This is a genomic window from Gordonia sp. p3-SID1431, from assembly GCF_025143765.1.
GTDB lineage: Bacteria > Actinomycetota > Actinomycetes > Mycobacteriales > Mycobacteriaceae > Gordonia > Gordonia hongkongensis.
Genome location: NZ_JAMBDT010000011.1, coordinates 1 through 57,671, shown reverse-complemented (window position 1 = coordinate 57,671; position 57,671 = coordinate 1). Strand labels below are relative to the sequence as shown.

Annotated in this window: 49 protein-coding genes (1 of these 49 running past the window's edge); 30 read left to right on the top strand and 19 right to left on the bottom strand. The window is 68.1% G+C overall.

Annotated features, from left to right (window positions below; all coding sequences use genetic code 11):
• Positions 1–341, bottom strand: the start of a protein-coding gene (locus M4D77_RS05015; protein WP_058253575.1) for an acyl-CoA dehydrogenase family protein. The gene continues 862 nt to the left of window position 1, outside the view; the window shows 341 of its 1,203 coding nt (coding positions 1–341); the start codon lies at positions 339–341; the stop codon falls past the left edge of the window.
• Positions 342–488: 147 nt separating this feature from the next.
• Between M4D77_RS05015 and M4D77_RS05010 the strand changes: the two genes are divergently transcribed.
• The 14 genes from M4D77_RS05010 to M4D77_RS04945 all read left to right on the top strand — a co-directional run bounded on the left by M4D77_RS05010 (position 489) and on the right by M4D77_RS04945 (position 15,944).
• Entirely contained in the window at positions 489–683 is a 195-nt protein-coding gene (locus M4D77_RS05010) for a ferredoxin (protein WP_065629750.1), read from the top strand.
• Between the two features lie 82 nt (positions 684–765).
• On the top strand, positions 766–1,656 hold the full coding sequence (locus M4D77_RS05005; protein ID WP_137810435.1) for a 3-oxoacyl-ACP reductase: 891 nt from the start codon (positions 766–768) through the stop codon (positions 1,654–1,656).
• Between the two features lie 63 nt (positions 1,657–1,719).
• Positions 1,720–2,484, top strand: coding sequence for an ABC transporter permease (locus M4D77_RS05000; protein WP_065629749.1), 765 nt, complete (start codon positions 1,720–1,722; stop codon positions 2,482–2,484).
• A gap of 3 nt (positions 2,485–2,487) precedes the next feature.
• The gene (locus M4D77_RS04995) at positions 2,488–3,339 is read left to right on the top strand and encodes an ABC transporter permease (RefSeq protein WP_137810434.1); all 852 of its coding nucleotides are present in this window, start codon (positions 2,488–2,490) and stop codon (positions 3,337–3,339) included.
• Positions 3,340–3,396: 57 nt separating this feature from the next.
• The gene (locus M4D77_RS04990) at positions 3,397–4,518 is read left to right on the top strand and encodes an MCE family protein (protein ID WP_065629792.1); all 1,122 of its coding nucleotides are present in this window, start codon (positions 3,397–3,399) and stop codon (positions 4,516–4,518) included.
• Positions 4,511–5,569, top strand: a complete 1,059-nt coding sequence (locus M4D77_RS04985) for an MCE family protein (RefSeq protein ID WP_259935670.1) — start codon at positions 4,511–4,513, stop codon at positions 5,567–5,569. Before M4D77_RS04990 ends, M4D77_RS04985 begins: the two co-directional genes overlap by 8 nt.
• Entirely contained in the window at positions 5,566–6,786 is a 1,221-nt protein-coding gene (locus M4D77_RS04980; protein WP_078113625.1) for an MCE family protein, read from the top strand. The genes M4D77_RS04985 and M4D77_RS04980 overlap by 4 nt, the downstream gene beginning before the upstream one ends.
• A 1-nt stretch (position 6,787) precedes the next feature.
• Positions 6,788–8,062 carry an MCE family protein gene (locus M4D77_RS04975; RefSeq protein ID WP_078113626.1) on the top strand — a complete coding sequence of 425 codons (1,275 nt, stop codon included), beginning with the start codon at positions 6,788–6,790 and terminating at the stop codon, positions 8,060–8,062.
• Positions 8,059–9,342 carry an MCE family protein gene (locus M4D77_RS04970; RefSeq protein ID WP_058253546.1) on the top strand — a complete coding sequence of 428 codons (1,284 nt, stop codon included), beginning with the start codon at positions 8,059–8,061 and terminating at the stop codon, positions 9,340–9,342. The genes M4D77_RS04975 and M4D77_RS04970 overlap by 4 nt, the downstream gene beginning before the upstream one ends.
• Positions 9,342–10,775: an MCE family protein gene (locus M4D77_RS04965; RefSeq protein ID WP_259935669.1), complete on the top strand. Its 1,434-nt coding sequence runs from the start codon at positions 9,342–9,344 to the stop codon at positions 10,773–10,775. The genes M4D77_RS04970 and M4D77_RS04965 overlap by 1 nt, the downstream gene beginning before the upstream one ends.
• Positions 10,739–11,644: a hypothetical protein gene (locus M4D77_RS04960; RefSeq protein WP_058253544.1), complete on the top strand. Its 906-nt coding sequence runs from the start codon at positions 10,739–10,741 to the stop codon at positions 11,642–11,644. Before M4D77_RS04965 ends, M4D77_RS04960 begins: the two co-directional genes overlap by 37 nt.
• Positions 11,644–12,339, top strand: coding sequence for a hypothetical protein (locus M4D77_RS04955; RefSeq protein ID WP_231742641.1), 696 nt, complete (start codon positions 11,644–11,646; stop codon positions 12,337–12,339). Before M4D77_RS04960 ends, M4D77_RS04955 begins: the two co-directional genes overlap by 1 nt.
• Positions 12,340–12,685: 346 nt before the next feature.
• Positions 12,686–14,809 (top strand): heavy metal translocating P-type ATPase, encoded by a 2,124-nt coding sequence (locus tag M4D77_RS04950; RefSeq protein WP_259935668.1) that lies wholly within the window; start codon positions 12,686–12,688, stop codon positions 14,807–14,809.
• A 118-nt stretch (positions 14,810–14,927) separates the two neighbouring features.
• Positions 14,928–15,944 (top strand): hypothetical protein, encoded by a 1,017-nt coding sequence (locus M4D77_RS04945; RefSeq protein ID WP_231742640.1) that lies wholly within the window; start codon positions 14,928–14,930, stop codon positions 15,942–15,944.
• A 6-nt stretch (positions 15,945–15,950) separates the two neighbouring features.
• Here M4D77_RS04945 and M4D77_RS04940 read toward each other — a convergent pair whose 3' ends face one another.
• From M4D77_RS04940 to M4D77_RS04925, 4 genes are all read right to left on the bottom strand, one after another.
• A complete protein-coding gene (locus M4D77_RS04940; RefSeq protein ID WP_078113629.1) occupies positions 15,951–16,661 on the bottom strand; it encodes an FABP family protein in 711 nt (236 codons plus the stop codon).
• A gap of 309 nt (positions 16,662–16,970) precedes the next feature.
• Positions 16,971–17,276, bottom strand: coding sequence for a DUF1416 domain-containing protein (locus M4D77_RS04935; protein WP_010840619.1), 306 nt, complete (start codon positions 17,274–17,276; stop codon positions 16,971–16,973).
• A 5-nt stretch (positions 17,277–17,281) separates the two neighbouring features.
• Positions 17,282–18,121: a sulfurtransferase gene (locus M4D77_RS04930; protein WP_058253541.1), complete on the bottom strand. Its 840-nt coding sequence runs from the start codon at positions 18,119–18,121 to the stop codon at positions 17,282–17,284.
• Positions 18,122–18,509: 388 nt separating this feature from the next.
• Positions 18,510–19,367, bottom strand: a complete 858-nt coding sequence (locus M4D77_RS04925; RefSeq protein WP_259935667.1) for a DUF2993 domain-containing protein — start codon at positions 19,365–19,367, stop codon at positions 18,510–18,512.
• 211 nt (positions 19,368–19,578) lie between these two features.
• Here M4D77_RS04925 and M4D77_RS04920 point away from each other — a divergent pair, with 211 nt between their 5' ends.
• Both M4D77_RS04920 and mshD read left to right on the top strand, forming a co-directional pair.
• Positions 19,579–20,385 (top strand): response regulator transcription factor, encoded by an 807-nt coding sequence (locus M4D77_RS04920; protein ID WP_058253539.1) that lies wholly within the window; start codon positions 19,579–19,581, stop codon positions 20,383–20,385.
• Positions 20,366–21,289 (top strand): mycothiol synthase, encoded by a 924-nt coding sequence (gene mshD / locus M4D77_RS04915; RefSeq protein WP_259935666.1) that lies wholly within the window; start codon positions 20,366–20,368, stop codon positions 21,287–21,289. The genes M4D77_RS04920 and mshD overlap by 20 nt, the downstream gene beginning before the upstream one ends.
• Here mshD and M4D77_RS04910 read toward each other — a convergent pair.
• Positions 21,280–21,690, bottom strand: coding sequence for a hypothetical protein (locus tag M4D77_RS04910; RefSeq protein ID WP_259935665.1), 411 nt, complete (start codon positions 21,688–21,690; stop codon positions 21,280–21,282). The two genes, mshD and M4D77_RS04910, sit on opposite strands and share 10 nt — an antisense overlap.
• A gap of 366 nt (positions 21,691–22,056) precedes the next feature.
• Between M4D77_RS04910 and pstS the strand changes: the two genes are divergently transcribed.
• The 4 genes from pstS (at position 22,057) to pstB (ending at position 26,030) form a co-directional block, all read left to right on the top strand.
• The gene (pstS, locus tag M4D77_RS04905; protein WP_065629738.1) at positions 22,057–23,136 is read left to right on the top strand and encodes a phosphate ABC transporter substrate-binding protein PstS; all 1,080 of its coding nucleotides are present in this window, start codon (positions 22,057–22,059) and stop codon (positions 23,134–23,136) included.
• Positions 23,137–23,277: 141 nt separating this feature from the next.
• Positions 23,278–24,306, top strand: a complete 1,029-nt coding sequence (pstC, locus tag M4D77_RS04900; protein WP_065629737.1) for a phosphate ABC transporter permease subunit PstC — start codon at positions 23,278–23,280, stop codon at positions 24,304–24,306.
• A gap of 2 nt (positions 24,307–24,308) precedes the next feature.
• Positions 24,309–25,208, top strand: a complete 900-nt coding sequence (pstA, locus tag M4D77_RS04895; protein WP_259935664.1) for a phosphate ABC transporter permease PstA — start codon at positions 24,309–24,311, stop codon at positions 25,206–25,208.
• A gap of 45 nt (positions 25,209–25,253) precedes the next feature.
• The gene (gene pstB / locus M4D77_RS04890) at positions 25,254–26,030 is read left to right on the top strand and encodes a phosphate ABC transporter ATP-binding protein PstB (protein ID WP_004022008.1); all 777 of its coding nucleotides are present in this window, start codon (positions 25,254–25,256) and stop codon (positions 26,028–26,030) included.
• Between the two features lie 77 nt (positions 26,031–26,107).
• Here pstB and M4D77_RS04885 read toward each other — a convergent pair whose 3' ends face one another.
• The 6 genes from M4D77_RS04885 to M4D77_RS04860 all read right to left on the bottom strand — a co-directional run bounded on the left by M4D77_RS04885 (position 26,108) and on the right by M4D77_RS04860 (position 32,739).
• The gene (locus tag M4D77_RS04885; RefSeq protein WP_259935663.1) at positions 26,108–26,257 is read right to left on the bottom strand and encodes a hypothetical protein; all 150 of its coding nucleotides are present in this window, start codon (positions 26,255–26,257) and stop codon (positions 26,108–26,110) included.
• 165 nt (positions 26,258–26,422) lie between these two features.
• The gene (phoU, locus tag M4D77_RS04880) at positions 26,423–27,085 is read right to left on the bottom strand and encodes a phosphate signaling complex protein PhoU (RefSeq protein WP_058253532.1); all 663 of its coding nucleotides are present in this window, start codon (positions 27,083–27,085) and stop codon (positions 26,423–26,425) included.
• A gap of 107 nt (positions 27,086–27,192) precedes the next feature.
• Positions 27,193–29,445, bottom strand: a complete 2,253-nt coding sequence (locus M4D77_RS04875; RefSeq protein ID WP_259935662.1) for an LCP family protein — start codon at positions 29,443–29,445, stop codon at positions 27,193–27,195.
• A 176-nt stretch (positions 29,446–29,621) separates the two neighbouring features.
• Positions 29,622–30,788, bottom strand: a complete 1,167-nt coding sequence (gene dusB / locus M4D77_RS04870; RefSeq protein ID WP_259935677.1) for a tRNA dihydrouridine synthase DusB — start codon at positions 30,786–30,788, stop codon at positions 29,622–29,624.
• Positions 30,789–30,847: 59 nt separating this feature from the next.
• On the bottom strand, positions 30,848–31,840 hold the full coding sequence (locus M4D77_RS04865; RefSeq protein ID WP_058253529.1) for an acyl-ACP desaturase: 993 nt from the start codon (positions 31,838–31,840) through the stop codon (positions 30,848–30,850).
• Between the two features lie 347 nt (positions 31,841–32,187).
• Positions 32,188–32,739, bottom strand: a complete 552-nt coding sequence (locus tag M4D77_RS04860) for a nuclear transport factor 2 family protein (RefSeq protein ID WP_078113633.1) — start codon at positions 32,737–32,739, stop codon at positions 32,188–32,190.
• Positions 32,740–32,844: 105 nt separating this feature from the next.
• Between M4D77_RS04860 and M4D77_RS04855 the strand changes: the two genes are divergently transcribed.
• The 3 genes from M4D77_RS04855 to M4D77_RS04845 all read left to right on the top strand — a co-directional run bounded on the left by M4D77_RS04855 (position 32,845) and on the right by M4D77_RS04845 (position 37,118).
• On the top strand, positions 32,845–34,749 hold the full coding sequence (locus M4D77_RS04855) for a serine/threonine-protein kinase (protein WP_259935661.1): 1,905 nt from the start codon (positions 32,845–32,847) through the stop codon (positions 34,747–34,749).
• Complete coding sequence (locus M4D77_RS04850; protein ID WP_259935660.1) at positions 34,749–35,585, top strand: fibronectin type III domain-containing protein; 837 nt, start codon at positions 34,749–34,751, stop codon at positions 35,583–35,585. Before M4D77_RS04855 ends, M4D77_RS04850 begins: the two co-directional genes overlap by 1 nt.
• A gap of 132 nt (positions 35,586–35,717) precedes the next feature.
• A complete protein-coding gene (locus tag M4D77_RS04845; RefSeq protein ID WP_068970116.1) occupies positions 35,718–37,118 on the top strand; it encodes a wax ester/triacylglycerol synthase family O-acyltransferase in 1,401 nt (466 codons plus the stop codon).
• 317 nt (positions 37,119–37,435) lie between these two features.
• Here M4D77_RS04845 and M4D77_RS04840 read toward each other — a convergent pair whose 3' ends face one another.
• The 4 genes from M4D77_RS04840 to M4D77_RS04825 all read right to left on the bottom strand — a co-directional run bounded on the left by M4D77_RS04840 (position 37,436) and on the right by M4D77_RS04825 (position 41,154).
• The gene (locus tag M4D77_RS04840; RefSeq protein ID WP_259935659.1) at positions 37,436–39,457 is read right to left on the bottom strand and encodes an NAD(+) synthase; all 2,022 of its coding nucleotides are present in this window, start codon (positions 39,455–39,457) and stop codon (positions 37,436–37,438) included.
• A 66-nt stretch (positions 39,458–39,523) separates the two neighbouring features.
• Entirely contained in the window at positions 39,524–40,348 is an 825-nt protein-coding gene (gene nadE, locus M4D77_RS04835; RefSeq protein ID WP_259935676.1) for an ammonia-dependent NAD(+) synthetase, read from the bottom strand.
• A gap of 21 nt (positions 40,349–40,369) precedes the next feature.
• Complete coding sequence (locus M4D77_RS04830; protein WP_065629727.1) at positions 40,370–40,864, bottom strand: histidine phosphatase family protein; 495 nt, start codon at positions 40,862–40,864, stop codon at positions 40,370–40,372.
• Positions 40,861–41,154 (bottom strand): hypothetical protein, encoded by a 294-nt coding sequence (locus M4D77_RS04825; protein ID WP_065629726.1) that lies wholly within the window; start codon positions 41,152–41,154, stop codon positions 40,861–40,863. Before M4D77_RS04825 ends, M4D77_RS04830 begins: the two co-directional genes overlap by 4 nt.
• Before the next feature lie 115 nt (positions 41,155–41,269).
• Here M4D77_RS04825 and M4D77_RS04820 point away from each other — a divergent pair, with 115 nt between their 5' ends.
• Positions 41,270–42,163, top strand: a complete 894-nt coding sequence (locus tag M4D77_RS04820; protein WP_065629725.1) for a DMT family transporter — start codon at positions 41,270–41,272, stop codon at positions 42,161–42,163.
• Positions 42,164–42,188: 25 nt separating this feature from the next.
• On the opposite strand, the gene M4D77_RS04815 is transcribed toward M4D77_RS04820, so the two are convergent.
• Positions 42,189–42,629, bottom strand: coding sequence for a flavodoxin domain-containing protein (locus tag M4D77_RS04815; RefSeq protein WP_058253830.1), 441 nt, complete (start codon positions 42,627–42,629; stop codon positions 42,189–42,191).
• 159 nt (positions 42,630–42,788) lie between these two features.
• Here M4D77_RS04815 and M4D77_RS04810 point away from each other — a divergent pair, with 159 nt between their 5' ends.
• The 4 genes from M4D77_RS04810 to M4D77_RS04795 all read left to right on the top strand — a co-directional run bounded on the left by M4D77_RS04810 (position 42,789) and on the right by M4D77_RS04795 (position 47,463).
• Positions 42,789–44,321 carry a CoA-acylating methylmalonate-semialdehyde dehydrogenase gene (locus M4D77_RS04810; RefSeq protein ID WP_259935658.1) on the top strand — a complete coding sequence of 511 codons (1,533 nt, stop codon included), beginning with the start codon at positions 42,789–42,791 and terminating at the stop codon, positions 44,319–44,321.
• A 6-nt stretch (positions 44,322–44,327) separates the two neighbouring features.
• Complete coding sequence (locus M4D77_RS04805) at positions 44,328–45,509, top strand: acyl-CoA dehydrogenase family protein (protein ID WP_259935657.1); 1,182 nt, start codon at positions 44,328–44,330, stop codon at positions 45,507–45,509.
• 79 nt (positions 45,510–45,588) lie between these two features.
• The gene (gene mmsB / locus M4D77_RS04800) at positions 45,589–46,458 is read left to right on the top strand and encodes a 3-hydroxyisobutyrate dehydrogenase (protein ID WP_259935656.1); all 870 of its coding nucleotides are present in this window, start codon (positions 45,589–45,591) and stop codon (positions 46,456–46,458) included.
• 132 nt (positions 46,459–46,590) lie between these two features.
• The gene (locus M4D77_RS04795) at positions 46,591–47,463 is read left to right on the top strand and encodes a type IV toxin-antitoxin system AbiEi family antitoxin domain-containing protein (RefSeq protein WP_159371388.1); all 873 of its coding nucleotides are present in this window, start codon (positions 46,591–46,593) and stop codon (positions 47,461–47,463) included.
• Between the two features lie 59 nt (positions 47,464–47,522).
• On the opposite strand, the gene M4D77_RS04790 is transcribed toward M4D77_RS04795, so the two are convergent.
• Positions 47,523–48,026: a MarR family winged helix-turn-helix transcriptional regulator gene (locus M4D77_RS04790; RefSeq protein ID WP_259935655.1), complete on the bottom strand. Its 504-nt coding sequence runs from the start codon at positions 48,024–48,026 to the stop codon at positions 47,523–47,525.
• Positions 48,027–48,098: 72 nt separating this feature from the next.
• Entirely contained in the window at positions 48,099–48,695 is a 597-nt protein-coding gene (locus M4D77_RS04785) for a TetR/AcrR family transcriptional regulator (protein ID WP_259935675.1), read from the bottom strand.
• A gap of 51 nt (positions 48,696–48,746) precedes the next feature.
• On the opposite strand from M4D77_RS04785, the gene M4D77_RS04780 reads away from it, so the two are divergent.
• Together M4D77_RS04780 and M4D77_RS04775 are read left to right on the top strand one after the other, a co-directional pair.
• Complete coding sequence (locus M4D77_RS04780; RefSeq protein ID WP_259935654.1) at positions 48,747–49,238, top strand: DUF4188 domain-containing protein; 492 nt, start codon at positions 48,747–48,749, stop codon at positions 49,236–49,238.
• Positions 49,239–49,880: 642 nt separating this feature from the next.
• The coding region (locus M4D77_RS04775) for a non-ribosomal peptide synthetase (protein ID WP_259935653.1) at positions 49,881–57,671 on the top strand (7,791 nt) is incomplete at its 3' end.

Here is a 57,671-nt window from a genome sequence, read left to right as displayed (position 1 = left end):
AAGTACGCCTTCTGCTCGTCCGACCCGTAGTTCATGATCGTCGGCGCCACGGAGTTGATGGTGAGGAACGGGACGGGTGCACCCGCGATCGCCGCCTCGTCGGTGAAGATCAGCTGGTCCATCATCGACCTGTTCTGGCCACCGAACTCGGTGGGCCAGCCCAGGGCGAGCCAGCCGTCGGCGCCCATCTGCGCGACGACGTCACGGTACGCGTCGCCCTCGCCGAGTTCACCGTCGCCGCCCGACAGGGCGGCACGACGTTCCTCGGTCATGAGGCCGGAGAAGTAGTCGCGGAGTTCCCTTCGGAGCTCGGCTTGTTGGTCGGTATAGGCGATGCGCATCGACACTCCAAGGGGTGGATCGGCTAGCGTCCGGTCCCGGCTTATGGTCAAGTTGACAGACGAAGTGCTCGTGCACTTCTGAAACACGTTCTAACCTGTTCTCACAGCCCAGTCAACAGGTGACTTATCGACGAGGAGACGGTTCCGATGCGTATCAAGGCAGATTTCGACCTCTGCGAGTCCAACGCCATCTGCGTGGGGATGGCTCCGGACTTCTTCGATCTGGATGACAACGACTACCTGGTGATTCTCCAAGAAGACATCCCCGCGGACCGTGTCGAGGAACTGCGTCAGGTCGCCGCCAACTGTCCGAAGTCGGCGCTGACCGTCGTCGAGGACTGACCCGAGCGAAAACGCCGATCTGTTCCATCCATCCGCGAATCATGCTAGAACAGGTTCTAGTTTTAGCTCAGGAGGAAATCGGGTGGGTTACACGTTGGACGGTCGCGTCGCGGTCGTCACCGGTGCAGGTGCTGGTCTCGGTCGTGCGGAGGCCATCGGACTGGCGGCCGAGGGGGCCACGGTCGTCGTGAACGACCTCCCCGCGGCGCTTGATCAGAGCGACGTGATCGACACGATCACCGCCGCCGGCGGCCGCGCGGTCGCGGTGCCCGGCGACATCGGCGACTCGGCCACCGCCGCCGCCATCATGACGACGGCGACCGACCAGCTCGGCTCGCTCGACATCGTCCTGAACAACGCCGGCGTGGTGCGCGACAAGATGCTGTTCAACATGACCGACGACGAGTGGGACCTGGTGATCCGCGTACACCTGCGCGGACACTTCCTGCTCACCCGCAATGCGGCGGCGCACTGGCGCGCGGCCTCCAAGGAGGCGGGCGGCCCGGTGTTCGGCCGGATCATCAACACCGCCTCGGAGGCCGGGCTGCTGGGTCCCGAAGGGCAGGCCAACTACGGCGCCGCGAAGGCGGGTATCACCGCACTCACGCTGTCGGCCTCGCGTGCCCTCAAGCGATACGGCGTGCGCGCCAACGCGATCTGCCCGCGGGCGCGGACCGCGATGACCGCCGCCGTCTTCGGCGACGCACCCACCGACGGAGTGGACCCTCTCGATCCCGAGCATGTCGTGCGGCTGGTCACCTACCTCGCCGGCTCCGACTCCGACGCCGTCACCGGTCAGGTGTTCGTCGTCTACGGTCCCAAGGTCACCCTGATGGCCGCGCCGACCGTCGACGAGGTCTTCGTCGCCGAGGGTGATGCGTGGTCCGCCGATGACCTCGCGAAGACCCTGACGGGACACTTCGCCGACCGCGATCCGGGACGCACATTCTCGGCAAGCGCTCTGGTCAACTGACCAATTCAGCTCGATTGTGCGTGATAGGTTTCGCGATGGTGCGAGGGTGAAGGGGGTTGGGCGATGCTGAGCAAACTGGCCACACCCCTCAGTGGAATCGGTGATTTCGTGGCGCTCGGCGTCGAGTCGGCGCGCGAGCTGTTCCACCGTCCGTTTCAGTGGCGGGAGACCGTCGAACAGTCCTGGGCGATCGCCCGCGTGTCGATGGTGCCCACCCTCCTGGTCGCCATCCCGTTCACGGTTCTCGTCAGCTTCACCCTGAACATCCTGTTGCGCGAGATCGGCGCGCAGGACCTGTCCGGCGCGGGTGCCGCTCTCGGCACCGTCACCCAGATCGGCCCGATCGTCACCGTGCTGATCGTCGCCGGTGCCGGCGCCACCGCGATCTGCGCCGACCTCGGCGCCCGGACCATCCGCGAAGAGATCGACGCGATGAAGGTGCTCGGCATCAACCCGATCCACCGGCTGGTGGTCCCGCGCATCGTGGCCTCCACCGGGGTGGCCTTGCTGCTGAACAGCCTCGTCTGCACGATCGGCATCGGCGGCGGATTCATCTTCTCCGTCTACCTCCAGGATGTGAATCCCGGTGCGTTCGTTGCCAACCTGACCCTGCTCACCGGGTTCGGCGAGCTGATGATCTCGATGGTCAAGGCCGCTCTGTTCGGTCTGTTCGCCGGGATGGTCGGCTGCTACCAGGGACTCAACGTCAAAGGCGGCGCGAAGGGCGTCGGCGATGCCGTCAACGAGACCGTCGTGTACTCGTTCATGGCGCTGTTCGTCGTCAACGTCGTCGTGACGGCGGTCGGTCTCAAGGCAACGGCGGGCTGAGCGATGGTACTTCCGTTCACCACCCGGTTCCGGACCGCGCGCGTCGCGGCCAAGCGAGCCGGCGAGGACTGGGATCAGATCGGCGACCAGGCGCTGTTCTACTGGGACAGCGTCGTGTCGATCCCGCGTGCGATCAAGCACTACAAGAAGGAGACGCTGCGGCTCATCGCCGAGATCTCCATGGGCACCGGCGCGCTGGCGATGATCGGCGGCACCGTCGTGGTCGTCGGGTTCCTGACCCTCTTCACCGGCGGCACCATCGCCGTCCAGGGTTACAGCTCGCTGGCCAACATCGGCGTCGAGGCCCTCACCGGCTTCTTCTCGGCGTTCATCAATGTGCGCATCGCCGTCCCGGTGATCTCCGGTATCGCCCTCGCCGCGACCATCGGTGCGGGCGCGACGGCGCAGCTCGGTGCCATGCGCGTCTCGGAGGAGATCGACGCGCTCGAGACGATGGCGATCTCGTCCATCCCGTACCTGGTGTCCACGCGCATCATCGCCGGGCTGATCGCGATCATCCCGCTCTACGCGCTGGCGTCACTGGCGTCGTTCCTCGCGAGCCGCTCGGCGACGGTGTTCCTCTACGGACAGTCGCCCGGCGTGTACGACCACTACTTCGACACGTTCCTCATCCCGTCGGACATCCTGTGGTCGTTCGTGCAGGCGATCTGTATGGCGGTCGCCGTCATGCTGATCCACACGTACTACGGCTACAACGCCTCGGGCGGGCCGGTCGGCGTCGGTGTCGCTGTCGGGAACGCGGTCCGCGCATCGCTCGTTGTTGTGGTCGTGATCACACTTCTGACCTCCCTCGCCATCTATGGCGCCGACGGCAAGTTCAACCTGGCGGGCTGAGCGATGAGCAGGAGACAAGAGCGTTCACGGGCGACCCGCCGGACGGCGGCGGTGGTCATGGTCGCGGTGCTGCTGGCCCTGATCATCGGGGCCAGCGCGTCGTTCCTCGGTGCTTTCCAGGGAACCCAGCAGGTCACCCTCGTGGCTCCCCGGGCCGGCCTGGTGATGAACCCCGACGCCAAGGTCAAGCTGCGCGGCGTCGAGGTGGGGCGCGTCGCGGAGATCACCGAGCGCGGGGGCGACGCGATCCTCACCCTCGACATCGCCGACGGTGATATGGCGAAGATCCCCGCCAATGTGGCCGCCGACATCAAGTCGAACACCATCTTCGGCGCCAAGGCCGTCAACTTCGTGGTGCCCGGCGAGCCGGAGGGCACGCTGACCGCGGGTGCCGAGATCCCCGCCGACCGCGTCGTCGTCGAACTGAACACCGTGTACCAGCAGCTCGTCTCGGTGCTCGCACAGCTGCAGCCGGAGAAGCTCAACGCGACGCTCGGTGCGATCGACACCGCGCTGCAGGGGCAGGGTGAGGAGATCGGCGTCGCCCTCGAGCAGCTGACCGCACTGCTCGGCAAGACCAATCCCCATCTGCCCGCGCTGAACCGGCTGTTCCGGGAAGGTGCGACCGTCACCAACGTGTACGCGGACTCGATGCCGGATCTGCTGCGCACCGTCGACAACTTCACCGTCGTCGGGAACACGTTGGTGGACAACACGTCCAACCTCGACGCCCTGCTCATCAATGCCACCGGGATGGCGAACACCATCAACGGGGTCATCGCGCCGTCGAAGAACACGCTCATCGGTGCGCTGTCCGACCTCGATCCCATTGCCGCGCTGCTCGGTTACAACGCGCCCGGGATCAAGTGCTTCCTGACCGCGAGTGCGGTCGCGTCGGAGGTCGCGGCACCGTTCCTCGGTGAGCGCAACGGCATGCTGATGCTCGACGCGAGCATCCTCCCCGGCAAGGATCCGTATCAATATCCGTACGACCTGCCCCGTGTCGGGGTAGAGGGCCCGCCGACGTGCCAGGGCGGGCTGGGTGATCCGGCGACCAAGGTGCACGCGCCGTTCTACGTCGGAAACAATGCGCCGCAGCCCTATCAACCCAGAACCAAGCCGAAGGCGAACTCACAGAAGCTGTTCCAGATCCTGTTCGGAGAGCCCCCCCGTGGATAATCGCGCCCGCGCGTTCCGCGCGACCCTGATCAAGCTGGGCGCCTTCACGGTGGTGATGGTCCTGGTGTTCGTGGCGCTGGTGGTCGTCTTCAGCCGATACCGCTCCGGGGCGTCGAACGAGTACAGCGCCGTCTTCACGAGCGCCTCGGCGATGCAGTCGGGCAGCAAGGTCAAGATCGCCGGCGTCGAGGTCGGGTCCGTCGGTGGCGTCGAACTGAACCGTGACAACGACGCCGTCATCACCTTCAGCGTCGACCAGCAGTATCCGCTGCCGGAATCGGTCCGCGCGCTGATCCGATACGAGAACCTCACCGGCGACCGGTATCTCGAGCTGCAGCAGGGGACCGGCGACACCTCCACCTTCCTCGCCGACGGCGCCCAGATCCCGGTCGCCCAGACCGAGCCCGCGCTCGATCTCGACAAGCTCGTCGGTGGCTTCAAACCGCTGTTCCGGACTCTGGACGCCGACGAGGCCAATGCGCTGACCAGCTCGCTGATCGCGGTGTTCCAGGGACAGGGCGGCGCGTTGAACACGCTGCTGGAGAACACCTCGTCGTTCACCAACACGCTCGCCGACCGCGACGAACTGATCGGCGACGTCATCGACAACCTCAACACGACCCTCGCCACGCTCGACGGCGACCGCGAGGGCCTCGACACCAGCGTCGACCTGCTGCAGCAGTTGGTCACCGGACTGGCGGAACAGAAGAGCACCGTCGGCAACGCACTGACGCAGACCTCGCGGGTGACCAACGGCCTCGCGGACCTCCTGGGGACCACACGGCCCACCCTGCAGTCGATGGTGACCAACACCGGCCGGGTCTCGGAGGAGTTGCTCGCCGCGGAACCCTTCATCCGCAACCTGATCTCCCGACTCCCCGAGGACTACAAGACGCTGTCGAACCTGGGTTCCTACGGTGCCTGGCTGCAGATCTACTTCTGCCGCATCCGGTTGATGCTCCCGGCGCCCGGTGGCCAGACCATCCTGTACACATCGAACAACGTGATGGGCAACTCCACGACGGCCGGCGGAAGGTGTGACGGCTCATGAGTCTTCCCTTCGGCGGCATGTTCTCGAGCCGCAGATCCGAGTCCGACGAGGCCGACGTCGCCCGTGAGGAGAAGCGCGGGCAACGCAGCCGTGCCCAGGTCGGCGTCATCGGCATCGTGGTCATCGGCCTGGTGGTCATCACCGCCATGCAGATGGACAAGTTGCCCTACATCTCGCCGATCAGCACCTACAGCGCCTACTTCGACGACGCGGGCGGGCTGACCACGGGCGACATCGTGTCCGTCTCCGGCGTCCAGGTGGGCACCGTCGAGTCGATCGAACTGGCCGGCACCGACGACGGGACCAAGGTCAAGGTCGGATTCCGGATGGACGACACCGTCGAGATGGGTGCGGACTCCCAGGCCGCGATCCGGACCGAGACCGTGCTGGGCCGGCGCAACCTCACCGTCATCCCGCACGGTGGCGACCGGATCAAGCCCGGTGGCTCGATCCCGGTCGGCAACACGATCTCGCCGTACTCGCTGCAGGATGCGCTCGAAGGTGCGACCGACACCGTGGCCGAGACCGACACCGACCAACTCAACGAGGCACTGAACACCCTGACCATCACCTTCTCCGAGACCCCCGATCAGGTCCAGGGCGCGGTCGACGGGGTGGCCCGGCTGTCGAAAGCGGTCGCCGACCGCGACAAGGAACTGCGGGCGCTGCTCGCCAAGGCCAACCAGGTGAGCAAGATCGTCGGCGACCGCAACGAACAGATCAACCGGTTGCTCATCGACGCCAACGCGCTCGTCGGGGAGATCGAGATGCGGCGCTACGCGCTCAACCAGCTGATCAAGGGGATCGGTGACGTCACCGCTCAGCTGCGGGGCTTCATCGCCGAGAACAACGCGCAGCTGACGCCCGTGCTGCAGAAGTTCGACCGCGTCGCGACGATCCTCACCGACAACGAGAAAGAGCTGAAGGAGACGATCGACCGTCTCGGACCGTTCGCGAACACCCTCGGCGAAGCAGTGGCGTCGGGCCCGAACTTCGATTCCCTCGTCGGCGTGAACACCTTCGGCGACTACACCGCGGTGTTCCTCAACGCCCTGCGCGGTCGGTACCCGCAGCTGTGGCAGTCGCTGATGTACACGGGCAACCCGCTGCTTCCACAGGGCTGGAGCCTGGGACCTCCAGCGGGTAGCGATACGCCGCGCGGACCACTGCCCAGCCCGACCTATCCCACGCCCGCGCCGACCACGAGGGGGAGGTGACATGACCGTCGGAAGTATGTCCATCGGACGCAAGGTGCTCTTCGGGGTACTCGCCGTGATTCTCGCGGTCGCCCTGGTCCTCGTGGGCTGGAAGGTGTTCACCAAGTCGACGACGAATACGTTCACCGCCTACTTCGCCGGGGTCGCCAGTCTGTACAAGGGGGACCCGGTCCGGGTGCTCGGTGTGAACGTGGGTAGCGTCTCCGCGATCACCCCGCGCGAGAACGACGTGAAAGTCGAACTGCGCGTGGACAAGAGCGTCGACATCCCGCAGGACGCGAAGGCCGTCATCGTCGCGCAGAGCCTGGTCTCCGGTCGGTTCGTACAGCTGACGCCGGTCTACTCCGGTGGGCCGGAGATGTCCGACGGCGCCGACATCCCGATGGACCGCACCGCGGCGCCGATGGAGTGGGACGACATCAAGGCCCAGCTCACCCGACTCACCGAGGCCATCGGTCCGCAAGGGGCCGATCCGGGCTCGGCGGCCAAGGCGGTGAACGTCTTCGACGAGAATCTCGAGGGCAACGGCGAGGCGATCAACGCGTCGATCCGGGAGGTGTCCGACGTGATCGGCACCCTCGCAGCCGGCAGCGGCGACCTGTTCGCCACCATCCAGAGTCTTCAGAAACTCACCGATGCATTGTCGGGAAGCCACGAGCAACTCGTGCAGTTCAACGGCCGGATCGCCTCGGTCAGTTCCGTGCTCGCGGACAACACGACCGAGCTCGATGAGGCGCTCAAAGGTCTCGACGCGGCGATGACCGATGTGCAGACCTTCATCGACACCAATCAGACGGCGCTGTCGTCATCGGTGGAGCGTCTGGCCGCGAGTACGAAGATCGTGGCGGACAAGGACGAACAGGTGCGTGGCGTGTTGCATTCGGCGCCCAACCAGCTCGCGAACTTCTACAACATCTACAACCCGCTTTCGGGATCCCTGTCGGGTGTCTTCGGTTTGGGGATGGGAACAAATCTCATCACTCTGTTGTGCGGAACCATGGAATCCACCAAGCGGCCGGGATCGACGATGGCGGATGTCGACAAGTGTGTGGAGATCCTGGCTCCGGTCCTGTCGTCGATCTCGATGAACTACCCACCGTTCCTGACCAATCCGGTGCAGGGTCGCAACGCCACGCCGAGCCAGCTCGAGTACCAGAACGCGAGCGTCCGGGCTCGTGCGAATGCCGGGGTCACCCGGCTCGACAACGAGACCCGTCGTGACAACCGGGGCAGCCCGCTCGAGGATCTGCTGGTGCCGTTCGGGGGTGAGCGATGAGGTCGGTACGACCCCGTGGTTCGCTCATCGTGGGCGCGGCGAGCCTCGCGCTCGTCCTCGCCGGATGTTCCTTCGACGGCCCCAACTCGCTCCCGGTCCCTGGAGCCGAAGGTACCGGCGGTGAATCCTACGAGATCACCGCGGTCATCCCGTCGGCGGCCGGACTGGTCAACAACGCGCCGGTGCTCATCGACGACGCGACGGTCGGCAGCATCGGCGACATCGAGGTCCAGGACTGGAACGCGCTCGTCACGATGCGGCTCAACGACGGGGTGATCGTCCCGCGCGGTTCGCATGTCATGGTCGGGCTGACCAGTGTGCTGGGTTCGACGCACCTCGAGATCGTGCAACCGGCCGAGCCCGAGGGCGGCCGGCTCGAACCCGGCGACCAGATCCCCCTGACCAAGTGTCCCGAGCAGTCCAACATCGTGACCGACCCGTCGGTGCCCGCGGTGCCCGACATTAATGCGGCACAACAGGTGTCGGCGTGTACCTACCCCAGTACCGAGCAGGTGCTGAGTTCGCTGTCGGTGGTCCTCAACGGCGGTGGGTTGTCGCAGATCGGCGACATCGTGCACGAGATGAGCGACGTCTTCGGCGGACGCGAGGAGCAGATCAAGGAGCTCATCCCGCGGTTGAACACCCTCGTCGCCGATCTGGATGCGCAGAAGGGCAACATCATCCGCGCGACCGAGGGACTCGACCGGTTGTCGCGCACCATGAACGAGCAGAAGGGCACCATCGAGCGGGCGCTCGCCGACGCCCCGCAGATCCTGCAGTTGCTCGTCGACCAGCGTCAGCAGTTCCTCGACACTCTCGGTTCGGTCGCGACGCTGTCGAAGACCGCCAACGACATCCTCGACGCCAACTCCGAGGACATCGTGACGATCGTGGAGGGGATCGAACCGGCCCTCGATCAGCTCCAGGCCGCGGGTCCCGCGATGACTCAATCGCTGAACATCCTGCTGACCTTCCCGTTCTACGAGCCGACGATCCGACAGATCGTCAAGGGTGACTACGTGAACTCCGATCTGGTGCTCGACCTCACCGTCGAACGACTGAGCAAGAGCATGTTCGCCAGCCTCGGCGTCACCGGCCCCGAGGGCGTCTTCGGACGGCCCGCAGGCGCCGCCGCGCGCGGACTGAACCCGTTCATCGCGCCCCTGCAACCGGGCGGCGAACGCGTGCCCGACTCGGCCGAACCGATTCCGGCGAACATGGTCCCGCGGGTCTCGCCGACCACGCCGGCGGCAGTCCCGGCCGCGGGAGGTGGCCGCTGATGAAGATCACGAGATTCGTCCGGATGCAGCTGATGATCTTCGCCATCGTGACCGTGGTCGCGATGGTGGTGATGGCGCTGTTCTACATCCGCATCCCGTCGATGTTCGGGGTCGGCAGTTACCAGGTGCAGCTGCTGCTGCCCACCAGCGGTGGGCTGTACCAGAACGCGAACGTCAGCTACCGCGGCGTGTACGTCGGCAAGGTCGACTCCGTGCAGCTGACCGACACCGGCGTCGAAGCGGTGCTGACGATCGAGAACAGCGCGGAGATCCCGGCTTCGTCGACCGCGTCGGTGCGCAGCGTCTCCGCGATCGGTGAGCAGTTCGTCGAGTTCACGCCGGATCCCGAGGCGGGCGAGTCCGGCGAATACCTGCAGGACGGCGCGACGGTGTCGACCGACGAGGTCCCGGTGGAGATCTCGGCGATGCTCGACCAGGCCGACCGCCTGCTGGCCGAGATCGGTGACACCCGTTTGCGGTCGCTGATGGACGAGGCGTTCATCGCGTTCAACGGCACCGGGGAGGCGTTGCAGCGCCTGCTGGACTCGATGGTGCTGTTCGTCGACGAGGCGAACAAGAACACCGACACGACAATCCAACTCGTCGAACAGGGCGCACCACTGCTGGCAACCCAGTCACGTACGGCCGACGACATCCGTTCCTGGACAAGAAACGTCACCGCGTTCACCGATCAGTTGCGGGCGAACCGGCCCGAGATCGGCGACATCCTGCGCAAGGGGCCGTCGACCGCGTCGAAGAGTCAGGAACTCTTCGAATCCCTCGGTGCGTCGTACCCGTTGCTCGTGTCGAACCTCGGTACGATCGCCAAGACCCAGGTGGTGTACCTGCCGAACTGGAAGCAGGTGCTCGTTCTCTATCCGCGACTGGTCAATTCACTGATCACGGCGTTGAACACCGGCACCACCAGATTCGGTCCGAACGTCAACTTCTCGCTCGGGTTCCAGGATCGGCCACCCTGCAACATCGGCTTCCTGCCCAAGGAGGACTGGCGCTGGCCGTCGGTGCAGACCGCTCGCGAGCTGCCACCGGGCATGCTGTGCCGGGTGCCGCAGAACTCCAACATCGCCGTCCGCGGTGCGCGTAACTATCCGTGCGCGGAGTTTCCGGGCCGTCGCGCACCCACCCCCGCAGAGTGTGCCACAGGCTACGTACCGAAACCGGGCTCGGTCGACCCGTTCCAGAGTGGGCTGCCGTTCGGCCTGAAATGGCAGCCGGCGTCCTCCGGTACCGTGACACCCGGCACACCGAAGGACTTCGACGCGGAGCCCGCGGTGTATGCGACGACCTACGACCCGGACTCGGGTGACTTCATCGGGCCCGACGGGAAGACCTACAACGCCGGGGCCGGCAGTGATGAGCAGGAACAGAGCAGTACATGGCAGACGATGATCAGCGGGACGGTCACCCCGTGACGCCGGACGGTCCTCGCACGACGTCCCCGGAACGGTCCGGCTCGGAGCGTGCAGGTGATCGCCGCAACGTGAAGCGGCCGGTGCGGTCGGCGCCGATCCGGCGTGGGCGTCCGACGGGGAAGAAGCCGTCGACGCCGGCCGCCCCGGTCCCCGCGCCCGTGGAACCCGAGTCCTCGGATGTGGCCGCCGCGCAGCCGATGACCACCGCCGAGCACGAGGAGAAAGTCACTGCGGAGCAGTCGATCTCGCCCGACCCGTCCGAGGTCGAGAAGACCGTCGGTTACCGGGAGCGTCGACGCGCCCGGACGGCCGCGGCGTCGTCGGCGGCGGTGACGCGGAAAGGCAAGCGTCGCGTCCGTTATCGCGGGTCCGATCGTCGTCGGTCGGCGAAGGCGATCGTGGGCGTCGTGGTGGCGCTCGTGGTCATCGTCGTGTGCGCCATCGCATCGGTGGTGTTCGCGCTCGGCATCGCGCGTCAGGACCGGACCGACGACCTGCGGGCCGAGTATTCCGCGTTCGCTTCGCAGGTTCTCGTGAACCTGACCAGCATGAATCCCGACACCGTCGACCAGACGCTGACGTCGGTCCAGGAGGACACGAGCGGCAAGGTCAAGCAAGAGGTCGAGAACAACATCCAGCAGGTGGCGGCCCTTGTCCGGGACGGCAAGCTCGAGACCCGCTCGCTCATCCTCTCGTCCGCGGTGACCAAGGCCGAACCCGACGAAGGCTCGGTCATCATGGTGTTCGGCTGGCATCAGCGATCGCTCGACGGCGAGGTGCCGTCACAGGAGAAGGTGTTCCGCTGGCGGGTGGACATGACGCGGATCAACGGCGACCTCAAGATGACCGACTTCGAGTGGGTGGCGTGATGTCGGCCCGCTCCGAGTCCGCGCCCCGATCCGAGCCCGCGCCGAAGTCGACCGGATCTCGATTCGCCCTGCGCAAGGGGCGCCTGGGTCTGATCGCACTCGGCGTGGTGCTGGTCGCCGCGATCGCCGTGACCGCATTTCTCGGTTTTCGCTTCACCCAGGGCCGCGGGGTCGAGGACGCCCGCGCATCGTCGCTGGCGGCGGCCCGGGACTACGCGACGACGATGTTCGGGTACAACGCCGAGAACGTCACCGAGCACATCGACCAGTCGATGAGTGTGCTCACCGGGCCGGCGAAGCCGGAGTACACGAAGCTGATCACCGACAACAATCTCGCCGCCGAGGTGCGCAAGCAGTCGGTGGTGTCCGAGGTGACGATCCAGGACGCGGGTGTGGTGACCAACACCGCGGACACCTCGCAGGTCCTGATCTTCATGAATCAGTCGGTGACCCGCGGCAACAAGGAACTCGTGAGCATCAACCCGTCGCGGCTGACCTTCGACATGAAACGCGAGGGCGACCGCTGGATGATCAACTCGATCGAGGTGATCACCGACGACACGTTCCGATCGAAGATCGAGGTCGTCGAGTCATTGCCGCCCGACGCGAAGCCGCTGCCCGGCCCGAGTTCGGCACCCTCCGGTGCGCCGTCCCCGGCTCCCGGCCCGTCCGTGGCGCCGGTGCCGACTCCCTGACCGCCTTAATCCGTTGCGGCCCGCCCGAATCGGGCGTACGTTCGCGGGTACACAAGGAAGGAGGTGGTCTGATAGTGATTTCTCATCGGACATGTGAGGTGACCATCCGTTAGCAGTTGACCGTGTGGCATTCGTGTCGCACCGAGGCGGGATTCCCGCCGGTCGGCGCAAGCGAATACCAGGTGGTCACCCGGCCCCCGCATCCCGACCCGGTCCGGTCGGCGCAGGCCCTTCGTGGGCGGTGCGGGGGCCGTTCCATGTCTGCTGACGGTTTGTTCGGTGAATACCCCTACAGGGTAGAAGTACCCCTGGCGTATATACCCTAGGGGGGTATACCCTCGACCTCATGAACACGCACCACGACCATCCACCGACAACGCCGGCACCGGCCGACCACGCGCACCGCCCCCAGTTCGATCCCGGGCCCGACGGCCACGAGGGGCACGCCGATCACACCGGCCACGGCGGACATGCCGGCCATGCGGGCCACGGCGACCACGTGGCGCAATTCCGGCGACTGTTCTGGATCATGCTCGTGCTGGCGGTCCCGACCGTGGCCTTCAACGACATGTTCGCCGACATACTCGGCTACGGTCTGCCCGACGCGGAGTGGGTCCGGTGGGTGTCACCGCTGCTCGGCACAGTTCTCTTCGTGTGGGGCGGGCGCCCGTTCCTCGTCGGCGCGGCCGCCGAGCTCCGAGCTCGTCGCCCGGGGATGATGCTTCTGATCTCGCTCGCGCTCACCGTCGCCTTCGTCGCCTCCTGGGGTTCGACGCTGCACCTGTTCGACCACCACCTGAATTTCTGGTGGGAGCTGGCACTGCTCGTCGTGATCATGCTGCTCGGCCACTGGATCGAGATGCGCTCGCTGGCCCGGACGACATCGGCTCTCGACTCACTCGCCGCGCTCCTTCCGGACGAGGCCGAGAAGGTCGTGGGCAGCGACATCATCTCGGTATCTCCCGAGGAACTGGTCGTCGGCGACGTGGTCGTCGTCCGGCCCGGCGGGTCCGTGCCCGCCGACGGCGCCATCGTCGACGGTTCGGCGAGCATGGACGAGTCGATGGTCACCGGGGAGTCGGCACCCGTTCGGCGGGAGGTCGGTGACGTCGTGGTCGCCGGCACCGTCGCGACCGATTCCGGACTGCGGGTCCGCGTGACCGCGACCGGCGACGACACCGCGCTGGCCGGGATCGGACGCCTCGTCGCCGATGCGCAGGCATCGTCGTCACGGGCCCAACGACTCGCCGATACCGCGGCCGGGTGGCTGTTCTGGTTCGCACTCGGCGCCGCGGTCCTCACCGCGATCGCCTGGACCGCGGTCGGATCGCCCGACGAGGCGGTCGTTCGCGTGATCACGGTGCTGGTCATCGCATGCCCCCACGCGTTGGGGCTCGCGATCCCGCTCGTCGTCTCCATCGCGACAGAGCGGGCCGCGCGTGCCGGGGTCCTGATCAAGGACAGGCTCGCCCTCGAGTCGATGCGCAACGTCGACGCCGTGCTCTTCGACAAGACCGGCACCCTGACGAAGGGAGAACCGACCGTCCTCGAGCTCGAACCGGCTCCCGGGCAGGACCGGCGTCGAGTGCTGACCCTCGCGGCCGCCGCGGAGACGGGCAGTGAGCATCCGCTGGCCTCGGCGATCGTGCGGGCCGCTCGAGATGAGGGAATCGATCTGCCCGTCGCACAGGACTTCTCATCGTCGCCCGCGGTGGGGGTGTCGGCGTCCGTCGACGGCCACGGGGTCCGGGTGGGTGGACCCAACCTGCTCGCCGAGCACGGCCTCGACGAACTGCCCGTCGCGTCGTCGTGGCGGGAGCAGGGGGCGATCATCCTGCACGTGCTCGTCGACGATCGTGTCGTGGGGGCGTTCCGGCTCGCCGACGAGGTGCGTCCGGAGTCGCGTGTGGCCGTGGACGAACTCCACGCTCTCGACGTGCAGGTCGTGATGATCACCGGCGACGCGCAGGCGGTGGCCGACGATGTCGCCGGCCGGTTGGGCATCGACCGGGTGTACGCCGGGGTCCGACCCGAGGACAAGGCCGCCATCGTCGCGGACCTGCAGCACGAAGGTCGTCGCGTCGCGATGGTCGGCGACGGCGTCAACGACGCCCCCGCACTCGCGCAGGCCGACGTCGGGATCGCGATCGGTGCCGGCACCGACGTGGCCATCGGCTCGGCCGGCGTCATCCTCGCCTCCTCTGATCCGCGATCGGTCCTGTCGGTCATCGAGCTGTCGCGTGCCGGCTATCGGAAGATGGCGCAGAACCTCTGGTGGGCAGCAGGTTACAACCTCATCTCGGTGCCGTTGGCGGCCGGGATCCTGGCGCCGATCGGGTTCGTCCTGCCCATGAGTGTCGGCGCGATCCTGATGTCCGCCTCGACGGTGGTCGTGGCGTTGAACGCACAGCTGCTGCGTCGACTCGATCTGCGTCCCGGTTCCATCCGAAACCGATCCGGGCGCAGGTAGGGCAGCGCTACAAGATTCGCGTAGCGCAGTACTCGCGAAACCGCGGCGTGAAACCGCTGGACTGGGAGCACAGCACAGTCCACGGCGCCCGCCGGGGCGCCGAGAGGGAGAAGAAGAGATGGTGACCATGCATGTCGCCGCGGCGGTCGGGACGCAGGATCGCGATCGCATCGAACCCGTGGTGGGCGAGAACTACTGGACCCCGGGCGACCCGGACTTCGGGACGGCGTCGGCACCCCGATTCGCGTTCGCCGACCCGCACGCCGCCGGCCTGTTCCACGCCGAGGACCTGTCGCGGGAGGCCGGTGACCGCATCGCCGTCCACAACCGTGGTGTGCACGACGTGGCTGCCGTGGTCCTGCTCGAGGATGGCCGGTCGTATGTCGAACTCTTGCCTCCCGGTTCGGAAATCGCTCTGCCGGAGGCGGATTCGCTCACCTACCTCCAGGCCCCCCGCACCGCTGACGGCCGGCCGGTTCTGTACGGCGCGGTGTGGGTGCGCGACGGGCGGGTGATGCCGGTGACGGTTCCGATCCCCACCCGCCGCGAGTTCCTCGACCAGCGATATCTCACCCCGTGGAGCGCGGAGTGGAACGGCGGTGTCTCCGGTCGGCACATGCTCGATGCCGCGGCGGCCGGTGTCTCGTACCAGTACCGGACGGGCGGTTCGACGTTCGTCGTACGCAACGCGGGCAGCGACTGGATCGGGGTGGTCCATCGGTCCGGCACGGAGTTCACCTTCGTCGAATGCCCACCGGGTGGGCGTGCCGTCTTCGAACTCTCCCCGCAGTCCGCCCGCGCTGAGGTGTTCTCGGTCGTCGGTCGCCGGGGCGGCGGCACGGCCGGGCACGCCCCGTACATGTCGAGGTCGGGAACCGTGCATCCCGGTTGGGCGGGTCGGCCGGGGGAAGTCACCGCCTACGGTTCGGTCGTCGTCATGCTCGGCGCGCCGGTGTACAGCGCGCTGCCGAAACGCAATCTGTACCTTGCGTTCTCGGATCGGCGGCCCTTCGAGGCTCGCTTCGCTCGCACCTCAGGGAGCAGGGGGCCGAGCCGCCGGGAGCGAAGCGAGCGGGGCGAATGTGCGAGCCGCCGGGAGCAGGGCGCGCGTCCCTGCCGCGGGTTCCGTCGATGAGGTGGATCAGCCGACGTGGCGGCGCAGCTTGGCGGAGAGCCGCGGGGTGAGGTCCCCGTCGGCGTCGACGCGCTCCTCGACGTAGGCGAGGTCGCCGTCGGCGACGAGTCCGTACAGCCGTTTGGCGCCGCCGGTGCGTTGACCTGATTCTGCCTTGATGACGACGTCGGTGGCGAGTTCCCAGGTGGTCTGATTCAGGGGAGTGCCGTAGAAGAGTTCGATCGAGCCCTCGGCGTGGGCGAGGAGCAATTCGATGGTGTCGTCCTCACCGATCCGCCAGAACCCGGACTCGCGGAGGTCGGGCCGCTGGTAGGCAGCATCGTCGTCGATCACCCACGAGCGGGACTCCCAGGTGAGGAAGTTCTGGCCGTCGTGGGACACGACGATCTGCTGAGCGAAGTGATAGTCGGTGTCCGTCTGGGGATCGTGGCCTTCGCCCTCGCCACGCCACACGCCGACGAGCGGCAGGAGTGCGAGGAGGCCGGGATGCAGGTCCGCGCCGAGGCGGAGGTTCGCGGTGTCGGCCGGGAGCGGCAGATCATCCCATGTGGGGACGTTGCGTTCACGGCTGCCGGACTCCACCGCCCGGGCCTCGGCCTGACTGATCGCCTCGTCACCGGACCGACGCGGTTGCGAGAGTGCGTCGGCAGAACCGTCCTCGGACGGGTCCGGGTCGGCAGGGCCGTCGGCCGTCGTGCCGCCGGGTGGGGGCGTCACGACTCGTCGGTCACCAGGCGGTACAGGGTGTAGACACCGAACCAGGTGATCAGCACGGCGGCCAGGATCAGCAGGATTTCGAAGAAGAGGACCACGAGGGGAATTCTAACCCCGCCGTGGTCAGGGCGCCGTCGAGGGGTGGGCCCTTCGTGACGGTCGCAGGCTCCCTCCTCAGGGGGCGGCGGTGGCGGTCGCAGGCTCCCTCCTCAGGGGGCGGTGACGGTCGCGGGCTCCCTCCTCAGGGCGGTGAGAACGAGACAGCCCGGTCACCGCGGGTGCGGTGACCGGGCTGCCGGGTCGAGCGTGGCGTCACTTCGAGACGGTGATGTCCTTCTCGTGGATGCCGGGGCCCTCGGGGCTGATCGTCACGTCGCCGTTGCCCACCGCGGACAGGGCGCGCAGCGTCCAGGTGCCGGGGGCGGCGAAGAAACGGAAGTCGCCGGTGGGCGATGCCACGACCTCGGCGGTGAACTCACCGGTCGAGTCGAGCAGACGCACGAAGGCGCCGGCGACGGGCGAACCCGAGCCGTCGGTGACCTGTCCGGTCAGGACGGTCTCCTTCTCCACGTCGACGCCAGCGGGCAGCTTCTGTCCCTGCTTGGGTGCAGCACACATATCTCTTACTTTCCTTCTCCGAGTTCGATCGGGACGCCGATCAGCGAGCCGTACTCGGTCCAGCTGCCGTCGTAGTTCTTGACGTTCTGCTGGCCGAGCAGTTCCTTCAGCACGAACCAGGTGTGGCTCGACCGCTCGCCGATGCGGCAGTACGCGATGGTGTCCTTCGAGCCGTCGAGTCCCGCCTCGCCGTAGAGCTCCTTGAGCTCCTCGTCGGACTTGAAGGTGCCGTCCTCGTTGGCGGCCTTGCTCCACGGCACGTTGATCGCGCTCGGGATGTGACCGGGACGCTGGCTCTGCTCCTGCGGGAGGTGGGCCGGCGCGAGGATCTTGCCGGAGAACTCGTCCGGGCTGCGCACGTCGACGAGGTTCTTGGTGCCGATGGCGTCGACGACCTCATCGCGGAACGCGCGGATACTGACATCCGGCTCGCCGGCCTTGTAGGTCGTGGCGGGACGGCTGACGGCGTCGCTGGACAGCGGGCGACCGTCGAGCTCCCACTTCTTGCGGCCGCCGTCGAGGAGCTTGACGTCGTTGTGGCCGTACAGCTTGAAGTACCAGTAGGCGTATGCAGCGAACCAGTTGTTGTTGCCGCCGTAGAGGATCACGGTGTCGTCGTTCGCGATCCCGCGCTCGGAGAGCAGCTTGCCGAACTGTTCGGCATCGACGAAGTCGCGGCGGACCGGATCCTGCAGGTCGGTCTTCCAGTCGAGCTTGACGGCGCCGGCGATGTGCCCGCCGTCGTAGGCCGAGGTGTCCTCGTCGACCTCGACGAAGACGGTCTTGTCGGCATTGAGGTTCTGCTCAGCCCATTCGGTGCTGACCAGGACGTCGGAACGTGCCATGGCGGTGTCCTTTCGGAGTGGATCGGTGATGGTCGTCGAACAGATGGAGATGGTGGAGACGGTGAGGCGCGAGAAGGATGCCCGCGTCTCGGGGAGATGAGCACGGGTGACGGCGCATGGGAACGAGGTCGCAGACCTCGGTGGAGACGCCCCCGTTCTCATCGACGGTGTGGGCGGACCGGCTGCTCACGCAGCACGGGTTGGTCACACCGTCAACGGCGAGTGCGACAACAGCAGTCGGCGACACGACAGAAGTCGATCGCCCGGCGTCGTGTGAGCAAGTACTCACGGCGCTGCTGCATGCCCACGAGGGTACAACAGAGCCGATCGAGCCCCCAACGGCCGGGGTGCTTTGCCGCCGAGGTCGGGAGAACACGGTCTGAACTGCTCAGAAGCGGTCGAGACGCACCGATGCCGGACCGGAGTCGCCGACCAGTTGGACGTCCCCGCCGAAACTCTCCGCGCGATCGGGTTCGACATCCCAGGCCATCGGCAGGCGCGGGAGCGTCAGGCTGAACCGATCGAGCACCGCGGCGCGGAATTCCGCCGGGACCTCGGCGTCGACGTGGCGTTCGGGGCCGGTGTAGAAGCCGGTCGCCCGGATGTCCAGTGCGCCGTCGACGACGGAGAGGTCGACGGAGACACTCACGCGCACCTTGGGGCCGTCGTAGGACGACGCCGACGGCGGGTCGGCGGGATCGAGCCCGTCGCCCGGCGGCAGTGCGACCGTGCCGGTGAGCACGACGCCGGTCTCGCGACTGACGATGCCGTCCTGGGGCCCGCCTGCGCCGGCCGTGTCGTCCGGCCCCGGGGTGCTGACGGTCAGGTCGACGATGCGCAGATATCGGGCCAGGGTGACGGCATCGAGGCGGGTGTATGCCGAGATCGAGCCGGTGTGGAGAACATCACTCGCCGAGAATCCGCTGCCGTCGGCCACGTCGAACGGGCCGAGAGAGGCACCCAGCTCACCGCGGCAGACGCCGCGGGCGGGCGGACATCCGGGTAGTTCGACGCCGCGGGCGGCGATCGTGGCCCCGTCGAAGTGGCCGGCGGACGACTGCGAGGTGAACGGGAAACCCGCGATGGTGACCTCGGGATCGAATGTCACGCGGGGGGATTGGGCGAGGGCGCGGGAGAACTGATGCTCCCCGCGAACGGCGGCCCCGACGTCGACGCCGAGCGCGACCCCCGCGGCGGCCAGGGCGGCGACCACACCGATGACAAGCACTTTCCGGATGCGCGGCATGCTCGGCCGATCACCCTCCCCGTCGTGGTCATCCGGCGGTCGTGGTCGCCTTGTTAACAGGTGAGCGCGCCGGTGGCGCTATTCTGTCACCTATCTCGCACACGTTGGTAAGGCGGCGTAAACAATCGCCGAGCCACGCGCGGGTGGCGTTCACGTCGTGGTGAGCGATCTGGATGGTCCGGGACGGGGACGAACGAGATCGGAGTGCTGGGTGGATCTCTTGTTGTTGACGGCCGACCCGAATCCGGAGTCGGTCTTGCCGTCGTTGTCGCTGCTCGCGCACACGGTGCGGACCGCTCCGACCGAGGTGTCGTCACTCATGGAGGCGGGGAACGCCGATGTGGCGCTGGTCGATGCCCGCGCCGACCTGGCGGCGGCCCGCGGGCTGTGCCGCCTGTTGGGCAGCACCGGCTCCTCGGTGCCGGTCGCGGCGGTGCTGACCGAGGGCGGGCTGGTCGCGGTCAACGCGGACTGGGGCATCGACGAATTCCTGCTGCCGGGTACCGGTCCGGCCGAGCTCGACGCCCGGTTGCGCCTGCTCGTGGTCCGTACCCGCGGGGTTGCTGCGGAGGAGTCCTCGGGCAAGGTCACGCTGGGGGAACTCGTCATCGACGAGGGGACCTACACCGCACGCCTGCGCGGACGTCCGCTCGACCTGACCTACAAGGAGTTCGAGCTCCTGAAGTATCTGGCGCAGAATGCGGGTCGCGTGTTCACGCGCGCCCAGCTGCTCCAGGAGGTGTGGGGGTACGACTTCTTCGGCGGCACCCGCACCGTCGACGTCCACGTCCGTCGACTCCGCGCCAAACTCGGCAGCGAGCACGAGTCGCTGATCGGGACCGTCCGCAACGTCGGATACAAGGCAGTCCGTCCGACGCGTGGCCGGGCGCCCGCGGCCGACGCCGACCTGTCCGAGGACGCATCCGGTCCCGATGCGGTCGGCACCGATGACTTCGACGACGCGCTCGACGGTCCCGATCCGTTCGACGAGGAGTTCAGTGCCAGTGCCGGGAACTGAGGACCCGCAGGTGCGTCGAGGCGCACTGCCCGACGACGTCGCTGATTTCGCTCACCGGCTGGTGCGCGAGGCGAACGACTCCGATGGTGTCGCCCCGCTCTCGGAGGGGGCGGTCGCCGCGATCGACGCGCCCGAGGGTTCACCGATCGTGCACGTCTGGTCGAAGGCCGGGTACGCCGTCATCGTCCCCGGTCGCGACGGCGAGCCGGCGATGATCGAGGCGGTTGTCGACCCGGCGCACCGACGGGAGGGACATGGCCGGGCGTTGCTCGACGCGGCGTTCGGGGCCGCGCCCGAAACGGGGTCCGAGGTCCGGGTGTGGGCTCATGGGGATCTGCCTGGCGCGGTGGCGCTCGCCGCGGCGATGGGGCTGACGAAACGTCGCGAACTGCTGCAGCTGCGCCGCCCGGTCGGACCCGGCCACGAACTCCCCGAACTCGTCGTCGACCCGACGGTCGACCTGCGGACCTATGCCGGACCGGCCGATGACGCCGAGATCCTGCGGGTGAACAACGCGGCCTTCGACTGGCATCCCGAGCAGGGTGGCTGGTCGCCGGAGCAGATCCGTGAACGGGTTGCCGCCGACTGGTTCGATCCGGCGGGTTTGTTCCTCGCCTTCGACCGTGCCGGCGACGGATCGGGCGGGGGAGATGGCAAGCTCCTCGGGTTCCACTGGACGAAGCGGCACGACGCGGACCTCGGCGAGGTGTACATCGTCGGCGTCGATCCTGCGGCGCAGGGTCGCGGACTGGGTCGGTTGTTGACGCTCGCCGGCCTGCATCACCTTGCGCGCGAGGGCGTCTCGGAGATCAACCTCTACGTGGAGGGTGACAACGTCGCCGCGCTGCACACCTACGAGCGCCTCGGGTTCACCCGATACGCCGTCGACGTCGCCTACGGCTGAGGCTGCCCGAGTGCGGCGCCGATGGCGTCGACGACGTCGCCGATGTGGGGCTCGCGAACCACAGACAGGTGATTGCACTCGAGACGGAGGACGTCGACGTCCCCGGTCACGATGTGCCGCCGCCACACCGACGGGTCGTCACGATTCTCGCTGCCCTGCACCACGAGCGCGCGACCGGTGTACGGGCGGGGGCGGTGCAGCCGCGCCACCCGGACACCGAGTTCCTCGAGTGCCTGCGCGTCGGCGGTCGGCGAGGTTCTCACCACACCGGCGAGCGGAACCCGAATTCGTCGGCGCCACGATTCTTTCCGGGGGAGCGGTTCATATGTGGTGGCCGTCGTGAGGGACGGGTCGGCGCGCTTGGCGCGATGCAGCACCCGCGGTGGGACGAACGTGTCCACCACGACGACCAGATCGACATGGTGCCCGTCGGCCTCGAGGCGTCGCGCGGCCGCCGGTCGTCGGGCAGGCCACCGGGCGGTCTCGCCGGTGGGGCGAGGGCAGGAGCCCGCCCCGGGTGTGCGGGCCGATTCGCGCGAGCCCGACGATCCGTCCTGTAGCCAGGTGCCTAAGTCTCGAATGTCGGGTTACGCAGATCACGTACGATCACGCATGGGCAGGTCGCACCCCGTCTGCCTTGGCCAGTTCACCTGTCGTTCATCTTTTGGAGGGGATCAGTCCACCACGCCCCCATAGCTTTCCACTCGGACACTCCGGAGCCGACGCCAGTCGGTGCGGGGAACGCGAACGGAAAGGCAACACCAGCGGTGAAAATCAATCGGAACGGCGCCCTGGCGTCGGTGTCGGCGATCGCGGCACTGACACTCGTCACGGCGTGCGGCGGTGGGGGAAGCGAACAGACTGTCAGCGGCGAGGGCTCGACCGCGCAGCAGAAGGCCATGGAGCACTTCAGCCAGGTCCTCACCGACAACAGCGACATCGTGCTCGACTACACCGGCAGCGGCTCGGGCGACGGCATCAAGAAGTTCATCGCGGGCGACGTCGACTTCGCCGGCTCGGACTCGGCCCTCAAGGACGACGAGGTCACCGACGCCACCGCACGTTGCAACGGCAACGCCCCCTGGCACCTCCCGCTGGTCGTCGGCCCCGTCGCGGTCGCCTACAACCTCGACGGTGTCGAGGACCTCAAGCTCAACCCCAGCGTCATCGCGCAGATCTTCAACGGCAAGATCACCACCTGGAACGATCCCAAGATCGCCGCGCTGAACCCCGGCGTGACGCTGCCCACCACCGACATCGTGCCGGTGTACCGCTCGGACAGCTCGGGCACCACCGACAACTTCCAGCGCTTCCTGGAGAACTCGGCCCCCGCTGACTGGCCGTACGAGCACAGCAAGGAATTCGCACCCAAGGGTGTCGGTTCCGGTGCCTCGAAGTCGACCGGCGTCGGCGACACCGTCAAGAAGACCCCCGGTTCGATCACCTACGTCGAGTGGGGCTTCGCCACCGAGAACGATCTCGGTGTCGCCCAGGTCGACTTCGGTGCCGGCCCGGTCGAATTGAACGCGGAGAGCGCGGGCAACGCGCTCGAGTCGCTGGCCTTCGCCGATCCGGCCAGCAAGGACCTCGTCGTCGACACCGACGCGCTGTTCGCCTCGAAGGCCCCGGGTGCGTACCCGCTGCTGCTCACCCCGTACTCGATCGTCTGCTCCGCGGGCTACGAGGACGAGGCCACCAGCCAGACGCTGAAGGACGCGTTCACCGCGGTCCTGAACGACGGCCAGGCCGGTCTCGAGGAAATCGGCTACGTGCCGGTCCCCGACGCCTACAAGACCAAGCTGCAGGGAACCATCGACTCGCTGTCCGGTGGGTCCGGGAACGCCTGATCAATCCCCTCAGATCGCGTGCGCGGGGCCGCCTCGGTTGCGGCCCCGCGGATGTGGTTGACACACTGACACGACATTTCGCGTGTCCACGAGACGGCGGGAAGTGACTCAATGACCAGAGCCGAATCACAAGAAGGACGCATGACCTCGCTGAGCAAAGAGGGTGGCACGACTCCGCCGGACACCGGCGAGTTCCGCCCCACCGGGTCATCGCCCGACCAGCCCGAATCCTCGCTTCATTCGGCCGCGCATCACCGCGTCGCCGACCGGGTGTTCCGCACCCTGGCCGTCGGCTCGGGTTTCGTGGTCTCGATCGTCATCGGGCTCATCGCACTCTTCCTTCTGGCGCAGGCGATCCCGTCGCTGGCGAAGAACGAGGAGAACTTCTTCACCTACACCGGCCAGTGGATCACCAGCGGTGATCAGCTCGCCTTCGGAATCCCGCAGCTCTTCTACGCGACAGTCGTGGTGTCGGTCATCGCGCTGCTGATCGCCATGCCGGTCGCGCTCGGTATCTCGATCTTCCTGACCGAATACGCGCCGAAGCGGTTCGTCGGACCGATCACCTACACCGTCGACCTCCTCGCCGCGGTCCCCTCGATCGTGTACGGCCTCTGGGGCATCCTCGTGCTCGGCCCGGCGCTGGTGCCGGTCAACGAGTGGCTCGTCGGCAATCTCGGCTTCCTGCCGTTCTTCCAGGAACCCACTCAGGTCGCCAACATGAGCACCGGCGGAACGCTCCTGACCGCGGGCATCGTGCTCGCCGTCATGATCCTGCCGATCATCACCGCCGTGACCCGCGAGGTCTTCATGCAGACCCCGAAGGGCCACCGCGAGGCGGCACTGGCGTTGGGCGCCACCAAGTTCGAGGTCGTCAAGGTCGCCGTGCTGCCGTTCGGGTTCTCCGGCTACATCTCCGGTTCGATGCTCGGCCTGGGACGCGCGCTCGGTGAGACGATGGCGCTGCTGCTCATCATCTCGACCGTCGGCCCCATGAACTTCAACCTCATGGAGAGCGGCGAGACCTTCGCGACGAAGATCGCCAACAACGCGGCGGAGTTCGACTCCCCGGCCAAGACCGGCGCCTACATCTCGGCCGGCCTGACCCTGTTCGTCCTGACCTTCATCGTCAACGCCGCCGCCCGCGCGGTCGTCGCCGGAAAGAAGTGACCATGTCTGTGACCACGACATCTTCCGCCGCCGATCCGGTCAAGAAGCCTTCTGGCTTCACCCCGATGTCCGGGCGCCGGCGATTCACCGACGGGACCGTGCGCGTCGCCGTCATGGCCGCCCTCCTGCTGGCGCTGGTTCCCCTGCTCTGGCTGGTCTTCACGCTGGTGTCGCGCGGTATCGGCGCGATCATCGACATCGACTGGTGGACCCAGGCCGAGCGTCGCGGCGGTGCGGCCAACGCGATCATCGGCACCCTGATGCAGACCGCGCTGGCCGCGGTCATCTCCATCCCGCTCGGCATCTTCGTCGCCATCTACCTGGTGGAGTACGCGACCAAGAAGTCGCTCCTCGCGCGTGTCACCACCTTCATGGTCGACATCCTGTCGGGTGTGCCCTCGATCGTCGCCGCGCTGTTCGTCTACGCGGTCTGGCGCACCACCCTCGGATTGCCCCGCTCGGGATTCGTGGTCGCGATCGCGCTGGTGTTGCTGATGGTCCCGCTCGTGGTGCGCGCCACCGAGGAGATGCTCAAGATCGTCCCGCAGGATTTGCGCGAGGCGTCGTACGCCCTCGGCATCCCGAAGTGGAAGACCATCGTGAAGATCGTCCTGCCGACGGCGCTGTCGGGCATCGTCACGGGCGTCATGCTCGCCATCGCCCGAGTGATGGGCGAGTCGGCACCAGTGCTGATCCTCGTCGGTGCGACGCGTGCGATGAACTGGAATCCCTTCGACGGCAACCAGCAGTCGTTGCCGCTGATGATGGTGCAGCAGTACAACAACGGGCCGGGCGCCTTCGACCAGGTGTGGGGAGCGGCGCTGACGCTGGTCATCCTCGTGGCCATCGTCTACTTCGGCGCCAAGGCGGTGTCGAAACTCTTCGCCCCCAAGACCTCCTGACCTCCCACCCTTCTCGGGTCATCTTTTCCAGAACGGACCAATGCCATGGCCAAGCGCCTCGACATCAAAGACCTGAACATCTACTACGGCGACTTCCACGCGGTCAAGGACGTCACCCTCGAGGTGCCGCCCCGCTGCATCACCGCCTTCATCGGCCCTTCGGGCTGCGGTAAGTCGACCGTGCTGCGAACCCTCAACCGCATGCACGAGGTCACCCCGGGTGCCTACGCCAAGGGCAGCGTGCTGCTCGACGGCGAGGACATCTACGGCAAGACCGTGGACCCGGTGAGCGTGCGCGCGACCATCGGCATGGTGTTCCAGCGGCCGAACCCGTTCCCGACGATGTCGATCCGCGACAACGTCGTCGCCGGGCTGCGTCTGCAGGGTGTGCGGAACCGCTCACAGCTCGACGACGTCGCCGAGAAGAGCCTGCGCGGCGCCAACCTCTGGGAAGAGGTCAAGGATCGCCTCGACAAGCCGGGCGGCGGGCTGTCGGGTGGTCAGCAGCAGCGTCTGTGCATCGCCCGCGCCATCGCGGTCTCTCCCGACGTCCTGCTCATGGACGAGCCGTGTTCGGCGCTCGACCCGATCTCGACGCTGGCCATCGAGGACCTGATGGGTGAACTCAAGAAGGAGTACACCATCGTCATCGTGACCCACAACATGCAGCAGGCCGCTCGCGTCAGCGACCAGACCGCGTTCTTCAACCTCGAGGCGGTCGGCCAGCCGGGACAGCTCGTCGAGATCAACGACACCGAGACGATGTTCTCGAACCCGACGAAGAAAGAGACCGAGGACTACATCTCCGGCCGCTTCGGCTGAGCCTCCGCGCGCGAGCAGGCCCGCTCACCCGTCCGGGGGAGCGGGCCTCGTCGTGCCTGGGTCGTCGTGTCGGGGTGTCACATGTTGAGCAGCAGGACCACCAGCAGGGCGACCAGCGACGCGGTCACACCCAGGTAGGCCAGGATCTTGCGGCGGTGGGCGGCAGCCTCTGCGTCCTCGTCGGTCACCGCATTGAAATCGGGCTCGGTCGGATAGTGCTGGGCCATGTCGCCACCCTAACGACGACCTCGGCGCGTGTGAAATCTCCTCGACGTCGTTGGGGCTCAGATATTCACGGACATGAAAAAAGGCCGAGATTCAGTGTCGGAAACTGAATTCTCGGCCTCTTTCGGTGTGGTCCTCGCTCGATGATCAGCACCGAGCGAGAGAAATCACCCCACGCTCTGGAACTGCTCCGGGGTCTTGCCCGTCGCGGTGAACACCACGCGGCGCCCGATGAGTACGGCGTGGTCGGCGAACCGTTCGTAGTAGCGGCCGAGCAGGGTCACGTCCACCGCGGCGGCGACGCCGTGCTTCCACTCGCGGTCCATCAGGACGGTGAACAGGTGGCGGTGGAGGTCGTCCATGGCGTCGTCGTCTTCCTGGAGACGAAGGGCGGCCTGCGGGTCGCTGGTCACGAGGACCTCATGTGCGTTCTTGGCCAGGGTGACGGCCAGGCGGCCCATCTCGGCGAAGTAGCCGTTGACCTCCTCCGGCAGTGCCTTGGCGGGATGCCGGCGGCGGGCGACCTTGGCGACGTGGAGCGCCAGTGCACCCATCCGATCGGCGTCGGCGACGATCTGGAATCCACTCACGACTCCACGCAGGTCACCGGCGACCGGGGCCTGCAGGGCGAGGAGCGCGAAGGACTGTTCCTCCGCGCGAGCCGTCAGCCGGCTCATCCGGTCGGTGTCCCCGATGACCTCTTCGGCGATGGCGAGATCGGCCTGCAGCAGTGCCTGCGTGGCGCGCGCCATCGCGGTGCCGGCGAGCTCGCACATCTCACCCAATACCGAGGTCAGCGCCTCGAGTTGCTCTTGATAGGCGGTACGCATGGTCCCAGGATACGTGCGTGATCACTCCAGGCCGACTCCGACCGATGAACGTCCAGTGAACGTCGGGTGCAGATCCGTCCACCTGCGAGTGCACCGACACCCTGAGATCACGTGCAGGTGGTGTCGCCCGCGTTCGTGATGGCCAGGTCGTTGGGCAGATTGCCGGTGTTCTCCGCAGGTGCGAGCTGGTTCGCCGTCAGGGTCGCCCCGGAGGCCGGTACCGACTCCAGGGAGCCGCTGAAATCCGCACCGACGATGAGCTCGACACCCGACTTGACCGTGCGGTCGAGCTGGATGCTCGCGTTCGGGAACATCTCGGCCAGCGTCGCGGCGGCGTCGCGCTGTCCCGGCCCGTAGCGCACGACGGTGTCGTCCCGGTTCTCCGAGGCATCGGCGACACCCCGAACGTCGAAACCGTACGGCGTGAGCTGCTCGGACACCTCGGTGGCGAGGCCCGTCTGGCCCGTGCCGTTGAGAACCCGGACGCCGACATTGCCGGGGTTCTGGGCGGTCGCGGTCACGGGTCCGGGAGCACTGGCGTTCGAGTCGGTGCTCGGTGCGCCGGGACTCGTCGGCGCCTTCGACGACGACGGCGGCTTCTTGCGCGCCTGCTCGCCGGGGAGCGGCAGGTCGTCGATGATGGCGTCGAAGATCGCATCGATGTCGTCGGTGCGCGGGATCTCGTTGTTGGCGCCGTCGGTGGAGGTACCTGACGTCGGGATCGTCAGGAACGAGACGCGGCCGGCCTCGATGCCCTGCATCGACTCGGCCAGGTTGATCAGCGACTGGGTGTCGACGCCGTCGACGTAGCTGTATTCGATGAACGTGTTGACGATCCCGTTGAGTTTGTTGGGGTTCGACAGCACATTGCCCGACAGGCTCGACCGCAACAGGGACGACATGAAGAGTTGCTGGCGTTTGATCCGGCCGTAGTCGCCGTTGCCCTCCGTGCTGATGTTGCGGGCACGAACGTAATTCAGTGCGCGCCGGCCGGTCAGCTTCTGCTTGCCCGGCTTACGCAGGATCTGGCCGATCTCGTAGTCGTAGAGCGGGACCGTCGAGCAGACCTCGACGCCGCCGATCGCGCGGACGACCTTCTCGAAGCCGTAGAAGTCCATCCCGATGAAGTGGTTGATGTTGAGCCCGCTCATCGCGGTGATCACGCGAACGAGACACTGCGGACCGCCGTAGAAGTAGACGCTGTTGAGCTTGACGCCGGACTGGGCCGGCATCTCGGCGCCGTACTCACCGGTCTCGTTGTCCCACGCGTTGCACGCCGGCTGATCCACCTGCAGGTCGCGCGGGAACGACACCGCGACGACGCGACTGCGGTTGGCCGGGATGTTCACCAGGATGACGGTGTCCGAACGGGCGCCCTCGGCGTCGGCGGTGGTGCCGGCGCCGACCCTGGAGTTCTGGCCACCGCGGGTGTCGGTACCGACGATGAGGTAGGTCTCGTCGCCGTACTGGGCGTCCTTGTTCCGGATGTTCTGGTCGTCGGGGTCGACGGCGGTGACGTTGCGCCAGTTGCCGTTCCACGACTGCAGGTAACCCCAGACGAAGCCGGTGCCGACGAGTGCGAGCACGCACGCGATGGCGACCAGTATCCGTCCGGTCGCGGCGGTCTTGCGCAGCATCGCGCCCTGCCGGTCCTCGTGGCGCCCGGGGTGGCGACGAGGCGCCGAACGCAGGGCGAGGGGCTCGGTGAGGTCGGGTGTGCGTTCCAGCGGAGGCTGCGGGGCCGGCGGTCCGGCCGGGCCGCCGGCGACCGGCTCCTGGGCGCGGGATTCCTCGATCACCCGCTTCTCGGTCGCGCGATCGGACAGGTCGGGCGCGGCGTCGCCGACGGTGGGGATCTTCTGGGTGACGTCGTTGTCGAAACGATGGACGGTGGTCGGGCGGTCGTCGGGCGCCGGCTGCGGAGCGGCGGGGACCCGCCCGCGCGGGGCCGACGGGGGCACCGCTTGTCCGAACGGCGGGCCGGGGCGGCGGGACCGCCCGCGGGTCGACGACAGGGGCTCGGAGGTCCGCGACTCCGGACGCGGCGGTGTCGCTCGGCGGGCGCCGGACCGGCCGGAGCCGGTGGGCGGCTCTGACGGTGCCGACTCCTCCGCGTTCATCTGCTCCATGAGCTGGCGGACCGTCAGGCGTGTGCGTCCCCGGACGAACCGATCTGCCGAGCGTGGCTCGCGGAGGCTGGGGTGCGCCGGGGGAGGGGAGCCCTGGTCGGTGGAACCGGGCGCGTCCGGACCGGGGACGGGCTCGAAGTCGTCGCGGGAGCGTCCGGCGCGTCGACCACGACGAGAGCGATCGGCGTCGCCCACCTCGGGGTCGTCCGGGCCCGGTGTCCTACGACTCAATGCACGTTCCTCATGCCCCGTGGTCGTGTCGCGGAGTCACCGCGGATCGGGGCTCGACCAGTGCGGTGCGCACAGAATGGAGGTCCCGGCGGCCGGGACCTCCGCGCAATAGTACTGATCCCACCTGAGAAAGCGTCTCAGCCGGGCACCGGTTGTGACGGTTTTCGCAATCCGGTTCAACCGCCGGAGTGCATGATCTCGGCGCCTGCGGGGATCACGTCCTCGTCGGGGTCGTCGAGCCAGCCGTCCGGCAGCGCGACCTTCGCCGGCGAACCCTGCCGGCCGCGCGGGCCGTGACCGTCGGAGGGGAACGGCGCGTCGGCCGGCAGCTCGGCGAGCAGTTCACGTAGTTCGTCGACGCTGCCGACGAGTGCCATCCGCCGCCGGATCTCCGAGCCGGCCGGGAAACCGCGGAGGTACCAGGCGACGTGCTTGCGGATCTCGCGGCAACCCTTCATCTCGCCGTGGTGATCGACGAGGAGCTGGCAGTGCCGGACCATGATGTCGGCGACCTCGCCCAGGTTCGGCGGCGCCGGAGCGTCGAAACCGCCGAGTTCGGCGGCGAGTTCGGCGAACAGCCAGGGCCGGCCGAGGCAACCGCGGCCGACGACGACTCCGTCGCAGCCGGTCCGGCCCATCATCGCGACGGCATCGGCGGGTTCGAAGATGTCGCCGTTGCCGAGCACCGGCACGGTGGTGACGTGCTCCTTGAGGCGGGCGATCTCGTCCCAGTCGGCCTCACCGGAGTATCGCTGCGATGCGGTGCGCGCGTGGAGGGCGACGGCCGCGGCACCTTCTTCGGCGGCGATCCGGCCGGCGTCGAGATGGGTGCGGTGATCGTCGTCGATGCCGATCCGGAACTTGACCGTCACCGGGATGTCGGTGCCCTCGGTGGCCCGGACGGCCGCCGCGACGATCTTGCGGAACAGCGTGCGCTTGTAGGGGATCGCCGACCCCCCGCCCTTGCGGGTCACCTTGGGGACCGGGCAGCCGAAGTTCATGTCGATGTGGTCGGCGAGATTCTCGTCGACGATCATCTTCGCGGCTTGGTACGTGTACTCCGGGTCGACGGTGTAGAGCTGCATCGACTGCGGGTTCTCGTCGGGTCCGAAGGTCGTCATGTGCATCGTGACCGGGTGCCGCTCGACGAGCGCGCGCGCCGTGACCATCTCACAGACGTACAGCCCGGAGACGGTTCCGGTGCGGGCGAGCTCGAGTTCGCGGCACAGCGTCCGGAACGCGACGTTGGTGACACCGGCCATCGGGGCCAGCACGACCGGGCTGGCCAGTTCGATGGACCCGATACGTAGTCCCTTCGAGACGCTCGCAAGCTCGCTCCTCAGGGAGCTGGGAAGCGAGCCTTCGGTGGTCGAGGGCGCCGGGTGGCTGTCGATGAGGGTGCTCAGGATGCCTGCTGCTCCCGCTTCTTGGCCTCGCGGGCGAGCGAACGGTCGCGCATCTCCTCGAAGCGGATGGTGTCCTTCTCGAGCTGTTCGAGGAAGGCGGCGAGCTCCTCGCGGGTCTTCTCGCCCTCGCTGCTGAAGTCGTCGCGTTCGAAGACGTTCCACTTACGCAGGACCGGCATGACGACCTCTTCGAGGTGCTGACGCAGGTCGTAGATGCCGTGCTTGGCCATGAGCACGCCGTGGCGACGGAAGTTGGGCATACCGGCGCCGGGCATCTGGAAGTTGGTCACGATGTCGGTGACGGCGCGCAGCGTCTGGTCGGGGGAGATGTCGAAGCCCGCACCGCAGATGTTGCGGTAGAAGATCATGTGCAGGTTCTCGTCGGCCGCGATGCGCTGCAGCATCTTGTCGGCGATCGGGTCGTTGCACGCCTTGCCGGTGTTGCGGTGGCTGACGCGGGTCGCGAGTTCCTGGAAGGTCACGTACGCCACGGAATGCAGCAGACCGAGCTCGTCGGCGTGCTCCTCGAGCTCGTCCACGCGTCCGGCGGCAGCCAGCATCGGGTCGTAACCATTGGTCATGTGGATCATCCGCGCCTCTTCGAGGGCGACGGGATCGACGCCGCGGGTGACCACGAGGTAGTCGCGCATGACGATGCCGTGGCGGTTCTCCTCGGCGGTCCAGCGACCGACCCAGTGGCCCCAGGCGGAGTCCATCGAGAAGTTGTCGGCGATGACACGGTGGTACGACGGCAGGTTGTCCTCGGTGAGGAGGTTCGTGATCATCGCGGCCTTGGCGACCTCGTCGAGCTGCGACTGCTCGGGGTCGTAGTCGACGCCACCCAGGGCGGCGAAGTTACGGCCCTCGTCCCACGGCACGTAGTCGTGCGGGTTCCAGTCCTTGGCGATCTTGAGGTGGCGGTTGACGTTGTCCTCGGCAACCGGGGCCAGCTCCTTGAGTAGCTCGAGTTGCGTCAGGTCGCGTGCCATATAGATGTCCTCCGAACGGTGTCCGCGTGTGTCGTCATTGCGTGTCGTCGTCGTGCGTCGTGTCGATCGATCCGCGTGCGTGGCCGGCGGCCACGACCGTGGTTCGCGACGTCGTCGTGGAGAGGTGCGCACCCCGCCCACCGGACCGTGGTGTGTCGGGCCGGGTCCCCCGCGCCGCCCCGTCGCCACTGGTCAAAGTTCTAGCGTACGGCACGCACACCGGTGTCCCAAGTCCGTCGCCTGGGTGTCGTTCACGCCCGCGCGTCGCGTTACGCGTCCGGCCGGTGGTGTCGGTCACGTTGGTACGGGCGACGCCGGAACCGGTGTTCGCGCAGGTCGGCGGGCCCTCAACCGGAACGTGGACGCGAGGCGAACATCGCGCCCGTCGTCTCCATCCACGCCGTGGCCGGTTCGTCGATGGTGCCCAGTTCGCGTGCCTTCTCACACCAGCGCATCGCCGCGCGCCCGAACTCCATCGGGTTGTAGACGTCCTCTTCGCGACTCCACCGGCCGTCGCCGGCGTAGGTGAGGATGGTGATGTTGGTGGCGGTGATGTGTGTCGAGTCGCCCGGATCGCGCATCGGGTTGTCGACTTCGCAGATGACCCGGCCGGTCGGCGCGTCGACCACATGCCACAGCGAGGGGAACCCGGTCATGTGACTGCCGGGGAACGACGTCATCGTCCGCCAGATCCAGGTCCGGATCTCCTCGCGGCCGCGCATGGTGCCCAAGGCGTGCTCGATGTAGTCGGCGTCTTCGGTGAACAGTTCGGCATAGCGATCCCAGTCCCGGCTCACGGCGATCTCGGCGACCGTGCGCTGGAACTGTGCGAAGGCCTCGTCGAGCTCTGCCGGGGTGAATTCGGCGGTCGTCGGGGTCGGGTTCTCGGTGGTTTCCATCGCCGACGATCGTAGAGTCCGCACCGGTGTGGTCCACCGCGTTTCGCGACAATCGGTACCATTCGTCCCCAGCACAGCCACCGCACACGGATCGGTGAGGACGTCATGTACCAGGTAGGGGACCTGATCGCGGGGTACCGCGTCCTCGACGTGCTCGGACGCGGCGGCATGGGCGAGGTCTATCAGGCCGCGCATCCCCGGCTGCCGCGCGCCGACGCCCTGAAGGTGCTCCGCTCGGTCCATGCCGCGGACCCGGTCTTCCGCGCGCGGTTCGAACGTGAAGCCGACATAGTCGCGCCGCTGCACCATCCCAACATCGTGGCCGTCTACGACCGTGGTGTGTTCGACGAGTTGCTGTGGATCGCGATGGAGTACGTGCCGGGCACCGACGCGGCCCGGATGCTCGCCCGGGAGTCGCCCCTCGACCCCGGTCTCGCGTGCACGATCATCGCCGGGGCGGCGGCGGGCCTGGACGCGGCGCACCGGCGCGGCGTCATGCACCGGGACATCAAACCGGCCAACATCCTCATCACGCCGGGCTCGGACGGCGCCACCGACAGCGCCCCGGAGGCCGTCAAGCTCACCGACTTCGGCATCGCCCAGGTCCTCGACGAGGTGACCCACCTGACCGGTACCGGGATCACCATCGGGACCATGCGCTACGCCTCGCCGGAGCAGATCGAGGGGTTGCGCGTCGACGGCCGGAGCGACATCTATTCTCTCGCTGCCACTGCGTACGAACTCCTCACCGGTGCGCCGCCGTTCGATTCGCCGTCGCTGCACGGACTGATGACCGCGCACATGCATCACGAACCCCCGTCGGCGAGCGCCCGCAACCGGGCGCTGCCCGCCGGGGTCGACGCCGTGCTCGCGCGGGCGATCGCCAAGGAGCCGGGTCGTCGTCACCCGACGGCGGGGGAGTTCGCCGCCGCGCTCGCCGACGTCTTCGATTCCCGCGCAACGCTCATCGGCCCGGCGATCCGGCCCGAGCCCCCGACCGAGCCCCCGACCGAGCCCCCGGCCGGGACCCCCGCCCGGCCCGCGCCGGCCGGTCCGGAACCGAGCCCGGGGTTCCGGCACGTCGGCGCCGGCATCGCGGGGAGCACGGGATACACGCCACCGCCTGTGCAACCGGGTCCGTCGCAGATTTGGCCATCCGATGACGATGCGACGCAACCCACTTCCGTCCGCCGGCCTCGCCACCTCGCCGCGATCGCCATCGTGGCGGTGCTCGTCGCCGGGATCCTCGGCGCCGGAATCGGTTTCGCACGCATGTCGGCCACCTCCCTGGACACCCCCGATCCCCCGGACGTGGAGGTCACGACCACCGCTGTCGAACTGACCTGGAACGGCGTGGCCGGGGCCACCGACTACGTGGTCACCCAGAACGAGGACGTGATCTATTCCGGGCCCGCCACCGAGTTCACTGCGCCCCGGCCGGTGCCCGGCATGTACACGTATCAGGTCGCCGCGCATGACGGCGGCCGGGTGTCGGACTTCTCCCGGAACTCCGAACAGGTCGATGTCTTCATGACATGGGGCGAGTTGCAGCCCATCGCCGACCTGTACCACGACCTGATCCCGGCCACGCCGTTGAGCACCAACGGCTTCGACGCGATGCGCTGCTGGGGCGAGGACGGCGATCTCGCGTTCTCGTCGAGCAAACGCACCGTGTCGTGTACCCGCGACGCCGACGCCGCGACCGGCGACGACAGCGGGCGGCCGTCGGACCCGGGTGTGGCGGCGTATCAGGTGATCGTCGACACCTACGAGACCCCGGAGGAAGCGGTCGCGGCGGCGAAGGTGACCGCCCACGACCTCCGCGGCGTCGACTACACCACCGCGCAGGGGCACACCGGCACGCTGTACCTGTCGGACAAGCAGCGGGATCAGGGGCAGGCGATCCTCACCTTCGACGACGGCGACCACGCCCGGTCGGTGGTGTGGGTGGTCGTCCCGGGTGAGCCCGCCGCCGCAGCCGGCGACGTCCTGAGAAGGCTGCCGATCTGATGACTTCACCGACACCCTCGACGTCCCCCACCACGACACCGAGCTCGCGGCGCCGTTTCGAGTCGGGCCCGTGGCTGATCGGGCTGATCGTGCTCGTCGCCGCGGTGGTCGCCGTCGGCGGCTTCGTCGTGGTCCGGTCGGTGACCGCGCCCGACGCGCCGGACACCCCCGGCGGCCTGACCCTGCAGGCGCGACCGGGACGGGTGGTCGCGTCGTGGGACCCGGTGTCCGGGGCGTCGGCCTATCAGCTGCTCCGCGGCGACGGCTACGTCGTCCACCAGGGACCCGAGACCTCCGCCGAGGACGTGAGTGTGCCTGCCGGAGAACATGATTACCGGGTCATCGCGATCCGCGCGGGTGTGTACTCCGAGCCCGGGCCCGTGCAGCGGGTCCGGACGGGCGCGAGCTGGGGGGAGTTCGCGCCGCTGGTGGCGCAGTTCCCGGAGCTGCTCCCGCAGGCCCCCGACACCGCGGCGCAGTGGATGAACACCGAGTGCATCCGCCGATACTCCGGCGGTCGCGACGAGGTCGGGCCGTCGGAGACCGGAGCGGGTCAGGTGCGCACCGTGTTCGTCGTCCGATGTGCCGCGGGCTCGGTCGATCGCCCCTTCGGGGTGTTCTGGTTCGCGTCCCGAGATGCGCTGAACGCGGAGTACTCGCGTTCCTCGGAGACGTCGCGGCCGGTGCGATGGCGGCACGGGACGGGGTTGATCGACGAGAACGGACGCGGGGTCTTCAAGATCACCGACGACCCGTCGCGCGAGCTGGCCATGATCGTCGTCCTCGAAACGGATGGACAGGACATTCTGGACATGGTCGACTCGCTGCCGCTCTGAGCGGGGTTCATCTGGCATCTCGACGCCGTCACGGCTGTGCCGGAACCGACCCCGCAGGGGTCGTCGCGTGCGGCATGATGGCGTGGGGTGCCCACGGGGTCGGGTGCCCGACGTCGAGGGAAGGCGAATCCCATGCAGCGCTTGAGCGGACTGGACGCATCGTTTCTCTACCTCGAGACACGCTCGCAACTGATGCATGTGATCGGTCTGTTCGAGATCGACCCGAGCACCATGCCGGGCGGCTACCGCTTCGACAAGCTCCGCGCCGAGATGGAACGACGCATCGCTGCCATACCCGCGTTCCGGCGGAAACTCGACAACTCGTTGTTCAACATCGACCACCCGGTGTGGATCGAGGACGACGACTTCGACATCGAGCGGCACGTGCACCGGGTCGGCGTGCCGGCCCCCGGCGGCGCCGGCGAGGTCGCCGAACTGTGCGGTCACCTGGCCGGGCAGACGCTCGACCGCGGCAAGCCGCTGTGGGAGCTGTGGATCATCGAGGGTCTCGCCGACGGCCGGGTCTGCGCGATGCTGCGCATGCACCACGCCGGGACCGACGGTGTGACCGGCGCCGAGATGCTCGCCCAGATGTGCACGCTCACGCCCGAACCGCCGGATCTCGACGCCGAGAAGGTGGGGGAGTCGGCCGGCCCGTCGTCGCGCGTCGCGATGGCCGCGGGCGGCGCGGTCAACTACTTCGTGCAGCGGCCCCTCGCCATGGCCAAACTGCTCCCCCGCACGCTTGGCGTGCCCGTCGGCTGGTTCCGTCGGGCACAACAGGATTCGGCGATGCCCGCACCGTTCCGTGCCCCACGCACCCGGTTCAACGCGCCCATCACCCCGCACCGCAGCATCGCCGTCACCCAGCTCTCGCTCGACGATGTGAAGCGAGTGAAAGACCACTTCGAGGTGAAGCTCAACGACGTCGTGCTCGCGATGGTCGGCGGGGCACTGCGCACCTATCTGCTCGGTCACGACGAGCTCCCCGATCGTCCGCTGGTCGGGATGGTCCCGGTCTCGGTGCACGGCGCCGACGAGAAGGACCTCGTCGTCGAGGGCACCAACAAGGTGACCGGCATGTTCACCCTGCTGTCCTCCGACGAGCCCGACCCGGTCGCGCGGCTGCGGAAGCAGGCAGAGCTGAGCCGGACCTCGAAGGAGCACCACGCCGAGATCGACGCGAACATCCTGCGGTCCTGGGCGCAGTTCGCTCCCGGTACGACACTGTCCACCGCGATGAAGATCTACGGCGACCGCAACTGGGCGTCGGCGCATCCGCCGGTGTTCAACGTCCTGGTGTCCAACGTCGCCGGCCCGGATTTCCCGCTGTACTTCCTCGGCGCGCGCGTGACCGGCGTCTACCCGCTGGGCCCGATCATGCATGGCCTGGGACTCAACATCACGGTCTTCTCCGCCGACGGCAACCTCAACATCGGCATCGTCGGCTGTACCGATCAGACCCCGGACCCGTGGGCCATCGCGAACGCCTTCGACGACGAGATCAAGCAGCTGCTAGCCGCCTGCGACTGAGGCGAGAGAACCGCATGACCCCTGGTCACGTGTGTTCTCCGAGGAGCGGCCGGAGCTTGCGGAGGGCGCGACCACCCTGCTCGCTAACCCGAAAGAACGACATAACCATTGCTCCCTGAGGTGCGAGGAGCGCCAGCGACGAGCCACGAAGGGCCTGGTGAGACAGGTTGCGGAGCCCTTCGTGGCTCGCTTCGCTCGCACCTCAGGGAGCAGAGATGTGGACGCTCAAGAGTGTTCTGTCGTAGTCCACGACGGCCGCCTGGCCGCAGGTACTGAGGAGCGGCCGGAGCTTGCGCAGGGCGCGACCACCCGCCGCACTAGCCCCCGGCGAGCTGGTCCAGCCAGACCCGCGCCGACGCATCCGAGGGTGAACGCCAGTCGCCGCGCGGGGACAGCGACCCGCCCGATCCGATCTTGGGGCCGTTGGGCATCGCCGAGCGCTTGAACTGATTGCCCATGAACCGCTTCAGGAACACCGCGAGCCAGTGCTCGATGGTCGCGGTGTCGTACTCGTTGCGCTTGTCCTCGGTCAGCAGATCCGACCACGGGCCACGGCTGCGGTCACCCCACGCCTGCCGCGCGAGATAGGCGATCTTGCTCGGGCGATAACCGAAGCGCGTCAGGTGATAGAGGAAGAAGTCGTGCAGCTCGTAGGGGCCGACGGTGTCCTCGGTGCTCTGGATCCGGCCGTCGTCGCCGGCGGGGACGAGTTCGGGGGAGATGACGTCGTCGAGGATCTCGACCAGCGTCTCGGTGGTCTCGGCGGTGTGGTGCCCGCTGGTGATCATCCACCGGATCAGGTGCTGGATCAGGGTTTTCGGCACCGACCCGTTGACGTTGTAGTGCGACATCTGGTCGCCGACGCCGTAGGTGCACCATCCGAGCGCGAGTTCGGAGAGGTCGCCGGTCCCGAGCACGATGGCGCCGTTGGCGTTCGCGAGCCGGAACAGGTGTGAGGTCCGCTCACCGGCCTGCACGTTCTCGAAGGTGACGTCGTAGACCTTCTCGCCGCGCGCGTACGGATGGTCGAGGTCGGCGAGCATCTGCTCACAGGACGGCCGGATGTCGATCTCCGCGCCGCTCACCCCGAGCGAGTTCATCAGCGCGTGGGCGCGCCGCAGTGTCGGGCCGCCGGTCGCGAAGCCGGGCATCGTGTAACCGAGGATGTTGGTGCGCGGCAGACCGAGTCGATCGAAGGTGTCGACCGCGACCAAGAGTGCGAGCGTCGAGTCCAGCCCGCCGGACACCCCGATGACGATCTTCTCCAGACCCGTCGAGCGCAGTCGTTGGGCCAGTCCCTGGACCTGGATGGAGCGGACCTCCGCGCAGCGTTCGTCGCGGTCGGCGGAATCTGCTGGGACATAAGGGAATCGGGGAACCACCCGCCGGACGACATCGTCGTCGGACAGGTCGCCGAAGTCGAAACCGATGCGACGCAACGACTTCAACCGGTCGGAGTGATCGCCGACCTGGTCCCGGAGGCTGATCATCCGCATGCGTTCCTGCCGCAGGCGGTCGAGATCGATGTCGGCGGTGATGATCTGGTCGATCGTCGCGAACTGTTCACTGCGGGCGAGGAGCGAACCGTTCTCGGTGATGAGGGCATCGCCGTCCCAGGCGAGGTCGGTGGTCGACTCGCCGTACCCGGCAGCGACGTACACGTGGGCCGAGATGGTCCGCGCGGAATGCCCGGTGCACAGGTTGGTGCGGTAGCTCTCCTTGCCGATGGTGACCGGGCTGCCCGACAGGTTGGCCAGCACGGTCGCGCCGCCGAGAGCTGCCCATGTACTCGGTGGGATCGCCACCCAGCCGTCTTCGCAGATCTCGACGAACAGTGCGAAACCCGGCAGGTCGCGGGCCTCGAACACGAGATCGGCACCGAACGGGACCTCGTCGTCGCCGATCCGCACGGTCGTGGGGACCGCGTCGCGCGCCGCGGCGAAGAAGCGCTGCTCGTAGAACTCGCGGTAGTTCGGCAGGTACGACTTCGGGACCACCCCCAGGACCGCGCCGTCGTGGATCACGGCGGCGCAGTTGTACAGGCCGTCACCCACGCGCATCGGCAGTCCGACGCAGAGAACCGGCTTCAGCCCGGCACTGGCCGTCACGATGTCGTCGAGTGCGGTGCGGCAAGCGTCGAGGAGGGCGTCCTGGTGGAAGAGGTCGTCGACGCTGTACCCGCACAGCCCGAGTTCGGGGAAGACGACCAGGCAGGCGCCGTCGTCAGCGGCCTGCGTCGCCAGTTCGACGGTGCGCGCGGCGTTGACCGCGGGTTCGGCGAGCGTCAGGACAGGTACGGCTCCGGCGACGCGGGCGAATCCGTTTGCGTAGACAGACACTCCGACACCCTAATCGCGGACAGGCCGTCGTGCGGGGTCCGCCGAACGCGCCGGCCGGGTGCAGCGCTAGGACCGCCACCACGTGTCGTCGACCTCGACGGGGGTGGTGCGCTTGTGCCGGTTGCGGTGCCAGGCCGCCTCGATCTTCTCCGCCGCGTCCTCGGGGATCTCGCGCCCCTCGAGGTAGTCGTCGATGTCGTCGTAGCGCAGGCCGAGTTCGTCCTCGTCGGTCTGTCCGGCCTTCTCGTCCAGCAGGTCGGCGGTCGGGACCTTCTCCCACAGCTGCTGCGGCGCATCCAGGTGGCGCAGGAGGGCACGCCCCTGCCGCTTGTTCAGGCCGGAAAGCGGCAGCACGTCGGCCGCACCGTCGCCGTGTTTGGTGAAGAAGCCGGTGACGTTCTCGGACGCATGATCGGAGCCGATCACCAGCAATCCGCGGTCACCGGCGAGGGCGTACTGCGCGACCATGCGGTGCCGCGCCTTGGCGTTGCCCTTGGTGAAGTCGGTGAGCCGGGTGCCGGTGGCCTGTTCGATCTCGTCGTCGAGGGCATCCACGCCGGGTGCCACGTTGACGGTCACGACCTCGTCGGCGCCGATGAACTCGAGGGCCGCGGCCGCGTCGTCCTCGTCGTGCTGCACGCGGTAGGGCAGCCGCACGCCCATGAAGGTCGCGTCACCGCCGTCGGACCGGATGCGTTCGGCGGCGAGCTGGGCGAGCTTCCCGGCCAGGCTGGAGTCGACGCCGCCGGAGATGCCGAGTACGTAACCCCTGGCGCCGGTGGCGCGGAGGTAGTCGACGAGGAATCCGACCCGCCGCTCCACCTCCTCGCCGGGGTCGATCGAGGGCTTCACGGCGAGGGCGTCGATGATGGTTCGCTGGATCTCACGCATGGTCCCAGTGTGCGCCATCGGTCACTCCTCGCGTGGGATCCGCACGCCGACGAGGTGGGCTTCGGGGTCCGGGGCCATCCCGATCCGGTCCCACTCGTGGGAGATGCCGACGACCGCATAAGCCGAGGTGGGGAAGCGTTCGATGTACCCGTGCGGATCGAGCGTCAGTGCGGTCGACGGCATCCCGGGCTCATGGCCGACGACGAGGACCGTCCGCGCGTCGGCGGGCGCGTGGACGCGGAGGGCCTCCAGGATCTCCTCGGGCGCGCCGCCGTAGATGTCCTCGACGAAGGTCACGGGCGCATCGATGCCGGTTCGGGCGAGCGTCTGGCGCGTTCGCGTCGATGTCGAGCACAGCACCGCGTCGATCCGCAGGCCCTCATCGGCCATCCAGCGCCCGGCGAGGGCGGCCTGCCGATCGCCGCGCTCGGCCAGCGGACGGTCGTGGTCGGGCGTCGCGGGCGGATAACCCGACTTGCCGTGCCGCATCAGGACCAGCGTGCGGGTCCGGCTCATGCGGCGCCGTGCCGGCCACGGTCCCGGGCGTGGGATTCGGACCCCGACTCGGCGCCGATCATCCGCAGGACCCGCACGGTCGCGCGCCAGGCGGCGGCCTCCTGGCGGAGGTAGGCCGCGTGCTCGTCGTGACCGCGGGCCTCGGCCTCGTCGGCGGCGACGTCGAACTCCAGGTACTCGTCCACGGCACAGTCGATGAGCTCACCCACCGAGGTGCAGTCGGTGCAGGCCACCTCGATCGCGGCGGCGTCGAGGGTGGCCAGTCGTTCCAGATCTGACCGATAACGCATGGGTTCGAATCTACGTTGTCCGGGCAGGCCGTTGGTGTTACGACACCGTCGATGTCGCCCGGGGCGACCCCGGCCGGGACCGCGACCGCGGCTCACCGCCGTTACCCTGGGGATCGTGCACACCTGGGTACCCGCGCTCCTCGCGGTGCTGGCCGCGTTGTTGATCGCCGCCGGTACCGTGTTGCGCCAGCGCGCCTCCCGGGTCAACGGTGCGATCACCCCGGGATGGTGGGCCGGAGCGGCGATCGCGCTGTGCGGCTTCGGTTTGCAGGCCTCGGCACTCGGACTCGGCTCGATCCTCCTCGTGCAACCCCTCGTCGTCCTCGCCGTGCTGTTCGCCCTTCCGCTCGAGGCGTGGGCCGATCACCGACATCCGGCCCGCATCGAGTGGGCCTGGGGCGGGGTTCTCGTCGCGTGCGTGGTGACGTTCCTGATCGTGGCGCGTCCCGAACCGTCGATGCGACGCCCCGATGCTCTCCTGCTGTGGGGCACCGTGGGAGCGGTCATCGGCGTCGTGGTCGCGCTGGTGATCCTCGCCCACCGCTCGAGTCCGCACTACAAGGCACTGTTCTACGGGCTCGTCGCCGGCATCCTGTTCGGCGTGTCGGCGTTGCTGGTGAAGACCGTGATCTACCAGATCACGCACCACTTCTGGCGTACCTTCGTCCACCCCGAGATCTATCTCTTCGTGCTGGTGGTGGTCTGCGCCATCCTCGCCCAGCAGATGGGGTTCGGGGCCGGTGATCTGCAGACGTCGTTCCCGTCGATGACCGTCGCCGAGCCGGCCGTCGCGATGGTGCTCGGTGTGCTGCTGCTCGGTGAGAATCTGAAGGTATCGGTACCGACCGCGCTGTTCCTGGGGATCGTGCTCGCGATCATGGTGCGCGCCGTATGCGAACTCGCGAAGCTGTCGGCCGTGCGCGGATACGAGCAGGCCGTGGCGGCGGAGGAGTCCGCCGCAGCCGACGCGGGCCCGGCGGCGGGCGCGACGTCGCGACCAGCGGGTTGACCGGCCGCGTCGACGTCAGGCGTGCTCAGATCTCCTGGGAGATTCCCTCGGCCCACTCGGCGGCCTGTTTCGCCGGCTTGATGGGCGAGGAGTTGTCGTGGCGGGCGTGCTCGCCGACCTGGACCGCGCCGCGCTTGGTGAGCATCTCGGCGACGATCTCGCCGCCGCGGTTGAACGTGTCGTAGATCGAGTCCCCGAGACCGAAGACCGCGAAGCGGAGACCGGTGAGGTCGGGGTTCACGCTCTCGAGTTCGTCGGCGAAGGGCTCGGCACCGGTCGGCAGCTCGCCTTCGCCGTAGGTCGAGCACACGATGACGAGGAAGTCCTCGGGGTCGAGGTCCTCGACCGCGTACTCGCTCATGTCGTAGATCGACGGATCGTGGTCGGCGGCCAGCGTGTCGGCGATGGCGTCGGCGACGAGCTCACCGTTCCCGGTTTCGGTTCCGTAGAGGATGACGACCGACATGTGAACTCCTCTCGACGTCGGCGTTTTCGCTAAGCGAGGGTAGCCTAACCCGCCCGTCGAGGCGAAATCCCAGTTGAGAGGGGTTGGAAGAAATACTTGGATGTCCTACTATGTGGTGACACCGGCCATACCCCCCCAACGAAGTCGAAGGTGATCTCCGTGTCCGCTCCTGCTGTCCCCTCGATCCCGCACTACCTGAACGGCAAGCGCGTCACCGCCGAGGGCGGCCGCTTTGCTGACGTCTTCAATCCGAACACCGGCGCCGTGCAGTCCCAGGTTCCGCTGGCGTCCACCGACGAGGTCGCCGCCGCGATCGCGACCGCATCGGCCGCGCAGAAGGAGTGGGCCGCCTGGAACCCGCAGCGCCGCGCCCGTGTCCTCATGCGGTTCGTCGACCTGGTGAACAAGAACGCCGACGAGCTCGCGACCACGCTGTCGCTCGAGCACGGCAAGACCCACGCCGATGCGCTCGGCGACATCCAGCGCGGCGTCGAGGTGATCGAGTTCGCGATCGGCATCCCGCACCTCATCAAGGGTGAGTTCACCGCGGGTGCCGGCGGCGGCATCGACGTGCACTCCATCCGTCAGCCGCTCGGGGTCGTCGCGGGCATCACCCCGTTCAACTTCCCGGCGATGATCCCGCTCTGGAAGGCCGGGCCCGCGCTCGCGTGCGGCAACGCCTTCATCCTCAAGCCCAGCGAGCGCGATCCGTCCGTGCCGGTGCGTCTCGCCGAGCTGTTCACCGAAGCCGGCCTGCCCGACGGCGTGTTCCAGGTCGTCCACGGCGACAAGGAAGCGGTCGACGCGCTGCTGACCCACCCGGACGTCAAGGCGCTCGGCTTCGTCGGCAGCTCCGACATCGCGCAGTACATCTACTCGACCGCGGCCGCCCACGGGAAGCGCTCACAGTGCTTCGGTGGCGCCAAGAACCACGCGATCATCATGCCCGACGCCAACCTCGACCAGGTCGTCGACGCGCTGATCGGTGCGGGCTACGGCAGCGCCGGTGAGCGCTGCATGGCGATCAGCGTCGCGGTCCCGGTCGGCGAGCAGACCGCAGACCGGTTGCGCGCCAAGCTGATCGACCGGGTCAACGCACTGCGCGTCGGTCACAGCCTGGACCCCAAGGCCGACTACGGCCCCCTGGTCACCGCCGCCGCCCTCGAGCGGGTCCGCGGGTTCATCGACAAGGGTGCCGAGGAAGGTGCCGAGGTCGTCATCGACGGACGTGAGCGCGCCAACAACGAGCAGACCTTCGGCGACGAGGACATCTCGAAGGGCTTCTTCATCGGCCCGACCCTGTTCGACCACGTCACCAAGGACATGACCATCTACACCGAGGAGATCTTCGGACCGGTCCTGTCGATCGTGCGTGCCGGCGACTACGAGGAGGCCCTCGCGCTGGCGTCGGACCACCAGTACGGCAACGGTGTCGCGATCTTCACCCAGGACGGCGACGCCGCCCGCGACTTCACGGCCCGCGTCGACGTCGGCATGGTCGGCGTGAACGTGCCGATCCCGGTTCCGGTGGCGTACTACACCTTCGGCGGATGGAAGCGCTCGGGCTTCGGCGACCTCAACCAGCACGGCCCGGCGTCGATCCAGTTCTACACCAAGACCAAGACGGTCACGACGCGGTGGCCGTCGGGCATCAAGGACGGCGCCGAATTCGTCATCCCGACGATGGACTGATCGGCGTTGACGACTTTCGCCGACGCCGCACTCGCCCGGCTCGACGGTGACGAACGTGTCATCGTCGAGACCGCGGCGGGTTTCGCGGCCAAGAAACTGGCGCCGTTCGCGCTCGAATGGGATGCCACGAACCACTTCCCGGTCGACGAGTTGCGTGAGGCGTCGGAACTCGGGATGGGTGCCATCTACTGTTCGGAGGACGCCGGCGGCAGTGGCCTGCGGCGCCTCGACGGGGTGCGCATCTTCGAGCAACTGGCGTACGCCGATCCGGCCGTCGCGTCGTTCCTGTCCATCCACAACATGTGCACGTGGATGGTCGACGAGTACGGCACCGACGAACAGCGTTCGACCTGGGTGCCGCGCCTGGCCACGATGGAGACGGTGGCGAGCTACTGCCTGACCGAGCCGGGTGCCGGCTCCGACGCGGCGGCGCTCGCCACGCGTGCCGAGCGGTCCGGCGACGAGTACGTGCTCACCGGGGTCAAACAGTTCATCTCCGGGGCCGGGTCGTCGGACCTCTACGTCATCATGGCGCGCACCGGTGACGCCGGACCCAAGGGCATCTCCACGTTCTTGGTCGAGAAGGACTCGCCCGGACTGAGTTTCGGGGCCCAGGAGCACAAGATGGGCTGGCATGCGCAGCCCACCGCCCAGGTCATCCTCGACGAGGTGCGGGTGCCCGCGGGCAACCTCCTCGGTGGCACCGAGGGCATCGGGTTCGGCATCGCGATGAACGGTCTGAACGGCGGCCGCATCAACATCGCGGCGTCGTCGCTCGGTGGGGCGCAAGCCGCCTTCGACAAGGCGGCGGCCTATGTCGCGAGTCGCCGCGCCTTCGGGAAGGCGCTCATCGACGAGCCGACGATCCGGTTCACCCTCGCCGACATGGCCACCTCGCTGCAGGCGTCCCGGCTCATGTTGTGGCAGGCGGCGACGGCGCTCGACGACGGCGCGCCCGACAAGGTCGAACAGTGCGCAATGGCGAAGCGTTTCGTCACCGACACCTGCTACGAGGTCGCCGACCAGGCGCTGCAGCTGCACGGCGGATACGGGTATCTCACCGAGTACGGAATCGAGAAAATCGTCCGCGACCTCCGTGTGCACCGCATCCTGGAGGGGACCAACGAGATCATGCGGGTCGTGCTCGGCCGTTCGATCGCGACCCGCTACCGGTCCCTCGCCCCCTGAGGTGCGAGGAGCGTTAGCGACGAGCCTCGAAGGGCTGACACTTCGCTTTAGACAACCACTTTCGTAGGAAGCAGAGACAATGACGACGATCGCCTTCCTCGGCCTCGGCAACATGGGTGGCCCGATGGCCGCCAATCTGGTGAAAGCCGGTCACACCGTCCGCGGTTTCGATCCGGTACCCGAGGCGGTGAAGACCGCACAGGACAACGGGATCGAGACCTTCCCGGCCGCGATCGAGGCCGTGTCCGCCGCCGAGGTCGTGATCACGATGCTGCCGAACGGCGGCATCGTGAAGAAGCTGTATGACGAGATCCTGCCGGCAACTCCGACCGGAGCCCTGTTCATCGACTCGTCGACGATCTCGGTCGACGACGCGCGGGACATCCACCAGCGCGCCACCGAGCACGGCTTCGCACAGGTCGACGCCCCGGTCTCGGGTGGGGTGAAGGGTGCCGTCGCCGGCACCCTGGCGTTCATGGTCGGCGGCGAGGACGAGGCCTTCGCCGCAGCGCGCACGACCCTGGATCCGATGGCGGGCAAGATCATCCACTGCGGTGCCGCGGGTGCCGGCCAGGCCGCCAAGGTGTGCAACAACATGGTGCTCGCCGTCCAGCAGATCGCGGTGGGGGAGGCCTTCGTGCTCGCCCAGAAGCTGGGCCTCGACGACCAGGCGCTCTACGACGTGATCACCGGCGCCACGGGCAACTGCTGGGCCGTCGAGACCAACTGCCCCGTTCCCGGGCCGGTCCCCACCTCGCCGGCGAACAACGACTTCAAGCCGGGCTTCGCGACCGCCCTGATGAACAAGGACCTCGGTCTCGCGATGGACGCCGTCGCCAGCACCGGCGCCCGTGCGCCGTTGGGTACCCACGCCGCACAGCTCTACCGCGGATTCGCCGAACAGCACGCGGACCTCGACTTCAGCGCGATCATCACGTCACTTCACTAGGTCGTTCGCCGACCTCACGAGATCCCGTTGCGTTGGTTCCCGGTTTCCGGGACGGAACGCAACGGGATTTCTGCTAGCAGCGAGCAGTACGGCAGGGTGCAACCGTAGCGGGCGCCCGTGCGTCCAAGTCGGGTGAACGAACTCGATGTGTTGATCAGTACCCATGACGGCGTCGTCTCCACGCACGAGGCGACCGCGAAGGGCGTGAGCCGGTCGGCGATCGGCCGCAGGCTGGATTCCGGTGCGTGGGTCGCGGTGGCTCGCGGCGTGTACCTGGTTGCGGGACACCACCGATCGGCGCGGGCACAGGCACGGATTGCGGTGCTTTCGGTGGGTCGCGAGGCTGTGCTCGGTGGAGTGGCCGCGGCGTGGTGGCTGGGTCTTCATCCGAAGGAACCGCGAAAGCACCTGGTGTTCACGGCGTCGCGCGGGCGTCATGCCCGGTCGTCGGCGACGGCGGTGGTGCGCCATCGCGATCTGGCAGAGGTAGATGTGACGACACACGACGGTTTGCGTGTCACGACTGCCGGGCTGACCGTCCTCGATGCGTCCGCCGACCTGGGCGTCACCGTGATCGATGCGGCGCTGTTGTCGGGCGCGGTGAAGCGGGCCGACCTCGGCGACGCGCATGCGCGGTATCCGAAGCGACACGGCGCGCCCGCGGTGGCGCACTACCTCGAGCTCGTCGACGATGGTGCGCGGTCGGAAGCTGAGCGGGTCGTGGTGGGGCTGTTCCGCGAGGCGGGTGTCGACGGCTGGACGGCCAACCTCGCGATGTGTGGCTACGTCATCGATTTCGCCTTCACGGCAGCGAGGCTCGCGGTCGAGATCGACGGGTTCGGATTCCATCGGGACGTCGAGACGTTTCAGCGAGACCGCACGAAACGCAACGCGCTCGTCGCTGCCGGCTGGACCGTTCTGAACTTCACCTGGGCGGACCTCATCGAGCGTCCTGAACAGTTCGTCAGCGCGGTCACTGATGCCCTGTCGCGACTCGCGAGCTGATCGGATTGCGTTGTGTCCCGCTTTCCGGGATCAACCGCAACCCGATCGGGGATGAAACGTCAGAAGTCCCCGTTGTGCTTGCGAAGTGACTGGATGGCGCCGACGAGGCCGGTCATCTCGTCGTCGGACATGCCGACGTTGCCGAACACCTCGCGGTTGAGGGTCTCCGTGGCGTCGCCCACCGTCTTGCGGCCGAGGTCGGTGATCTCGACGAGCGTGGTACGTCCATCGGTGGGGTGCGGGACGCGGCGGACGAGCCCGCCCTCCTCGAGGCGACGGATCGCGTGGGTCACGCTGGTCACGTGGACCTGGAGCCGGTCGCTGGCCTTGGTGATCGGCAAGGACCCCTGACGCGAGAACGCCAGCAGGCGGAGCAGTTCGAAGCGGGAGAAGCTGAGATCGAACGGACGCAGGGCGGCCTCGACACGGGCGAGCAGGATCTGATGGGCGCGCATCACCGACGTCACCGCGACCATGCCGTCGGCGACCTCGCCCCACCCCGCCTGGGTCCAGTTGTCCCGTGCTTCGGCGATGGGGTCGAAATCCATGCTGCGCCCTGCCATACCGACACCCTAGTGGGGTGTCTCCGAAGGAGGCGAGACGTACCGATGGTGAGCGTGCCCTCGTCCGGCCGGTCAGGCACCAGGAGTTCGCCATCCGTCGATGATGGCCGTCGCCGCGGCCATCGGGTCGGCGCCGGCCGGGTAGTTGCCGGACAGGAGCAGGGTCGCGGTCCCGTGCACCTGTGCCCACAACGATGCGACGACGGTGTCGATGTCCGCGGTGCGGAGTGCGCCCGAGGAGATGGCTCGCTCGACTCCCTCGCGCAACGGCGTGATCGCACGGGTCGCGGCCGAGCGGGTTTCCTCGGTGCGCTCGACCCCGGCGAGCACGTCCCCGAACATCAGCTCGTAGAGGCGCGGATTCTCGAGCGCCCACCCGACGTAGGCGACCCCCAGGCCGGCGAGCGTCGCCGGGTCGGTTGCGGCGACGCTCGCGGAGCGCTGGGCCCGCGCGAACGAATCGAAGGCCCGCACCAGGATCGCGCGGGACAGGCCCTCCTTGTTGCCGAACAGCGAGTAGACGGCGGTGGTGGAGGTGTCGGCGGCGCGAGCGACCTCCCGCACCGACAGCGCACCGATGCCGTCGGCGGCCACCATGCGAACCGCCTCGTCGAGGAGCCGGACACGGACGTCTTCGGTGTGGGATCGGGGTCTTGCCATGTCCACGATAGTTTCATAACATCGTTTCGTAACAACGTTACGCAAGGTCTTGGAGGTTTCATGTCCGGTCGCCGAGCCGCCCGCATGACCAACGACACCCCGCCCCCGGGCACGACGGTGTTCTTGATCGGGATGCGGGTGACGCGACCCTGGCGTGTACGCGCCTGGTTGCCGGTGCTGACATCGATGTCCCGGATGCTGATCCACCTCCGGCGCCGACCGGATGCGGGCATGCTCGACGCGCGCCTCTATCTGGGCGGTTCGCCGATGGCGTTGTCGTACTGGCGCAGCGCCGACGATCTCCGACGGTTCGCGTCCGACCCCGACGCCCCGCATCTGTCCATGTGGCGGTGGTTCAATCGCGAGCTCGCCGACACCGACTCGGTCGGGATCTGGCACGAGACCTATGTCATCGGCGAACACGAGACCATCTCGAGCGGGATGCCCCCGCAGGGCCTGGCCCGGGCGGTCGGGTGGCACCCCGTGGGGCCGGGGACCGCAACCGGCGCGGCTCGGTTGACGCGTAACCGGCCGGCCCCGCAACGTGGCTGACCCATGGCAGCTGCGTTCGCATTTTGTCGTTCATCAGTCGTGTCGTGTCAGCGAATGACGTCGACGATCATCTGGTTCCGAGTCGTCGACATCGGGGCCGTTTTCCCGATGAGTCCGGTTCGGCGCCAAACGCTGAACATGGATAAACGATTCGTTAGCAATGACACCTAAATAAGCCCCGTCCATTCTGGGCGATTTGTGTGAGAAGGGCGTGATGGACCGATTGATCGGTCGCCCGAAAGAACAACTGCTCGTTGTGGTTTGACAGCCTACGTGTGAAGAATGAATCCACATTCGCTTGCCGAATGAGCTGAACTGAAAATCAGAGACACGGGCGGAAATCCACTCCTTTCGAAAAACTCATCCGAATGGACCATCGAATTCTTCGTGACCATTCCGAGACGTATTTTGTCATTCATTACCTCGACTTTACTGGCCTTTTGCCTTTGCCGAAAAGGGATGTCGGCGAATGTTAATCGGGAGTATGGTCCGATTTGTCGACGGGGCGACAGCTCTCCAGGGGGGGCTTATCTGGCTTGATCTCGCGCGGGTTGTGAATTGTCCATCCCGTGGTCTGCGGGGGGCGCCCGGGTGGTCCTGATACCCGGACGAGTGCGATCGATACGAACGCATGGAGGCCTCGTGACCATCTCAGACAAGGATCTCGTCACCCCGTCCGCGCACTCCTCGTCGACTGGGATGCCGGCCGATGACCATCCCACGGAGACGACCGGGGCCGCCACGCCGGCGAGACCGGATCCCGGTGTGGAGTCACTTCCGCTGTCCGCCGCGCAGCGTGGCATCTGGTTCGCCCAGCATGTCGCCGGTGACCTGCCGATCTCGGTGGCACAGTACGTCGACATCGACGGCGAACTGGACACCGAGTTGCTGACGGAGGTCTGCCTGACCACCGGGCGGGAGTTCGGCTCGGGGCACCTGCGCCTGGTCGTCGTCGATGGCGAACCGCGGCAATACGTCGCCTCCCAGAGCGCTCCGGTGAGCACCGTGGATCTGCGCGGCGAGGCCGATCCGACCGCGACAGCGCACCGGCTGATGCTGCTCGACTACACGAGACCGCTCGACCTGCTCACCGACGACCTGATGACGAGCATCGTCTACCGCGTCGGGGACGCGCACTACATGTGGTACCTGCGGGCGCACCACATCGCGCTCGACGGATTCGCCGCGGTGACGATGGTCCGGCGGATCACCGAGCTGTACAACGCGGCCGTTCGCGGCGATCCCGCGCCGCCGTCGAAGGCGAGCGACATCGCCGACATCATCGCCCAGGACGCGTCCTACCCCGGGTCGACTCGTCACGACAACGACCGCAGGTACTGGAGCGACCATCTCGACGGCGCCCCGCCGGTCGTCACCCTGGCCGGCCGGCACGGCAAGCCGACGCTGCACCCGATCCTCGTGAGCGCGCCGATTCCCGCGGAGACGGCCGCGCTCCTCGATGCGGCCGCGCAGGAGGGAGGTGGCGTGACCCCGGTGATCGTCGCGGCGTTCGCCGCGTACCTCGCGCGGATGACCGGCAGTGCCGAAGTCCTTCTCAGCCTTCCGGTCTCGGGTCGCCACTCCGCCGTGCTGCGCCGGTCGGGCGGGATGGTGGCCAACGTCGTGCCGCTGCGTGTGCCGGTCGCCGGCCGCACGCTCGGCGACGTGGTGACCTCCGTGCAGGGGGAGTTGCTGAGTGCTCTGCGGCGGCAGCGGTACCGGCAGGAGGACATCTTCGCCGACATGGGGATGGCCCGAGACGAGTCGGCGTCCTTCGGGCCGGCGGTGAACCTCATGATGGTCGACAGCGAGGTCGTGCTGGGTGAGGTCACCGGGCGGCTGCACGTATTGACCTCGGGTCCGACGTCCGATCTGTTCGTCAACATCTACCCGGGCGCGGGAAAGAGCAGCACGCACATCGACTTCCAGGGCAACCCGAACATCTACACCCCGGACGAGCTCACCGGGCACCACCGTCGCTTCCTGATGTTCCTGCACGCATTCCTCGGCGGGGCGTCCGACGATCGCGTGGGACAGCTCTCGTTGCTCGACGAGCATGAGCGGGCGACATTGCTCCCCGTGCGGGGCGCGCGTTGCGCCCCGCCGCGGGTACTCGCCGACATTCTCGCCGAAACGGTTGCGCGACAGGGAGAATCTACCGCGGTGTGCGCGTCCGGGCGTTCGATGACGTATCGCGAACTCGACGCCGCCTCGTCGCGCCTCGCGCGGCGCCTGCTCGCCGCGGGCTGCGCGCCGGAGGAGTCGGTTGCCATCCTGCTGCGACGGTCCCTGGGCACCGTCGTGGCCGTCTGGGCGGTGGCGAAGACCGGTGCCGCGATCGTGCAGGTGGATCCGGAATACCCGCGAAAGCGCATCGAGCACATCTTCGCCGACAGCGGTGCCCGTGCGGCGATCACCGTCGACGAGTTCGCCGAGCGGGTGCCCCCGTCGGCTGTCCGGATCGACCTCGGCGACCTCTCGCCCGACGGGAACACCGACGGCGCCTCGGGCGGCGGCTTCGACGACTCGCCGGCTCCGTCGCGGGCCCGGCTCGAGAACGTCGCGTACATGACCTACACGTCCGGTTCGACCGGCGTGCCGAAGGGCGTGCAGGTCACCCACTCCGGGTTGGCGAGTCTCATCGCCGATCGCACCCGCGCCTATGGCCTCGCGCCGGCGTCCCGGGTCTCCTACGCGCTCTCCCCGAGCTTCGATGCGTCGATGGAACAGCTGCTGACCTGCTTCGCAACCGGATCCGCCCTGGTGATTGTGCCTCCGGAGGTGATCGGCGGCGAGCGGCTCACCCAGTTGCTCGCCGAGGAGGAGGTCACCCACCTGACCCTCACGCCCGCGATGCTGGCGACCATCGAGCCGGAATCGCTGACCCGGATGCAGACCGTCGTCGTCGGCGGCGACCGATGCGCACCGCACGTGGTCGAACGGTGGACCCGGTCGGCGACGATGATCAACGAGTACGGGCCGACCGAGTCGACGATCACGGCGGCGAGTGCGGTGGTCGAGCCCGATGCAGACGTCACGGTGGGCGGCCCCATCCGCGGTACGTCGGTGATGGTCCTCGACCACGCACTGCAACCGGTGCCGATGGGAACCGCAGGCGAGCTGTACCTCGCCGGCCCGGGGCTGGCTCGCGGCTACGCGCGCCTGCCCGGTCAGACCGCGGCACGTTTCGTGGCCCACCCGCACGGCGCGCCGGGCGAACGGATGTACCGGACCGGCGATCTCGCCCGCTGGGTCGGGGCGGGGACCGCGCCGTCGCTGGAGCTGTTGGGCCGCACCGACTTCCAGCTGAAGATCCGTGGGTACCGGATCGAGCCCGGTGAGATCGACGCCGCTCTCACCGGGCACGCCCAGGTGGACCAGTCCGTCACCGTGCCCGCGCTCAACCTCGCCGGCGCGACCGTCCTGGCGTCGTACGTGGTGCCGGCGACGGGACAGCGGGTCGAACCGGCGGAGCTGGAGCGATTCGCACGCGAGTGCCTGCCGCCGCATCTGGTCCCGTCCGTCATCACGATCCTCGACGCCCTGCCGCTGAATGCGTTCGGCAAGGTCGACCGACGAGCCCTGCCCGCGCCCGTGTTCGCATCCGCGCGATCGGGGCGGCCGCCGTCGACTCCCCGGGAATACCGACTGGCGCAACTCTTCTCCGAGGTACTCGGGGTGGCCGAGGTGGGTGCCGACGACAGTTTCTTCGTCCTCGGCGGCGACAGCATCCTGTCCATCCAGCTCGTGGCGCGGGCGAAGGCGAGCGGGCTCGCGTTCACGACCCAGGATGTGTTCGAGCACAAGACCGTCGCCGCGCTGGCCGCGATGGCTTCCGACGTCTCCGACGACGCCGGACTGCGCGAGTTGCCCGGCGGCGCCGTCGGCTCCATCCCGCTGTCACCGATCATGCACGCGATGCTCGAACGCGGTCCCGTCGACCGGTTCGGACAGGCCGCGCTGGTCGAACTCCCGGATGCCGCCGGGCGCGACGAACTGGTGCGCACACTGAGCGCGGTGCTCGACCGGCACGACATCCTCCGGGCCACGCTGGTCGACGATCTCGCCGACCAACCCCACGTGGTGGTCCGCCCACCCGGTGCGGTCGACGCCGACGACGCGCTCGAGCACGTGTGGCTCGACCGACGGGACGCCGACGAGATCGACCGTCACCTACAGGCCGCGGCCGATCGCCTCGACCCACGCGCCGGCGTCCTGGTGCGGTTCGTGTGGATGCAGCACCCCGACCGCACCGCGCCCGACCTGATGTGGCTGGTCATCCACCATCTGGCCGTCGACGGGGTCTCCTGGCGCATCCTCCTCGCCGACCTCGTCACCGCCTGGCACCAGATCCGCGGGGGCGCGGTGCCGGACTTCGGCCCGCCGACGACGTCGGTCCGGCGCTGGGTCCACGGCCTCGTCGAGCAGGCGCCCGTGCGCGCCGCGGCCGAACTCGACCGATGGGCGGAGATCTTCGAGCCGGGCGACCGGTTGCTCGGACGCCGCGCGCTCGACCCGGATCGAGACATCGTCGCCACCGCCGGACGCATCCGGATGCGGATTCCGGCGGATGTGACCGAGGCGGCGCTCACCACCATCCCCGCGCGGTTCCACGGCGGTGCCAACGATTCGTTGCTGGCCGCGCTGGCCCTGGCGCTCGCGCACTGGCGACGTCGGCGCGGGCAGGCCGACGGCAGCGAGTTGATCGCCCTCGAAGGCCACGGTCGCGAGGAGGCCGCGGTACCCGGCGCGGACCTCACCTCGACGGTGGGGTGGTTCACCTCTCGCTTCCCGGTCCGGCTCGAATTGCACGGCGTCGACGTCGAGGACGCCCTCACCGGTGGTCCGTCGGCCGGACTGGCGATCAAGCAGATCAAGGAACAGCTGCGGGCGGCCCCCGACCACGGGATCGGCTACGGCATGATCCGATATCTCGACCCGGCCGGCCGCGACGAACTGGGCGACCGGCCCGAACCCCAGATCAGCCTCAACTACCTGGGCCGGATGGGGACCGGCGAGCACACCGGTCCGTGGATGCCGGCGCGCGATTTCGACGCGTTGGTCGGGACCGGGCACCCGTGGATGGCGTTGCCCGCCGTCATCGACATCAATGCGATCGCCGAACCGGGTTCGGCCGGTGTCGAACTCGACGTCGGCTGGGAGTACGCCGCGCTGGTGCTCGACCGGGTCGACGTCGAGGAGCTGGCCGGCCTGTGGGTGCAGGCCCTGAAGGGTCTCGCCCAGCACGTCCGGTCCGGGACGGCCGGCGGCCACACGCCGTCGGACTTCCCGCTGGTCTCGACCACCCAGGCCGACATCGATCACTGGACCGCCGCCCATCCGTCGATGGTCGACGTGTGGCCGCTGACCGCGCTGCAGTCCGGACTGCTGTTCCACGCGACCTACGACGCCGCCGCCGTCGACGGGTACACGGTGCAGGCCGAACTGCGACTCGGCGGGCGGCTCGAACCGGACCGGATGCGTCGGGCGGCGCAGGCGCTGATCGCCCGGCACGACAGTCTCCGCGTTGCATTCGTCGAGACCGGCGCCGGGCCGCGGCAGATCCTGCTCGACGACGTGACCGTCGACTGGTCGGACTCCGACCTCACCGGGATCGCCGACGCCGACGACCGGGACCGTGCACTGCGTCGTCTCATCGCCGGGTCGGCGGCCCCCTTCGACCTGGCTCGGCCGCCGCTGCTCCGTTTCCACCTCATCCGGTTGACGCACGACACCGAGAACCCGGGTGGCGACGAGTTCCTGCTGTCGATCACCAACCACCACATCGTCCTCGACGGGTGGTCGATGCCCGTCGTCATCTCCGAACTGCTGCAGTTGTACCTGGCCGACGATGACGCCGACGGCGCTGCCGGGCTTCCCGCACCCAGGACGTTCCGGGACTACCTGCAGTGGCTGCACACCCGCGACCACGACGCCACGGCACGCGCGTGGCAGGAGACCCTCGCCGGCATCGAGAGTCCGACGCGACTCACCGGCGCCGCGGAGCGCGACGCGACGGCCGAGGTCGACGAGACCGCGCTCGATCTCGACATCGCGACGACGGAGGCGATCGCGGGTCTCGGGCGCGCCCACGGGGTGACCGCGAACACCTCGATCCAGGTGGCGTGGGCGATGCTGCTCTCGATCATGACGGGCCGATCCGATGTGGTCTTCGGCAACACGGTGTCCGACCGTCCCGCCTCCATCCCGGGCATCGAGCAGATGATCGGGCTGTTCATCAACACCCTCCCGGTGCGGATCCGGCTCGACCCGGACGAGCGGGTGATCGACCTGCTCACGAGAGCGCAGTCCGAGCAGGCGGCGATGCTCGGCCACCGCGACATCGGCCTCGCCGAACTCCAGCGGGTGACCGGGGTGGCCGACATGTTCGACACCGCCACGGTGCTGGAGTCGTACCCGGTCGACCCGGACGAGATCAACCGCATGCTCGGCGACGCGGGACTGCGGTGGAACGGCCTGGCCGCCCACGACGCGACCCCGTACCCGGTCAGCCTCCAGGTCACCCCGCCCCGGCCCGGACGGGCCGACCAACCGGCCGCCGATCGGCCCGGCACCTACGAACTGGTGGTGAAGTACGCCGTCGACCGCCTCGACCGGGAGTCCGCCGAGGTACTGCTCGAGCGGTTCGTGCTGTTGCTGCGCCAGATCGCCGCCGAACCGGGCCGCAAGGTCGCCACGCTGGCATCCTGTTGGGACACCGAACGATCCGCCCTCTGTCCGATCGAGGGTCCGCCCGCCGTGTCGCCCCGCCTACTCCGGGACATCCTCGCCGACACCGCGCGACGACACCCCCAGGCACCGGCGGTGCGCGCCGACGGCGTCACGATGACATATCGCGAACTCGTGCGCCGCAGCAACCGGCTCGCCGACGAGCTCGCCGCCCGCGGCGCCGGACCGGAGACCTCGGTGGCCCTGGCGATCCCGCGGTCGGCCGCGCTCATCGTGGCGATCTGGGCGGTCGCCCGGACCGGAGCGGCCTTTGTCGCCGTCGACCCGGGCAATCCGGCCTACCGCATCGCCGAACTGCTCGCCGACGCGCGGTCCACGATCGGGGTGACAGTCGACGCCGTCGTCCCGAATCTCCCGGACAGCGTCGAGTGGCTGACCCTCACCGGACCCGGCTCGCTCCCGCTCGGTACCGACGACTCGCCACCGCTCGGTACCGACGACTCGCTCCCGCTCGGTACCGGGGACCCGCTCCCGCTCCGGCCGGACAACGCGGCCTATCTGATCTTCACGTCCGGCTCCACCGGCCGGCCGAAGGCCGTCCACGTCACCCATCGCGGCCTCGCCGACCTGGTGGTCGAGTACGCGGAATCCTTCGCGGTGGAACCTGATTCGACGGTCCTGCAGGTCGCGTCCCCCGGCTTCGACGCCTGCGTGTCGGAGGTGTTGGTCGCGCACAGCGCCGGCGCCTGCCTGGCCGTCGCGCCGCCGGAGATCTACGGCGGTGCCGACCTCGAGGACCTGCTGCGGACCGAGCGGGTGTCCCACGCCATCATCACGCCGACGGTGCTCAACACGATGGACCCGTCGCGTCTGCCGGAGCTGCGGATCGTCGCGGTGGTCGGCGAGGCGACGGGCGCGGACATCGTCACCCGGTGGTCGCCGGGTCGTCGGCTGATGAACCACTACGGACCCACGGAGACCACGATCTGGGCGACCGGCGCCGACGATCTCCGGCCCGGGGAGCCGGTGACGATCGGGGAACCGATCCGGGGAGTGTCGGCGTTCGTGCTCGACACCTGGTTGCGGCCGGTGCCGGTCGGAGTGGTCGGCGAACTCTACCTCGGTGGTCCCGGTCTGGCGCGTGGCTACTTCGACCGCGCAGGCGTCACCGCGACGAGGTTCGTGGCCGATCCCGTACGCTCCGCCGGCGAACGCCTCTACCGCACCGGCGATGCCGTGCGCTGGATTCGCACGGACGGCGCCCTGCGGCTGGATTATCTGGGGCGCAACGACCAGCAGGTGAAGGTCCACGGCCTGCGCATCGAGACCGGGGACATCGACGCCCATCTCGCGCGCATCGCCGGCGTCGCGCAGGCGGCGACCGTGCTCCAGCGCGGACCGGCGGGTCGTCCGGTCATCGTGTCCTACGTCGTGGGGACGCCGGACGAGCCGATGGACGTGCATGCGCTGCACGACGACCTCGCGAACACCCTGCCGCATTACATGGTTCCCGCAGCGATCGTCGAGCTGGAGTCGATGCCGGTCACCCGGTCGGGGAAGGTCGACACGAAGGCGCTGCGGCAGTGTGAGTTCCGTGCCGAGAGCGGGGGCGGCCGCCCGCCGGAGACACCGGCCGAGCGCGTCATCGCCGCGCTGTTCGCCGAGGTACTGGAGCTCGACGACGTCACCGCCGACGACAACTTCTTCACGCTCGGGGGCGACAGCATCGTCTCGATGCAACTG

Coding starts and splice junctions, on each gene's coding strand:
- M4D77_RS05010 (WP_065629750.1), top strand. CDS start 489: ATGCGTATCAAGGCAGATTTCGACCTCTGCGAGTCCAACGCCATCTGC.
- M4D77_RS05000 (WP_065629749.1), top strand. CDS start 1,720: ATGCTGAGCAAACTGGCCACACCCCTCAGTGGAATCGGTGATTTCGTG.
- M4D77_RS04995 (WP_137810434.1), top strand. CDS start 2,488: ATGGTACTTCCGTTCACCACCCGGTTCCGGACCGCGCGCGTCGCGGCC.
- M4D77_RS04990 (WP_065629792.1), top strand. CDS start 3,397: ATGGTCGCGGTGCTGCTGGCCCTGATCATCGGGGCCAGCGCGTCGTTC.
- M4D77_RS04980 (WP_078113625.1), top strand. CDS start 5,566: ATGAGTCTTCCCTTCGGCGGCATGTTCTCGAGCCGCAGATCCGAGTCC.
- M4D77_RS04975 (WP_078113626.1), top strand. CDS start 6,788: ATGACCGTCGGAAGTATGTCCATCGGACGCAAGGTGCTCTTCGGGGTA.
- M4D77_RS04970 (WP_058253546.1), top strand. CDS start 8,059: ATGAGGTCGGTACGACCCCGTGGTTCGCTCATCGTGGGCGCGGCGAGC.
- M4D77_RS04965 (WP_259935669.1), top strand. CDS start 9,342: ATGAAGATCACGAGATTCGTCCGGATGCAGCTGATGATCTTCGCCATC.
- M4D77_RS04960 (WP_058253544.1), top strand. CDS start 10,739: ATGGCAGACGATGATCAGCGGGACGGTCACCCCGTGACGCCGGACGGT.
- M4D77_RS04955 (WP_231742641.1), top strand. CDS start 11,644: ATGTCGGCCCGCTCCGAGTCCGCGCCCCGATCCGAGCCCGCGCCGAAG.
- M4D77_RS04950 (WP_259935668.1), top strand. CDS start 12,686: ATGAACACGCACCACGACCATCCACCGACAACGCCGGCACCGGCCGAC.
- M4D77_RS04945 (WP_231742640.1), top strand. CDS start 14,928: ATGGTGACCATGCATGTCGCCGCGGCGGTCGGGACGCAGGATCGCGAT.
- M4D77_RS04935 (WP_010840619.1), bottom strand. CDS start 17,276: ATGTGTGCTGCACCCAAGCAGGGACAGAAGCTGCCCGCTGGCGTCGAC.
- M4D77_RS04930 (WP_058253541.1), bottom strand. CDS start 18,121: ATGGCACGTTCCGACGTCCTGGTCAGCACCGAATGGGCTGAGCAGAAC.
- M4D77_RS04925 (WP_259935667.1), bottom strand. CDS start 19,367: ATGCCGCGCATCCGGAAAGTGCTTGTCATCGGTGTGGTCGCCGCCCTG.
- pstC (WP_065629737.1), top strand. CDS start 23,278: ATGACCTCGCTGAGCAAAGAGGGTGGCACGACTCCGCCGGACACCGGC.
- pstA (WP_259935664.1), top strand. CDS start 24,309: ATGTCTGTGACCACGACATCTTCCGCCGCCGATCCGGTCAAGAAGCCT.
- pstB (WP_004022008.1), top strand. CDS start 25,254: ATGGCCAAGCGCCTCGACATCAAAGACCTGAACATCTACTACGGCGAC.
- M4D77_RS04885 (WP_259935663.1), bottom strand. CDS start 26,257: ATGGCCCAGCACTATCCGACCGAGCCCGATTTCAATGCGGTGACCGAC.
- phoU (WP_058253532.1), bottom strand. CDS start 27,085: ATGCGTACCGCCTATCAAGAGCAACTCGAGGCGCTGACCTCGGTATTG.
- M4D77_RS04865 (WP_058253529.1), bottom strand. CDS start 31,840: ATGGCACGCGACCTGACGCAACTCGAGCTACTCAAGGAGCTGGCCCCG.
- M4D77_RS04860 (WP_078113633.1), bottom strand. CDS start 32,739: ATGGAAACCACCGAGAACCCGACCCCGACGACCGCCGAATTCACCCCG.
- M4D77_RS04855 (WP_259935661.1), top strand. CDS start 32,845: ATGTACCAGGTAGGGGACCTGATCGCGGGGTACCGCGTCCTCGACGTG.
- M4D77_RS04850 (WP_259935660.1), top strand. CDS start 34,749: ATGACTTCACCGACACCCTCGACGTCCCCCACCACGACACCGAGCTCG.
- M4D77_RS04845 (WP_068970116.1), top strand. CDS start 35,718: ATGCAGCGCTTGAGCGGACTGGACGCATCGTTTCTCTACCTCGAGACA.
- nadE (WP_259935676.1), bottom strand. CDS start 40,348: ATGCGTGAGATCCAGCGAACCATCATCGACGCCCTCGCCGTGAAGCCC.
- M4D77_RS04830 (WP_065629727.1), bottom strand. CDS start 40,864: ATGAGCCGGACCCGCACGCTGGTCCTGATGCGGCACGGCAAGTCGGGT.
- M4D77_RS04825 (WP_065629726.1), bottom strand. CDS start 41,154: ATGCGTTATCGGTCAGATCTGGAACGACTGGCCACCCTCGACGCCGCC.
- M4D77_RS04815 (WP_058253830.1), bottom strand. CDS start 42,629: ATGTCGGTCGTCATCCTCTACGGAACCGAAACCGGGAACGGTGAGCTC.
- mmsB (WP_259935656.1), top strand. CDS start 45,589: ATGACGACGATCGCCTTCCTCGGCCTCGGCAACATGGGTGGCCCGATG.
- M4D77_RS04790 (WP_259935655.1), bottom strand. CDS start 48,026: ATGGCAGGGCGCAGCATGGATTTCGACCCCATCGCCGAAGCACGGGAC.
- M4D77_RS04780 (WP_259935654.1), top strand. CDS start 48,747: ATGTCCGGTCGCCGAGCCGCCCGCATGACCAACGACACCCCGCCCCCG.